Genomic DNA, 57,671 nt, shown 5'->3' on the forward strand with positions numbered 1-57,671 from the left:
ATTCATCATGGTTGTCGCTCGAATCGCAGCTTCCCTAGCCAGAGCCATCTTATCCGCACCTCTGGCATCCGCGCTCATACTTCCTGACTTGTCGATGACCAGTTGGAGGCCGAGCGAAGGGAGCTGTTCCTTCCCTTTTAAATCCATGTGAACGGGTAATGCCTCTTCGATTGGTGTCTGGAACCAGCCACCCATGCCGAAGCTGTCTTTGCCGCCTGTCATAATCAATCCAATGCCTAAATCACGTACAGCGGTCCGCATGCGTTCCATATCCGCATCAGTCATGCTGGTAGCGGGCACATCTGCCAGTACAATGGAGGCAAATTGCTTGTAGCCCTCAAGCTCCTTTGGTAGCAGTGCAAGATCTCGCAACTCCACCTTGATATTGCCCGCTTCCAGCGCTTGAATGAGGTTGCTGGCGGCACCCGGATGCCCTTCGGCTACGAGTACGACTGGTACCCCGGCTACCTGCGTATAGGCTGTAGCTTGATTGTTCGCCGCTACAGTATCTTGTCGCGGCTCGATTTCCACGCGATAGCGATGGAAGCCCTGCTGCATCGCTTTTTGCGAAAAAACGAAACGGTTTTTGCCCTTGTCGATCTGTACGGTTTGCTGGCCTGCCTCGCGATTGCCTTCATACAGGCGAAGGGTTGCCTCGGTCGTTATCGTACTTTCCACATCAACAGTGATGCCGTATTCCTCTCCCGCATACAATCTTTGCGGTACCTGTACCGAAGACAGAACGACCTCATCCCCATTTGGCTGCTGCAAGGAAACGGCCTCTACAGCGATTCCACGCTCCCTCGCCAGTCTCGTCTGCCGTGCCGCATCTCCGTTTGTTTCCAAACCATCTGTCAGCAAGACGACTTTTCCTCTGGCATTGGTAGGGATCATGGCAGACGCCAATCGGATTCCTTCTGCCAAATTGGTAGCATTCCGGTTGACATCCACGCCCAAGGGCTGTACCTCCTGGCGTGTCGTCAACGGTTGATCGACCGCCGCCTCCGCACCTACTGCAATAACAGCATACTTATCCTCTGCCTGCTTTTGCCCGATCGCCTCGCGCATAAAGGAGAGAACCCGCGGATCGTCCTTCATGGAAGCCGATCGATCTACAACAAACACAATCGTTTTGGCCTGGACTGGTGTCAGCAGCTGGGTCCCTGCCAACGCCAAAACTAGAAGGAGGAACAGGATCGAGCGAATGGTAGCGATTGTCACCTTTCTGCCGACGGGCATTTGCTTTTGACGTCCCCACCAGTTGATGATGACGTACGCAACGGGAAGCAATAGCAACAGGAATAGCGGCTGTATGAAGTTAATACCCACGCTGATACACCCTCCATTCCACCAATAACACCAAGAGAGCAAACGCCGCCAACCAATAGGTCAGCTCCTTCATTCCCAGCGCTCCTGTTGTATCAGTCGCTGTTGCTTCCTCACTCTCCTTTTGTCCTTGGGCATTCTTCCGGACAACACTCACAGACTTTGGTGTAATATTCGATTCTTCCTCATTCATTTGGACAGTAAAATACGTACTTTTGGTCCCTGTATCTATCCCTTCGTCAAGGCGATACAATCCGGTCAACTCCGGTAGCTGCATCGTCTTGGACGTGGCGTCCTCCGTTAGAGACTGCTGGTGCCCATTCGGATACGTCAAGGTACGTGTTGTCGCTCCCGGTGAAAATGGGATGGTCAAGACCTCTCCCGGATGTGCCGTGGGGATAGGGGCCGATTGACCAGGAGACAGCCAGTTGACGACATTTTGCATGAAAATCGGGAAAGCAGGACGAAGCGGAAAGTCCGATGCATGCAAATCAAATCCGATAATGACTATTCGTCGACCGTCCATGATCCCGGCTCTGACCAGATCGACATCGCCCGCGCGTACCAATGACTTCATACCAGGCATCTCGTCCAATACGTATCCTTTGGCGACGTGCACATCCCGCCAATCTACATGCTTGAGAAGCGGGTCATCCGGGGTTACTGGTCTTGGCTGTTGATCCAGTTCTTTTTCTCCAGCAAGGGGCAACCATTCTGTTTTCTTGTTCGGTGCAATCAACAGGATGTTTCCTTTTGGAAGCTTGTCTGGCACTACTCCGTCAAAAACCCACAGGTCACGCGCAGTCGCCGCTGCATCCGATGCCTGTTGAGCCGTTTCCACCTCCAGGCTGCCAACGGTCTGCAACACCTGATGCAAGAAACGGTTCCCTTCTGGCGAATACAACACTGCTTTTCCCTTCCCCGCAGCAAATGGCACACTCCACATGACATTATCCTGGGAAAGTCCGTCCTGCTCCGGTTCGATGACTGCACGATAGACGCTAGACACCGCCAGCTTCTGAAACGAAAAGGTCTGGGAGCTACCTGCTCCAATCGCAAAAGAATCCGTATCCAGCAGCTTATCTTGCTCATCAAAAACAGTAACTTTTCCTTTTGCAGGCATGCTGCCGTGATTGTCCACCCGCAGCAATCCCTCTATCCCTTTTTCCGTAGGCTGGGTCACAAAAACGCCGATTGCAGTATTCTCGCGGGTGCTTCCCATCTGCATGAACTGAAAGCTCCCGGAAAAAGCAGGAACTGATCCTCCATCCCACTTGCGCTCCCCGCTTCCGTCCCCCATCCAAACCACTCCACTGCCTGGTTCATTCTCTGCAATGGCTCCTGCCAATGACAAGGCTGCGATTTGATCGGATGTCCCGGAAAAAGGCGCAAGCTTTTTAATGGCCTGCAAGAGCAGCTCTTTGTCTGCACTTTTGGAAACCAAAACATTCGGCTCACGCCCTGCCTCGATGAGGGTCATCGTCTGTCCGCTTCCCAGCTTCTCTACGAGCGCTTTTGCCTGTGACACGGCTCGTTCCAGCCGCGTCTCGTTCCCTTCCTTCGCCGTCATGCTCCCTGATGTATCCACGACTATAATGGTATGGTCGGATGTGATTCCCTCAGTGGGAACCGCCAGTCGTAGCAAAGCCAGCACGAGCAAGCAGGCAGCGAGCAGTTGCAGCAGCAACAACAGGTTGCGCCGCAGCCTTTCCCACGGTTTCACCGCTTCCCAGTTTTGCATCGTGCGCTGCCACAGGAGCGTACTTGGTACGACACGATCCTCTACTTTTCGCTTGAGCAGATAGAGGACGATGATGGCCGGGATAATCAGCGCAAACCACAAGTTGCCCAAACCCATCCACTGCATGTTGTCTCTCTCCTCTCTAGCGAATCAAGCCGGCCTGACGAAAGACATGGAAGACGATTGATTCCAGCGATTGTTCGGCCTCGACGCTGACACTGGCAATTCCTCTTCCATAAGCAAACGCGGACAGTTCTTGTTGATAATCTCGCAAGCTCTTGTGGTACTCTTCCATCAAAAGGCTGGTCAGGGATACTTCTTTTGCCTGCCCTGTCTCTGAATCTATCAACCGCAGCTCTCCCGCATACTCGGGTGCAAGCTCTTCTTTGGAAAGCACCTGAACCAGCGTGACCTCTTGTCGCGCCGCCTGCAAATACGCGATGCCTTCCGTATAGCCTGACTCGAACAAAAAGTCCGACAGCACGATGGATATGCCTGCTTTGCCGCTGACCGCCCTTGGCTGGCGCATTGCCGTTTGAATATTACCTGCCGCACCTTCTTGCAGGGAAGATAAGAAGCGGAGAAAGCGATGCGCCTGGCTCTTCCCTTGCAGCCCGGTAAGTGCTGCCGTAATGCGGCTGTCAAATGCATAGACCGACACATGGTCGAGGTGGCACAAGGACAAATAGCCCAGAGCCGCGGCAATCTCGACAGCACGTGCCATTTTGTTCGGTTGCCCGTAGCTCATCGAACGACTGCAATCGATATACAAGTTCACATGTAGCTCTGTTTCATCTAAGTACTTTTTCAAGAACAGCTTACCTGAACGGGCATACGCATTCCAATCGAGCTGCCGCAAATCATCGCCGGGAACATACGCCCGGAAGTCTGCGAACTCCATGGAGCTGCCCAGCTGTCTCGCCCTTCGCTTTCCTGCCTGGCTGCCGCTGACCGCTTTGCGACTAGCCATCTGCATTCGCTCCAGTCTGGCGAGCCATGACGGATCAAGCAGGTGTTGATTCATACCTTCTGCGTCCCCAGTTCGTCCAGAATATCCATAATGACGCGGTCTGGTCGAATGCCGTTTGCCTCTCCTTCAAAATTGAGGAAAATACGATGGCGCAGCGCTGGCAGAGCAACTGCTTTCACGTCCTCATACGCTAGATTGTATCGGCCAGCCAACAGGGCACGTACCTTTGCCAAGGAGACAATCGCCTGCACACCACGCGGCCCTGCGCCGTTGCGCACATATTTGTTCACCGAGGCAATCGCCTGTTCGCCCGGATGCGTCGCTAAAAGCAGCTTCACGGCATAATCCAGTACCACATCAGCTACCAGCACTTCACGTGCTGCCTGCTGAATCTCAGCAATTTGCTCGGCTGAAGCCACTTTTTCCACGGTGATCACCTGGCTCGTGGTCGTTTGGCGCACGATCATTTTCAGTTCTTCTTCCGTCGGATACGGCACGTCGATCTTCAATAAAAAGCGGTCCATTTGCGCTTCTGGCAAAGGGTATGTCCCTTCCTGCTCCAGCGGGTTCTGTGTCGCGAGAACGAAGAACGGCTCCGGCAGCAGACGAGTCACTCCCCCGGCTGAAACCGTTCGCTCCTGCATGGCCTCCAACAGGGCACTTTGTGTCTTCGGCGTCGCCCGGTTGATTTCGTCAGCCAGCACGACATGAGCGAAGATCGGACCACGCTGGAACTGGAAGGACTGCTGTCCCTTCTCGTCGACTAACAGGATGTTCGTTCCAGTAATGTCTGTCGGCATCAGGTCCGGTGTGAACTGAATCCGTTGAAAAGACAGCTCGAAGGCTTGGGACAATGTCCGAACAAGCAGCGTTTTACCCAATCCGGGAACGCCTTCCAAAAGCGCATGTCCACCTGCAAACACGGCCCACAGAAGTTGCTCGACCACATCTTTTTGTCCTACCATTACCTTTCCAATTTCCTGCCTGACAAGCTCTACTCGCTGCAAGCAATCCTCTAGCGTTTGCTGCGCCATCGCCGTGTCTCCTTCCTGTTGTTGAATGATCTAAGGCTCTATTTTGCTGAAATAATCCTTCACGATCTGTTGATAATCTCCTGGAATACTGCCCTTTTCCATACTCTCGCGGGCAAATTGCTCATATTGACCATACACTTCCTCGTACGGCAGCGTTCCACCGGAGGAGACTTGTGTGTTTCCGCTTTGCTGCGACTGGGAAGGTCCTGACCCGAGTGAGCCTCCTACCGTATCAACAGGTCCGTTTTCTCCACCTATGCGACCTTCCGGGACGGTAACGAGTTCGTGTCTGCCTTTTCCTAACCCTGCCCCGCCACCTTGACCGCTTCCTTGACCGCTTCCTTGACCGCCAGAGCCATTGCCGTTGCCGTTACCGTTGCCGTTGCCGTTGCCATTTCCGTTGCCATTCCCTTGCCCCGAGCCATTAGTTCCAGGCTGGTTTGCCGGGTTCGCCCCTTGACTTGGATTGGCTCCTGTTCCCGGTGTTGCCGCAGTTGGCTGATTACCGGGTGACCCCGATGCTGGCGTCGCCTGTCCCGTTGCTGCCGTACCTGCCCCCGCTCCACTCGCTCCAGCAGTTCCTGCTTGTGCGCCTGCACTGGCAAGCGTCATCTGCGACTGATTGAGCGAAGCCGCGGCATGTATAGCTGCGAGCATGGCTTGCTGAGATTGCTGCATGCCCGTCATGGCTTGCATCAAGCTGTTCTCGAGTGCAGTCATTGCCTGAGGTACTTGTCCTTGGGCTGTTTGCTCGGCTGCCTCCGCCAGTTGTTTGGCGATATCCTCCAGCTCCTGCGAGTCGGCAGACTCTGCCTCTTTTTTCAATTGCTCTGCTGCACTAGCGAGTTCGCGGGCGATCTCTTCCCGCTCTTTTTGCGGCATGCCCTCCATGGCTTTTGCCATTTGTGCCAAGGCCTCCGTCATCGCTTGTCGGTCTTTTGCTTCCATCGCGCCAGCCAAGGCTTGTGTCCCTTCTTGATTACCCAAGCTGCGCTGGAGTGCTTGCAGCGCTTTTTCTTTGTGTTGCTCTGCATCTCTGACCTTCTCCAATTGCTTTTCGGCAGCGCGCAGTGCATTTTGACGTTCTGCCGGGTCGTCAGCTTTCGCCAGAGCCTGTTTTGCCTGCTCCAGCATTTCCTCCAGCTGCTTTTTCTGCGCATCGGTTAGGCCTGTGTTCTTTTTCACGTCCTGCTTAATTGCCTCTACTTCTTCCTCAACCTGCGCGATTGCTTTCTTTTCCTCTGCCATCTGGGCTAGCCGCAAGTCTTGGGGATTCGGCCAAAGAAACAGCACCAAGCACACCAATAGCAAGCTGCTTGTGGTATACACCTTTCTTTGGACCAGCGACCAGATGCGGACGCTCTCTACGATTTGTGGCAAATTTTTACACAGATGCTGCAGAGCGTCTTCCCTCTGCATACCCGCTACCATTGACTGATTGTCTTGATTCTCCCATGCTGTGACCACTCGCTGGGCCAAACCATTACCGTCTGCCACTTGCGCACATTGGAGCCATGTAGGGCGCATCCAAAGCGCACGCACCTGACCTGTGATAACAACAAGCACTGGCAGCCCAATCGCGATCCATTGGTAAAACGGAATCGGCCATATGCGGGCAAGGAGGAGGAGCACAAGACTCGCCCCCACTCCCCACAAACCATAGACAATGAGCTGCTGTATCCATACACGCAAGCCCAGTTGCTTTCGAATGGGTGCAAGCAGTGGCTTCAGCTCGTCGTTCGATTTAGAGGTAAACATAGCTTATTGCTCCTCTTTTACTTTGCGAAATCTCGGTTTCACTGGCTGAATGAGATAGATGGAGAGTAAAAGGCAGATCAGTGTAACGATCCCGAAAAACAGGCAGTAAACTGCGTACGGGTCCACGTTCCCAAACCTGATCTGCGGCCCTTCTTTAAAAATGTTTATCATCGCAAACAATGGGTTGAGATTATGCAGGAGATCAGGCCATTCCGGCATGGTCGCGGATGACATGCCACCCGACCGGCGCTGGTACCGAATGAACTCTTTGATAATCTCCGCCAGTATGCTCGATCCGATCGCATATCCGAACACCACGGCATAAGTGACGACCGTAGCGATACCTGTCCGTTTGATCAACGTGGACATGAGCACACCAATGCTGCCGATACCAAACATCGTAATGACGTAAAAGCCAAACACCTTGATCACTTGTGCAGGTGATATTCCTCCATACAAAAAGACGATGGCATAGAGCGGGATAGTCGCAATGACCAGGAAGGTCATGAAGCTGAGCGACGCCAGCCATTTGCCTAAAATCAGTCGAGTGGCGCTGACATTCGTGGTCAACAGTACGCTCAACGTCTGGCGTTCGCGCTCACCGGAAATCACACCTGAGGTTAGTCCCGGCACGACGAAGCAAATCGTCCCGAGCTGAAACACAGACAGCATCATGAACAGCTCACGTGTATCATTCGGGTTGTAGTAGCTGCCGCCGTTTGTCATAAAGAAAATCAGCGTGAGCGTCATTGCGCCCAAAACAAGCAAATAGAGCAGGATGATCCACGGTGACCGATTGGTCCGCATCCGCATTTTCCATTCATTGAACAAGACAGGGTTGCGAAATCGTCTCAAGTCGCTCATGAGCCCACCCCTTTCGTAATTTCCAGGAAGATTTCTTCCAAATCACCAACTGCCTCATTAAACGCGGCAACAGGATAGCCTGACACCGCAAGCTCCCGCAGCAGCTCAACCTGTTCTTCGTCATTGCCTGAAAAGCCTGCAACGACCCAGTTCCCTTCGCGTGTCACCCTGGTAATGACGGGCATCTCACGCAAGCGCGTCATTGCTTCATCAACCCGATCCAACAGGCGGATGCGCAATACCCGCTGCTCTTGCATTTTCGAGTAAATCTCATCGACTCGTCCAAAGGCAACCAGATTGCCTTCCTCCACAATCCCGATGACGTCGCACATCTCCGCTAGCTCAGGTAATATGTGCGAGCTAATGATAATCGTCTTGCCCATGTCCCGCAGTTCCTTCAAAATCTCCCGCAGCTCGATGCGTGCACGCGGGTCCAAACCAGAAGCCGGTTCGTCCAAAATGAGCACTTCCGGATTGTGAACCAGCGAGCGAGCCAGTCCGAGGCGCTGCTTCATCCCCCGCGACAACGAGTCGACGTAGGCATCCCGCTTGTGGGTGAGATTCACCAGCTCTAATAACTGCGGAATGATTTGTTTTCGCTCTGCTGCCGGAATATCGTAGTTCGCGCCGTAAAAATCAAGGTACTCTTCTGCTGTCAAATTGTCGTAGACGCCAAAAAAGTCTGGCATGTAGCCGATCAACTTGCGCACTTCCTTTGGATACTTGGTCACCTCGTAGCCGCCTACGTATGCTTTCCCACTGGTTGGCTCCAATAAAGTCGCCAAAATGGACATCGTCGTTGATTTTCCTGCCCCGTTCGGACCGACGAAACCAAAAACGGTACCTTTGTCAATTTCGAGCGAAAGTCCTTTTAACGCTTCCATTTTGCCGTATCGCTTGCGCAAATTTTGGATCTGGATCACTTCTTGCTCACCTTCCCTTCCACACTGACACTTGGAACTCCAATGTGGCGATCATCCTCAAACTGGTGGGCAAATTTGATGCGGACAATGCCGTCGCCCGAAACATAAGTCGTTGTCTTGTCGCTTGTCATGACATTGTTCATGAATGCTTTTTCAAATGGTTCGAAAGCTTTTGTCTTCCAGTTGTAAACCTCTTTTTCAAATGTCGTATTATCCTCTGACCAGGTGTACAGATACAAATTGGTGATGGCAAGATTCTGTCCTTCCTGATTCAGATTGATGTCAAAGGTAATATCCCCGGCTGGAAGTCTAAAGCCATCTCCGAAATCATCTACCGGAACTGAGCTGCCCGACATCGTCACATCAAATGACCCCGTCGGATAATAAATCTGTCCGTCCTTGGATGGGTTCACTTGCAGCGTCGAAGTAACCATCGCAATGCTGCTGTTCTCCGTATTTTCGTTCGGTACGACAGCCTCTACAACTTGCTCATCGGTCCAACCCACGAGTTTTACCACTTCAGACTGACCCCCGCGTCTGTCCATTATGTCGAGCATTTCCACGATGACTTGTTCACGCATTTGTCTATCATAGCCATTGGACTGCATGTGCTGCGGCAGTGCATGCGTCGTATTATTCCGATGCTGGTTCCGCTTTGCTTGCTGTTGAGGGGCAAACGGCAAGTTCACTTCGACACTGCTGCCAGCCGCCAACTGTGGAAACTCTTGTACCTGCATACCAGTAGAGATCGTCACATCTCTCAGCGAGTACTTCGTATGGTTCGTCACGGTTCCTTTCAGGGCGCCGTTCTCATACGACAGGTTCGATTCTATTTTTCCTACGTCCGGTAAGGATTGCTCCGTCGCAACCTTGCGCATCGACCAGAATTCTACATCGCGGAAATCGATATGGGTCTGATCTGGCTGCATGGAAATCCACGTTTTCGGAATTTGATCGATATTATTTCTTTCAGTGACGGGTTGGGTTATACCCTCTCCTTTTATAGTCAAACGATAGTCGTCATTACTCGGTACGAATAATGCGGTTACACTCATCGCATTCGCCTGTCCGTTGTTTTGCAGCTCAATATAACCTACCTGGTGCAACTTTACACCCACCCCCCGCTGGATGGCACCAATCGAGAAGATTCCGATTCCCGCCAACACCGAAATGGCAGGGACGATCACCCACATATAGCTTTGCTTGCGGCCTCTCCGCAAAATATAGAAAAGAACTGGCCCTACAAGAAGGGCATAAATTCCGAAAAATACTGCGAACCAGCCAACCTCTGGAATTTTCAAGGATGGGACTCGATCAGCAGCATCCCGAAGCGGCCATACGTTGTCGATCATGCTCCTATTTGAAGCATTGATGGAAGAACCAAAAGCCTTCACTAATGTATCTGCCCAAAAGCGACTGTTTCCTGCCCAGCTGGCTACTGGTTCCGCCGCCAAATCATAGGCGACGTACAATACTTTTCCGGCTCCCACGTTATGGACAGCCATCAGCGGAATATTGCCTTCGCTGTACAGAACCTTCCCTGCCTTCAATGTCCCATTGCTTACAGTAAAGGGGGATGTCAGTGCAATCGGATTGGTCTTATCCACTTTTAACCTAGAGAGTGTCTGTACACTCGTCACTCCAGTCACTTCTACTGGCGACAAGTCAGCCAAAATGCCTCCAGCTTTCTTGTATTGCGCTCCTCCGGCTAAAATGAGCATCCCGCCAGAATTCGTCCAATCCCGAATCGCCTTGATCTGCTGTTCATTCAATGAATCCAAAGCAAAATTATTGATAACGAGCATATTGATCATCTGGAGCTGAGTACCTGTCACAGGCATATTGTCTGCCTTCATCGTCAAGAGCTGGACAGGGTTATGAATAGAGCCTTTCGGTAGTACACCAAGGAAGTTAGCTGTGTCGGGATTTTCTGCCAACACGCCGATCATCAACGTATCCTCGCTGTATGAAACGCCTGTTACCGGAGTTTGCGCGATGATCTTATCATTTTGCATCAAGGCTACAAAAGAACTGCTATACAGCTCTGAGCCAGGAACAACAATCGTTACCTGCTTGGTCACTCCGCTTGCAATTGAAACCGGCTGATAATTGGCAACTGCAAAGCGACTGTCTCCGTGTTCCCCCGTGGCGACAAACAGCTCTCCTTCGATATCCGCCCCTCCATTTCTCACCGTGACCATAACGGGTACCATCCCCGTATTCCTGTACTTTCCTTCAATTCCGACTGTTACTCCCAGCTGAATGTTTCCCTCTGCCAAGGCTGTTCCCGTTAATCCTAAAGGAACACCTGCTACCAACAGGAGGAACGCACAAAAGGCCAGGAGCCACCGCTTACACTGCGCCGTTATCATTCGTTCAAAACCTCCACGGACCATTCTTTTGGCTTTCTATCTTTTCTTCTCATACAGATATTGACGTTATTTCCTAACAAATAGCTACAGTTTTTTTTTCAAAATGAAGTCGATGGATCGCCACGTACAAGAGGATTTGCATGAATTGGATCTCGGGGAATCACAGGCACGCCCAACTAGAAAAAACGTCAGGGTCATGCTCTGACGTTTTCTCGTAATTCTTCTATGACATGCCATACCCTACATCCAGAAGCCTCGCCGGATCAAACATATCCGCTATCGCCTGATGCACATGAGGCGGGTGCTCCGCCAGTCGATGACACAAGTACAAGTACCACTCTGTCCCATATGTGAGGTACAGGCGCACCGGAACTCCTTTTTCTCGCAAGGCATGAGCCAGTTCTGGGCGAACCCCGTATAATAGCTCGACTTCTGTCTAGCCTTCCTTTTCTTTTGCAAAAGGAAGAGCCAAATCTCAGATACGCCTCAAGATTTGGCTCCTTTCTATTCCTAATCCGTTTCTATACTTCGAAGGTAAAGAAGGTTTAGCGAGGGCGTCCGCAGCAGCCAGGAGGGCACCAACGACAGTGGTCCGGGCATCTCCTTCTATGGTCAAACTCCCAACTCCGGAAAGGTCTATCCCAATCTCTCCTGCCGCCATGGCTGCTGCCCCAGTCTCTTCCTCTGCCGTGATCCCATCCTGGTGGCCGTTCCCTATCTCTTTGCCAAGGGTAATAAGAAGAATGCCCTTCCCGCGAAGAATACGATGATTGCCATTGAGAGCTTTGATAATTCACGCAACCGCCTTCTTTCCTCTTATTTTTTGCTGACTATATGTGTATATGCACGGTGACGTTCATCCGCATAGACTACTGACCTCTATCCAAATAAAAGGGTATCTACCTACCTCTTCTATCACCGCCATCTACCTATTTTCCTTTACGAACAAACACAAAAAAAACCGGTATTCCTACGAGCAGGAATGACCGGCTTTTGACAATCTTGATGCCTTATGATTTCGTCCACAATTCTCTGCGAGACGTTGTTACAGAAGTTGCACCCGCTTGAAGGGCACGATCTACATCTTCCTTCGTGCGAATAAAGCCTCCAGCGATGACCGGGATTTGGGTTCGCACAGTAATTTCTTCGATCAGATGGGGAATGATTCCTGGCAAAACCTCGACGTAATCGGGTTTGGTTCTCGCAAGCTGGGTAAGACTGCTCTCTAATGCCATCGTATCAATGAGAAAAAGTCGTTGGATGGAAATGAGCCCTTTTTTCTTGGCGGCAAGAATGGCACTGTTCCGTGTGGTGATGATTCCTTCGGGCTGTGCTTCTTGCGCAAGAAACTCCATCGCATATTCATCAGACTTCAAGCCGTCTATGAGATCAGCATGGATCAGCAGTTTTTTCCCGAACGATCTGGCCCGTTTTCCCAATGGCTTTACTTGCGCTACATGGGCATTCAGCAAAATAATGCGCTCGTAGCAACTTTCCATGAGTTCATCAAACTCTTTTAATGTCCGGGCGGCAGGAAGTATGACTTGATTGATCTGGTTTGCCAATCACGAATCACCCCTATTGAAATGTTTTCGCAAGATGATATTCCTCTTCAAACGCTTTTATTTCATGTTCTTTCCTCTCATCTGACCATTGCAGCTCATGAGCGAGCTCTTCTCCCACCATTCGATACACAGGCTCCAGTGTATCCCTCTCGAAGAATAGTCTGCCACTGCGACGAATCAGAAAATCACTCATGGTCATGACCATTTCTTCTTTTACAGCGTAGCTCAGTTCTGCTTTCAGCAGTGCTTCGATCGGAGACACATTTTGAGCATTTTGTGTCAAAAGCTCCAGGCACATCGATATGATTTGCTCGCTGTTGCTTCCATATTTCCCGACAAGAACGCGGATTTGTTCCTCGGTGATTCCCCATTGGCGAAGCCGCTCTGCCTGTGCTTTCACAAATACAGGAATCTTGGCTGCCGAGTCAAATTTTCCGCCAGCGAGAACGATTTTGTCTGTCCGACATGCTCCAAATGCTCTGCCCTCTTCTTCGGTCAACTGCTTGACCACCACATCCACAATGCGCTCGGCCATCTTGCGGAAGCCCGTCAATTTTCCACCTGCGATCGTAATCAGCCCGCTTTTGGAATAAAAAATCTCGTCCTTGCGTGACAGTTCAGAAGGAGACTTGCCATCTTCGTGGATCAGCGGTCTGAGTCCTGCCCAGCTGGAGCTGACATCTTGTTCTGTCAGCTTCACGGAAGGAAACATTTCGTTTGCTGCTTTCAATACATACTCCATGTCTTCTCTCGTCACCGTTGGGCGTTCCAGTACACCTTTGTAATTCGTGTCGGTCGTACCGATATACGTACTGTTGTTACGCGGAATGGCAAACAGCATGCGCCCATCGGATACATCGAAATATACGGCCTGCTTCAACGGCAGCCTGTTATACGGAACGACCAGATGGACACCTTTTGTCAGGTGGAGGCGCTTGCCGTACAGGGATTGGTCTTTTTCTCGAAGCTGATCCACCCATGGCCCTGCTGCGTTGACAATTTTTTTGGCATGAAGGGAGTATTCTGCACCCGTTGTCAAATCTTTGGCGCGAATCCCGATGACCTTGCCATTTTCATAAATAAAACCAGTAGCTTCAGTATAATTCACGCACAGTGCCCCGTGCGAGCTTGCTGTTTTCATGACCTCAATCGTAAGTCTAGCATCATCTGTCCGGTATTCGAAATAGAGTCCGCCACCCTTGAGAATATCTCGGCGCAAAAGCGGTTCTGCCTCCACAGTTCTCTCTTTGTTCAGCATGATGCGACGTTCTTTTCGTTCGACTCCAGCCAACACATCGTAAACATACAGGCCAACCGAAGTAGCCAGCTTGCCATAGGTACCATTTTTCACGATGGGCAAAATCATTTTTTCCGGGATGACGATATGTGGAGCATTGCGATACAAAATGGCTCGCTCCCTGCCTACTTCCCGCACCAGTTGTACATCGCCCTGCTTCAAATAGCGCAATCCTCCATGAACGAGCTTGGTAGAGCGACTGCTGGTGCCCGCGGCGAAGTCCTGTTTTTCCACGAGTCCGACGCTCAGACCTCTCGCGGCTGCGTCGAGGGCAATTCCTGCTCCTGTCACCCCACCGCCAATCACCAAAAGATCGAGTTGTTTGTTTGCCATTTTATCCAGACAAGCCTGGCGTTGACTTGATGATAATGCATGTTGATCGTTCATCGTTCTTCTCATCCTCTCTAAAAGAAAAAGACAGCCAATATCCAAAAGAAGCAATGCAATGTCATTGCCCTTCTGATACTGGCTGTCTCCGTAGTCTCCACAGCATGATTAACTTGTCTTTAACTTTAGACCTCTTTTACGCAAAAATCAATGCCTAATCTTGTAACCCATCGTTGCCGTAACAGCTTGCTTCCAACCTGCGTACAGCTCCTGACGCACTTCCTCCGCCATATCCGGTGAGAAGGAGCGTTCTACTACTTTATTGTTGACAATATCTTCCTTACTGCCCCAATAGCCGACAGCAAGCCCAGCCAGATAAGCAGCTCCCAGCGCAGTCGTTTCATTGACACGCGGACGCTCGACCTCTGTATTCAGGATATCAGACTGGAACTGCATCAAAAAGTTGTTCGCCACGGCTCCACCATCTACCGCCAGCTTTTGCAGCCGGATGCCGGAATCCGCCTCCATCGCTTCCAGCACATCCCGCGTCTGATACGCCAGAGATTCCAATGCTGCACGAATCAAATGGTTTTCCGTCGTTCCACGGGTCAAGCCGAAGATTGCACCCCTTGCTTCCATATCCCAGTACGGTGCTCCCAAGCCAACAAAGGCAGGAACCATGTAGACGCCATCTGTGCCGTCAACTGCCAGTGCGTGCTTTTCCGAATCCGATGATTTTTCGATCAGCTTGAGTCCATCACGTAACCATTGAATCGCAGCACCAGCCACAAAAATACTGCCTTCCAGGGCGTACTCTACCTTGCCATCCACTCCCCAGGCAATGGTCGTCAACAACCCGTTTTGGGATGCAACTGCCTTGTCTCCGGTATTCATCAGCATGAAGCAACCTGTTCCGTACGTATTTTTAGCCTGCCCTTCCGCAAAGCAGGCCTGCCCAAACAAAGCTGCCTGCTGGTCTCCGGCAATCCCGGCAATCGGAATCTGGAATTCGAAGAGCTTCTCGTCTGTGTAGCCGTACAATTCGCTGGAAGGACGGACAGCTGGCAGCATGGTTTTCGGGATTTGCAGCATGTTCAACAGCTCGTCGTCCCACTCCAGGGAATGAATATTAAACATCAACGTGCGCGAAGCATTGGAATAGTCGGTCACATGAACTTGGCCATTGGTCAGCTTCCAAATCAGCCACGTATCGATGGTTCCAAACAAGAGGTCGCCTTTCCGGGCTCGCTCCCGTGCTCCCTCCACATGATCGAGCAGCCATTTTACCTTCGTCCCGGAAAAATAGGCGTCAATCAACAATCCTGTCTTTTCGCGAACGGTTTGCTCATGACCTTGCTCTTTCAACTGGTTGCAAATATCGATGGACTGTCTGCTTTGCCATACAATTGCATTGTGAATCGGCTTTCCTGTGTGCTTATCCCATACCACGGTTGTTTCCCGCTGATTAGTAATCCCGATCCCTGCGATTTCTTCCGGTTTCACATGATTCTCCAGTAAAACCGCTTTCAAAACCTCCAACTGCGATTCCCAGATTTCCTCCGCATTGTGCTCCACCCAACCCGGCTTCGGATAAATTTGCGTGAATTCCTTCTGGGCAACACCGATAATGGCACCTGATTTATCGAATAAAATAGCGCGAGAGCTCGTGGTTCCCTGATCGAGGGAAAGCATATATTTATTGTCCATGACAACTATTCCTCCTTCACTCATATGGAATCGCCTACATTGTTTTCTTTATGTCTAGGACCGCGCACTTTCGGATGCGAGTCGCTCCTTGCTGCCGATTGATTTTTTGCTTGTCATTCCGATCACGATGGCAATCACCATGAAAGCCGCTAATGCTATTACACCTGTCAGCGAATGATCTGTAAACGTCCATTTATAAAAAAACGCTCCGCTAACTGCTCCAATGATAGGTCCAACAACAGGAATCCATGCGTAGCGCCAGTTGGACTTTCCTTTGCCGTGGATGGGTAAGAGTGCATGGGCGAGACGAGGCCCCAGGTCACGCGCCGGATTGATCGCATAGCCGGTAGTTCCGCCTAGAGATAAACCGATGGCAACAATCAGGAAGCCAACGATAAACGGATTCAGTCCTTCTGCAAATTTATTCGCTCCAATTGCCAGTAGACCGAGCACCAAGAAAAACGTACCTAAAATTTCGCTGAACAGATTCGCGACGGTATTCGGAATCGCGGGACCTGTTGCAAAAACCCCTAATTTGGCTCCTGCATCATTCGTCTCACGCCAATGTGGATAATAAAAGATCCAGACGAACGTCGCTCCCATAAATGCCCCAATCAGTTGAGCCGCCACGTAGCCCGGCACATGCTCCCACGGAAATTGACCGATGCTGGCCAGTGCAATGGTAAGTGCCGGATTCAAATGCGCTCCGCTAATACTCCCTACTGCATACGCTCCGCACGCAACTGCCAGCCCCCAGCCCAACGTAATCACAATCCAACCGCCGTTTTGGGAATACGCCTTTTTCAAGTTCTGTCCGGCGCAAACACCTGCCCCCAAAATGATCAAGATCATCGTCCCGATCAATTCCCCTACATAAATAGACATGCCCCATCCTCCCCCTTTTTGGAAAAAACGTAAACCTTCTTCCGTAAAGCGCTTACAATCCGCCAACTCCTTTGCTGATTGTCTGGAGAGAAAATAAAAAAGCTAATACTCGCAAAACAAGAGCCCATGCCCTATTTTGCAAATATTAGCTGATCTCCCAATCTCCACAGCACTATTAACTTAAGACCTACTATATAGCCATCTCTCAAAATTTGTCAATAATCCCTTTCCTTCACTTTTGCCAGTTCTCGCATCAAGCCCGGCAAAAAGAATAACGGGTAAATCAGCAGGTACAGGTTCGGAACCCACCAAGACCAATCGTAATCTGCCTTGAATGCCCAAAAAGCGATTGCCTGCAAACCTGAGCAGGACGTCAAAACGAGCGACAGCATGGCGAGCGGCTTCCAGATGTGCCGTCCTCTGCGATAGGCGTACAGACTGGCAAAGCCCGTGATGGAAATGAGGATATCCAGTGGAAAAAAGGACAAATTCCACGCGAGCAAATTGGGGTTGTAGTAATCCTGATACAGGTATTCCACAGGGAGAAGCTCCAAAAATGTGATGAGCCAGTATACGACAAAAGCCACATCGGTGACCCAGAAGAATACGAGCATTGCTCTTACATTTTTCTCACTCATTTGGCTTCAGCAACTCCCGTATCCTTCGCAGATTGCGCGTGAGAGGTGTCTCCCAGATTCAAAAGCACACAGCCCACGATGATCAGTCCGACAGCAATTACTTTTTTGACAGTGAAGGCATCCTTGAAGACCACCACACCAATGACCGCGATGATCGCCGTGCCGAGGCCCGACCAGATGGCGTATGCAGTCCCGACTTCCATTTCCTTGAGCGCCAGGCTCAACGACGAGAAGCACAAAATATACAAGATAAACATCATCACAGTGGGGACAGGCTTGCTCAGCCCGTCAGACAGCTTCATCGATGTTGTTCCAGCCACCTCTAGTAAAATGGCCATTAATAGATAGACCCAACTCATTTACGTTCCTCCTACTGACTTGTTTGAAGACGAAGAATCTACGATGCCTCCTAGTAAAATATCGATGACCGCATCCAGCGCATTCCCAATCGTCAGATGGTGCTGGTTCGCCAACTGCTGATCAATCAGTTGGTTGAGCGTCCCGGTATACATCTGGATCAAGATCGGAAGCTGGACACGACGAAACACGCCATCCTCTACCCCTTGCTCCAGAATGATCCGGACATGCTCCCACTCCTGTTGATTAAACTCGTCGATCAGCTTCCATTGCTCGGGATAGTAGCGCTTCAGCTCGTACCACACGCGTAGGTCCGTTCGTGAGAAGTTGTTCGGGACCAGTGCCAAAAGCAGTCGCATTTTCTCTACCACATCTATGTCAGGATCATGTAAAATCCGATCTTCTGCTTTACGCAAATCCTCGATGCTTTCTTCAATGACTTTGGTAATCAAGGCTTCTTTCGATGGAAAACTCGCATACAACGTCTTGGTGCTAACGCCTGCGCGCCTAGCTAAATCGGACATGGTAAACCGGACGCCCTTCGTCTCAATCTCTTGATAGGCGCATTGTAGGATTCGCTCCTGCATGTTCTTACCCCCTCACGAAAACAAGGAAAATATTCTATTTTTCATATTTTCCAAAACGTACTCTTAGCATAACGGCGTACTTGTGCATTGTCAACAATCGCCAAACCAGGCATGGCTCAGTGCCTTGATACCCGGATCGATTTTTTCCAACGGGGTGCCCGCGAAGCCGAGGAAAAACTCTTTTGGCAGGGGATTAGGCGGCACAAGCCACGTAAATGATGCGGACGAGGCTCTCACGCCAGCCTGAATCGCCAGCTTTTTCAACTCCTCTTCGCTTCGCTCGCTGTTTACCCGCAGTAGGACGTGAAAACCCGCATCGGCTCCGATGACAGTCGCGTTTTCGCCAAAATGCTTTTGTACAGCCAGCAGAAGTGCATCATGCTTTTTGCGGTACAGCTTGCGCATTTTGCGGACATGCTTTTCGAAATATCCTTTTTCCATAAAGGCTTCCATCGTCCGCTGATGCAGTCGGGATGAGGATGGTTCTAGCAGTGTCTCGCGCAGCAGGTTGTAGTACGTATCCAACAGAGATTCTGGCAAGACCATGTACCAAATGCCCAGTGCAGGCGCCAATACCTGCGCAAAGCTCCCCATATAGATGACATTCGCATGAGGGAGCAAGCCCTGCATAGACGGAATCGGTCTGCCATGGTAACGAAACTCTCCGTCGTAATCGTCTTCGATGATGTATCCTCCCACACTTTTGGCCCATTCGAGCAATTGCAGCCGTGTGGATACAGGCATGATCATCCCACGCGGGTATTGATGAGCCGAAGAAACAGCGGCCAACCCAACCCCTGACTCATATAGCTCACTGACGCTAATTCCGTCCTCTGTAAGCGAGATCGGCACTACGTCGAATCCGTGCTGGCGAAATGTATTGGCGAACAGCAAATAGCCCGGATTCTCTACACCGATGCGTTGGAACTGTGGCTTGACCATTAAACAGATCAGGGACAGCAAGCCAAACTGATCCGCCCCAATCACCACTTGATTCGGTGAACAAGCGACACCCCGGTACCTGCGCAGGTAGTCAGCGATTTGCTTCCTGAGCCCCGCCTCCCCTTGCGGATCCCCATAAAAAAGATTTTCCTGCTGCTCTATGTGAAGCGTCTCATTGTACAAACGCCGCCAAATCATAGTTGGAAATAACGAAAAATCATTGCGGGAGAGATGAAAGTCATAGTCGTACTCCCGCTCGTCACGCAGCACAGGCCGCTGGATGGTTTGGGTGCTCGCGCCAGCACCCGGCTTCACCTCAGCATCAGGCAATTTCTCCACATAGTACCCACTGCGCGGTTTACTTTGGATAAAACCTTCCGCTAGTAACTGCTGGTATGCCATCTCCACGGGTGTTGTGCTTAAGCCGAGCAAGTCAGCCAGCTTGCGAACGGATGGCAGCTTGCTATTCACCGCCAAGCGCCCTGCGACGATTTCCTTTTTCAAATAAGCATAAAGCTGTACGTATTGCGGCTCCTTGTCGTTCTCCTGCCAGTTCGGGGTCAAGAGCATATTGATTCCCCCTCCATCTGTCCTTTTCATTTTTACGAAACTGCATATTTTCAAGTATACACTTGCTCGTTATCCTAAGAAAAAGAAGTTTTGGACGAACAGGAGGACAACTACTATGTCTATGACACAAGAGATTGCAAGCACAGCGGTTCGCTTTTTAGAAGGGCAACGCGTCTTTTTGCGACCGATTGGCACAGATGATACCGAATTATACTTCCGCTCCTTGTTCAACAAGGAAACGCGTATGCTGACTGGTACCCAAAAACATTTCACACGTGAGCAAATCCAGCAGTATATCGAGAACAAAAGCCAGGATTCTTCCAGCGTCCTCTTATTGATCTGCCTGTGTGAAAATGATCAGGTGATTGGCGACGTCCAGATCGGGGATATCGACCGGAATAATCGCAACGCCTTTATCCGAATTTCTATTGATCAAAATGCCTATCAAGGCAAAGGCTACGGAAGCGAAGCCCTTCTGCTGATGCTCGATTATGGTTTTGGCATCCTCAATCTGCACCGCATCGAGCTAAACGTATTCGCCTTTAACGAACGAGCCATCCACACGTATGAAAAGCTCGGCTTCCAACGCGAAGGCGTACAGCGACAAGCGCTTTATTACAATCATGCCTATCACGACTCTATTCTCATGTCCATGCTGGCAGATGAGTACCGCGCGAAGTATTTGAAATAGCAAATGAAAACGCACCCGGGGATTATCAAATCCAGGTGCGTTTTTCATGTAGGTAAACAACTTCACAAAGGCGTATAATAGTGAAAATGGTAAGAAAAACCACTTACAAACAAAAGATCAGCTCAAGAAAGAGAGAATGACATGAAAAGTAAACTCCTACTCACCATCAGCTTGTTCATGATCCTCAGTGTATTGACAGGGCTCCATCCCGCATCAGCTAACACGTTGCAACAGTCATTGAAAGAAAATCTTGTCCCTGTTTCAAAAATGGAGCTTCCTGCAAAAACCATCATCGGGTTTGGGGAAGCTACGCATGGCAACAAGCAATTTACAACGCTGAAGTCAGATATTTTTAAGCATTTGGTAGAAAAACAAGGGTATCGCGTATTTGCCATCGAAGGTGATTTCGGCGGCGGACAAAAGGTCAATGAATACATTTTAGGAGGCAGCGGAACTGCCCAAGATGCCGCAAAAGCAATCGGATTTACGATATACCATACAGAAGAAATGGCCGCCCTTCTCTCTTGGATACGCGCCTTTAATGAGAAGCGGGATGTCAAAGATCAAATTCATTTCTATGGCTTTGACATGCAGCGCTATGACCATAACAAAAACGGGCTATTCTCCTATTTGAAAAAAGTGGATCCGACACTCGCATCCAAGTATGAGAAGCAGCTTTCGAATTTGAATGATCAGACGGTGTACGATCAAAAGATCGCTCTCGTACAGGAAGCCCTCTCCCACGTGAAAAGCCTGATGGAGCAGATGAAACAAAATCAATCTGTATACATCGCGACAAGCTCTGAGAAAGAGTATGAGTTGGCTACTGCCTTCGCAGAATCAATCCAGCAAAACGCTACACTGCGCGGAACAAATGCAAACTATAGTAACACCCGTGATCGCTATATGGCGGAAAAAGTGATGTGGATTTTATCCTATGAAAAGAAACATTACGGTCGGAACAACATGTTCATCACCGGACATAATGGACATATTGAAAAGACCTCCACTACGGTAGGCATGACAACCTGCATGGGGGCTCATCTCGCAAAAGCCTTGGGGGACCAATATTACGCAATCGGAAGTGAATTCTCCGAAAGCACCTTCCTTGCAAATGACGCCACTACCAACGAGCGCAAAGCGTTTACTGTAAAAAATAGCGGCAATGATCGGCTAGCTGTTTTGTTTGCACAGACAGGCATGGAGGATGGATTCCTTGACTTTGCAAAGGCAAAGCCTCATGCGGATTTTTACGCCTATCTGAATAAAGCCCAGTCCATCAGTGCAATCGGTGATGTTTTTAGTGGCTGGTATGGAAAAATGGAGAAGCTGTATACGTTGCAGATGGTTCCGGCAAAAGCTTTTGATGCGATCATTTTCGTACGAACGGCTACTCCTTCGATTATGATAACGGATTAACGGGTGAGAACATTTGCCTGTTCAAAGTATTACGGCAGCCAATTAAACTGGCTGTCGTTTTTTTGTGATTATGGAGCTAGCGATACCCGTTAGTTGTCGGTATCGAAGAGAAGCTTATGGTAAACGTTGAAATTTGTATCATCCAAGTACTATCTACAGGATTCTCAACTAGAAGGATGTTAAATCCTTTATTACTATGATCCTTTACATAACTCCATGCAAGTACTTTCGTATGAGGAAAACAGACCAAGCAAAGGCAAATGATGATATTCACCTATCTCGGTAATTTCACATAAATTAGTTACCATTAATCAACTTAACTATAAAATGCACAAAAATCTGAAGGTTTAATCTCACCACCATCAATGGAAAGAGGACTATCTTCAATAACAAGGGCCCACTACCTGCCTTTAAGCAATGGAGGTATTTGTATGATTAATTTCTATTCTTTTCAGGGGACCGTTACAATGATAAGTGATTTCATTACAGGGCAAAATGGGGAAGGAGAGGGTTGTTATAAATTAATATCTGTAGATAACGCTTTAGGAGCATTAGTTAATTTCGTAGTATCACCTACAACTTACTTTGTAGACCATGTAATGGTGGCAATAGGCGATCGCGTAACTGGATATTATGATGGGAATGCGCCTGTTCCTTTTATTTACCCTCCACAATATCGAGCACTTGTCATGGTAAAAAATAGCTCATTTCAGAATGTAAAAGTAGATTATTTTAATAGTCAGATGGTGAGTAGTGACGGGCAATTACAATTAACTATTTCTCCATATACCCAAATCGTGTTAACAAATGGGCAACCCTTTACTAAAACCCCCGTGAACCGAGATCTAATTGTTATCTATGGACCTGCCACAAAAAGTATCCCCGCCCAAACCATACCATATAGAATAATAGTTTTTTGTGAGAAGTTATTCTAATTTGTTTTTTGCCATAATATTAGGTATAAAAAACTCGTACATTTTGGGCGAGTTTTTTGTGCTGGAATCAGAAAACTTCATCCTCAACTAACCTGCCCGTCAGTTGAGCCACTTGCTTAGTCGTTCACTAGCAGCCTCTGCACTGTTTATTAAACAGTCCCCGATGATTTCCAATAATCGTTCCGTACTTCAGCAAATCCGATTATTACTTTTCGAGTATTTGGACTAATCCCTAGGATACGTTTTGTTAGCGTAACCCCTGGCTAAGTTCTACGATCTGATCCTTACCATTTCCACTACTAAATCCCCCGTGATAACAAACCACGTCTGCAATGTCGAGGTCTACATATTTCTTTAAAGAGAGACGAGCTGCACTCATATCCGGTGTGGTCGGGACATGAATGCCACCCAGAGTCCCATTTACACCGTACATCGAATCCCCAGCTACGAGAGTCTTGCTTTGCGTTAAATAAAGGCTGATATGACCGGGAGTATGCCCATGAGTATGGATGACGCGAATCCCGCCGCAAAACGGCAGTTCCTGACTGTCACTCAAGGTATGGTCCACTCTGCCTTTCGGGGGATTCTCAAGGTGCCCGTCTTTTAAAAGTGGTATCTCCCCCTGAATATACGGCTTATCCAGTTCGTGTGCATAAACGGTAACATGATCCCCGCACTCCTGCAAAATCTCAGGAAGACTGCCTATATGATCCACATCCTGATGCGTCAAAATCACAGCTTTTAGCTTGTCGAACGATACTCCTACCTTTTCCATGGCCACGCGTAAATCATCCATTTGCCCTGGGAAGCCTGTGTCAATTAAAACAGCCATTTCCGGGTCCCACAAAAGAACGGGGTGAATGATATTCCCATGAAAATCTAGATGAAGCATTTCTACTCCCTTTGATATTTCCATCGTATCAGACCTCCGCAAAAATTCTTGTTGTTGTCAACATCTGTAAACATCATTGGTGTCAATAGATTTGCAATATAGCAATCCAGAAGAAACGAACGCCAGTCAGAATAGATAAAATTACCGTTGTAACCTCCTATTGCAAAAACAAGGAACAAGTAAAAACGTTAGAGAAAGGAATGAAAAACATGAAGACAATCCAATCAAAAGACGGGACCACGTTAGCTTATGATGTATATGGCAGCGGACCTGCCCTCCTATTCATAACAGGAGCAACTTGTTTTCGCTCATTTGAACCGGTCTTACATGATGCTCACGTATTTGCAGAACACTTTACCGTCTATAATTATGACCGGCGCGGGCGAGGCGACAGTGGCAACACGCTGCCGTATTCTTTTGAGCGTGAGATCGAAGACATTGAAGCCATGATCGATGCTGCTGGAGGTTCGGCTTATCTCTACGGTCATTCTTCGGGTGCTATATTGGCACTTGAAGCTGCCATGAAGCTCGGTGACAAAGTGAGCAAGCTGGTTATGTATGACGCGTCATACGCAAGCGACGAGGTGGACCAAAAACAATTCAATGAGCTAGGGCAAGGCGTGAACAAATTGCTTGATACTGGCAACCACAATGAAGCGATAAGCCTCTTTTTGGAAGGGATCGGTATTCCTAAAGAAGTGATTTTCTATACGCAGCAATCACCCCAATGGGAAGACATGGTGGCGCTTGCCCCTACTCTTGCTTACGACATAACGTTGGCCAGCGATCTCCCGCCTATTGAAAGAGCCCGCCAACTTCATGTGCCTACCCTAATTATTGTAGGTGAAAAAAACCCTGCCTCCTTGCACGATGTTGCGAGCCAATTGAGCCAAGTCATTCCTCATGCACAGTGCAGCCAACTTGCAGATCAAGACCACATGCCTGACCCTTCTGTGTTGCTTCCCTTACTCAACGATTTTCTTACACACAATGAATCGGAGATAAAAAGTGAAACTTGATAAAACTTTCGAAGCCACCATTGTGAAAGACGATAGACAGCTAAATCACGACGATTCCCCCTTGATATGGGGGATATTTCTTTTTAGGAGTTAGGGGAATGAAAGTCATCAGTATTAGAAACACTTAACTGCCCGTTAGCTCAAAACTAATGCTATAGAAGCTCAATTCGCATTTATTCTGCACATTAAAAAAAGCACCCTTTATCGGTGCTTTTTATTCTTGATTCAACGAATGACGTCTTCATCTCCCATGAATCAGCAAAGATATAAATCGCCCCTCTGATTCGTCACTACTTCGGACTACAGTCCCTCATCACTCTTCCTCATCCGCCCAATCCAAAAATCCGCTCAACAGGCTCTCTTCTTCCGCTTCATTACCGCGGAGCTTTGCTTCCAGCCGGTCAATCCGCTTATGATACACCTCTGCGTCGGCCTTGGACCTGTTTCGCAACAGACTCCCGCGCTTCTTCCACTGCTCATACGCTTGCTTCGCATAGCGCAAAGCCTTCTCCCAATCCTTCAACTGGTGCTCATACAGTTTGGCAGCTTCAATATACACCTCTTCCGGGACATATCCGGTGGACTGAATGCACGACTCCCAAACAGTTAAGGCTTGCTGCCAATCCTTTTGCTTTTTGTACAGAAGACCGATGGCGAGCTTGGCCCGGTTCCTCCACGAATGATCGCTGTCTGCAACGAGACGATAGCCTGCCATAGCGGCTTCCTGATCACCAAGCGCATCGTACCATCTGGCAATTTCGTAACTTTCCTCGGGAGATACCGTTATCCCCCCTTGCCCTACTAATAGCCGTGTCATGTGAATATACATCGTGATCAGAGACAGGACGTCCGTCTCGTTATGTCGCAATACACCTTCGATTACTCCAGGGTCTTGGGCATGCAAAAAGTCGAAATACCGCACCGGTGCCAAATAACCGGGCAAATCATCCTCGCGAAACACATCCAGTTTTTCCTGCTCGATAATACCTAATCGGCACGATTCCAACTCCGCCTTCCACAGTCTCCTCGCCCCGTGCAAAAGGTCAAAATGACCAAAGGTAGGCAAAGCGGGCACCTGATCGCGCACCAGCGTATGCCTCGTCCGCACTTGCGGCCAGTCAAAGGACTTTCCGTTAAAGGTCACCAGATGCGAGGACTTCTGAGCTTGCTCCAAAAACGATTGGTACAAGGTCACCTCTGCATGCGGTCCCGGGAGAAAATGCTGGCGCACCACGACGTGCTCTCCCTCGAAGCGACTGTATCCCAAAAGAAAAATCGCATTGCCTGCCCCGCCTGACAGCCCCGTCGTCTCCGTATCGAAAAACAGCAAGTCTTCCGGCTTCCTCCCCACAGCGGATAGTGGATGCTCTCGACCTGCCGCTTCCCACATACGGATCGCCTCATGCAGTTCGGAAAAGGCGTACGCGCCATGCTGCTGATCGATCGGATAGCGAACCTCGCGAATCATGACATACTCGTCATCCCAGATGTAGGCCGAAGCCTGCATTTCCCTCCACTTGTCGGCAAAAGGTATCTGGAGCTCGTCGCTGCTATCCACTGGTACAGCCGCCCTCGGCTCTTCCCTTGTCTCCTTCTGGAGAATAGACGTTTCCGATTCGACTGCTGGCGTTACCGCTTTGTCCGTTTCCAGCGAGAGATGTCCCTTCATCCGTTGCAGCTTGGATTTAAGAGACATAAGTACTTCCCCCTTGAGCGATTCGCAGCAAGGTCATGGCTAGCCCCTTGCTGCCATCATCTGTCGCTCCTACACAAGATGGACAGCCTGACTCACACGGGCAAGAGACAATCATCCGCTCTGCCTGCGTCAAAATCGTCTCCATTTCCTTGTACACTTGCTCGCTTAGGCCGATGCCGCCCGGATAACGGTCGTACAGAAAAATCGTCGGCTCCTGCGAATGAACGGCCTTTCGTTGCGGTATCACGTGCAGGTCCATCGGGTCGCACATAACAAACAATGGAGCCACGTGCTGCAACACATGCGCCAAACCGACCAAGCCACGCTCCACATCCTCTGTCCCAATCTCGCCGAGCAGCGCTTCGGAAAAGCCAATCCACGCCGCATTTGTATGCAGCTCCTCTTCCGGCAAATGAATCGGTCCCGAGCCGATGTTTTCATGCGTCTCGAACTTGATTTTCTTAAAGATCGTCGCCATCGCATTCACAGCCACTTCGCCATATGCCAATGTGCTCTGCGCATGAAGACGCGACTGATCCTGCTCCAATACCTTCAGCGAGACGGCCAAGTTGGCGTCCGTGTAATAATCGACTTGGACTTCCCGGACGTACGCCTTCTTTTCCTCGTAGTCCAGCTTCTCCACCTGGAATTGCGTCCCTTGATGCAGGTAAATGGCCTCGTCATGCAAGAGCGTCATGGAGCTGAAACGGTCCATTTCCCCGATGACACGCTCATTTCCCCGTTCACTGATGTCGATGATCACGACATTTTCCTGCGAGGCTGACCGCAAACTGATGTTGTGGGCCGGGAACGAATCGTTCATCCAGAACCACTTGCCCCGCGAGTAATGAAGCACCTGCTCCTCGGTCAAAAACTCAAGAATCTCCACGATTTCCGCGCGCCCGAATGTGTCCCCTTCACGAAACGGCAGCTCGTATGCCGCACATTTGAGATGATCAACCAAGATGATCAGGTTATCGGGATTGATCCGCGCTGTCTCAGGACTGCGATCGAAAAAGTACTCTGGATTGGCGATCACATACTGATCCAACGGCGTGGAGCTGCCGACCATAACAACGACAGATTCCCCCTGCCTTCTTCCCGCTCGTCCTGCCTGCTGCCATGTACTTGCGACCGAGCCCGGGTAGCCAGTAATGACACATGCCTGCAACTGCCCGATATCTACCCCAAGCTCCAGCGCATTGGTGCTGACCACACCCATAATGTCACCATTGCGCAAGCCGCGTTCGATCTCTCTGCGCTGGCTCGGCAAATAGCCGCCGCGATACCCTTGGATCGTTTTTGGCCCAAGCTTGCGGCGAATCAGCTCCTGCAAATACGTCAGCAAAATCTCTACACGTACACGGCTTCTCGCAAACAGAATCGTCTGTATGCCATTGGTCAAAAACTGCTCGGTAATGTCTCGCGCCTCCAATGTGGCACTGCGTCTAATATTGAGCTGCTTGTTGACCACAGGCGGATTGTAGAAAAGGAAATGCTTGATGCCTGACGGAGCACCATTGTTGTTGACCAGCTCTACCTCTTCTTCTGTCAGGGCTTCCGCCAATTGCTTCGGGTTGGCGATGGTAGCTGATGTGCAAATGAATTGCGGATGACTTCCATAAAAGGCGCAAATGCGCTTCAACCGCCGAATAACATTGGCGACATGGCTGCCAAAAACGCCACGATATGTATGCAACTCATCAATCACGATGTATTTGAGATGCTCGAAAAAGGAAACCCACTTGGTGTGATGGGGCAAAATGGCGGAATGCAGCATGTCTGGGTTGGTGATGACGATATTCCCTGCCTTTCGTACCATCTGCCGGATATTTGCTGGCGTATCACCGTCATACGTTTCGGATTTGATCGACAGACCCATTTCCGTAATTAGCTCGTGCAGCTCCGACTTTTGATCCTGCGCCAAAGCTTTGGTTGGGAACAAGTAAAGAGCCCGGGCTTGCGTGTCTTCCGATAACGTCTGAAGGATCGGCAAATGATAGCACATGCTTTTGCCAGAAGCCGTGGGGGTAACCGCTACGATATGTTTTCCTTCGCGCACATGGCGAAAGGATGTTTCTTGATGCGTGTATAAGGAAGGGATGCCTCTTTGTGTCAGGGCATCTCGAATTCGTCCGTCCAGTTCATTTGGAAAGGGAACGGACTTTGCTTCACGAGCAGGAATGACCCGCCAGTGCGCAATGTTATCACGAAATCGTTCGTCTGTTTTTATGTGATCCAATATGGCTGCGATATTTTTTTTCACATTCATTTTCGTCACCTTCTTGCTACTATTTTACGAATGGACGTTCGGCATGTAAACATGGAATAAAGATCCGCTCTGAACAGATATTATTCAAAATGCAAAGTCGAGGGATAATTTATCTTTTTTATTTTTATTCTAGGAGGGAAATATAGGTAATTTATATAAATTGTAAACGACATGCTACCAACAGTAAGAATAGCGAATCGGATCTTCTATAAGATTTCTATTGAAACACCAAAAATTGCTCCGCTCTCTGACGAATCTTATGAAGAAATGATAACTCATTAGAATTGTAAATCCTCCTTTCTCTTAGGGCGGATTAACTTTTTCAAGATCAATAATGATTATTTGGAGGTGATTACCTTTGATTTTAGAATTAGTAATTCTCCCTTTGATAGTTGCTTTGCTCTTGCCAATCGCATTCGGTGTAAAAAGAATTACAGTGCAAAATGATAAAATAATTGAACTTCTCGAAGAATTGAAAAATCGTTAGTTCAGATAGCCTGTACGTTTACAAAAAGCCACGAAAAGGTGATTCGTGGCTTTTTTGTATTTGTATTCATTCTCCTTTCCTTGATTCATTTAATCCCAGTGCAATTAAGAGCAGGAATCCACTATCCCAACGTCCCTCCTCAGTTACCATTTGCTTCACGTATGTAAACATGGAATAAAGATCCACTTTGAACAGATACTAGAATCAACTCAAGTATGTAGAGGTATGCGCATGAAACAAGGTTCTTTGACTTTTTTTCAAGTTGTCTGTATGTTGATGCTCACCATTGGCCTAATGAACCATGTGATTGTCATCCCGATTTTATTAGATGCCGCCAAACGGGATTCATGGATATCGGTTATTTTGGCAGGTGTCATCTTTCTTGTGTGGACCTGCCTTTTGTATTCGGCAATTGCCAAAACTCGTCAGCAGCATCTTTTTCTTTTGCTGAAAAATGCATACCATCCTGTTGTTTCCTATATATTGGCGGGCATTGCCTGCGTCTATTTATTCATGATGTGTGCGATTACGATGAGAGATACCGTTACCTGGATACACGTCGCTTTTTCCCCAAAGATGCCCACTTTTTTCATTGCCCTTCTGCTAGCTGGCATTTGCTTGTGCAATTCATACTTGGGCATACGCTCTATCGCAAACACAGCGGTCCTTTTCCTGCCGCTTGTCATCTTTCTCGGTTTCTTCGTTATGTCTTCCAACTACGTGCATAAAAACTATATGTTGCTGAAACCATTCCTGGAGTTCGGAATGCTTCCTGTTTGGAAAGGCATGGTCTTTGTCGGAGCTGGTTATATTGAACTGCTCATCCTTCTGTTTATGCAACAGCATATTCGCTCCAAGTATTCACTGCTACCCCTCTTGATTCTTGCCATCGTGTTAATAGGACTGACCTTTGGACCTGTTACGGGGGCAATTGCGGAATTCGGCTCTGGTGAGTCGGAGAAGCTGAGATATCCCGCATACGAAGAATGGCGCTTGGTTAATATTGGCCGCTACTTTGAACATATGGATTTCTTAAGTATTTACCAGTGGTTTTCAGGTGCTTTTATTCGCATGTCTTTGACGATCTTTCTCATCGTAGATATCTTTCGAATGGAAAACAAAGCGAAAAAACTGGTTGTCCTCGTCCTGCTTTATTCCCTATTGATTGCCATTGCCGTTCTACCCTTCAGCGATAACGCGTTTCTGGACATGCTAACCGCATATATCCTTCCAATTATGTTTTATACGATGTTGTTCTACTCGTTCATTATCATCGTGCTCATACATTGGTCCAGTCGAAGGAGGGGTGTGATCTATGAGGAGAGTCCGAGGGAATGATGTCTTCGTCCCTAACGAACATCCACCGTCAATACCAAACGATCAGCCCTTAACCGAACAATATTTTCGGCAATTATTTGCCTCTTGTGCAGATGTCATCATAGATTCGGTTCGTTTCCCCTCCGCAGAAGATCAGCAGAATTCGTCTGACGTTACCATCATTTATTCGGAGGGTCTATGCGATATCAAACAGATCAACCAATATGTGGTTCCGAAGCTATCCCACATGTATCAAACGACTTCCCCGCTGAGTGCTTCAGGCCTTGAGCAATACAGTGAGTTATTTTTGAAAGTGATTCTCGACGATCGCAATCCGGACCTCATTGTCAAAAAAGTATTCGGCGGAGAACTCCTCCTCTTCTTTCCTTCGTTTAACAAGCTCTATTGGATGGAGCTCTCCAACCCGCCGCAGCGCACTCCGGAAGAGCCGACTACAGAGGTCTCTGTGAAAGGACCGCGAGATGGCTTTACCGAAGAGCCGCACATCAGTATCGGCTTGATCCGGAAAAGATTAAAAACCAATAGATTAGCGGTAGAAGAGTACCGACTAGGTGAAGAGACACAAACAAGAGTCAATTTGCTGTTCCTCAAAAATAAGATAAACCCGGAAACATTGGATGAAATCCGAACCAAGCTTGAACAACTGCAAGTAACAGCGATTATTAGCAATACGCAGCTCGAAGATATGCTAACAGGCGCCCGCATACCGTTGTTTCCTCTGTTTGAGTATACAGGCAGGCCTGATTTTGCAGTTAACGCGCTGTTGCATGGGAAATTTCTCATTTTTGTGGAAGGCTCCCCGATCGCCACGATCGCTCCTGTGACCTTGACTTTTTTATTTAATACACCGGAAGATATCTACTCATATTTTTGGTATAGCGCTTTTACCCGTTTAATGAGATTGTTCGGATTCCTAGTGGCCTTGTTTCTTCCTGGCTTCTGGATTGCCTTGATCACTTATCATCAGGATCAGCTTCCTTACACACTGGTGGCAACGCTTGTCCTATCCAGACAGGGCGTCCCCATTCCTGTCCCGTTGGAAGCAATCGTCATGCTGCTGTTATTTGAATTATTTCGTGAAGCCGGTATACGTCTTCCCATGGCTTTTGGCCAAACTTTATCCGTGGTTGGCGGTCTGATCATCGGTCAAGCCGCCATCAGTGCAGGGTTAACAGCTCCCGGGATTCTCGTAATTGTGGCGATGTCCGTACTCTCCACCTTTTCGCTGGTCAATCAAGACCTCGTCGGTACGGTTAGCTTGCTAAGACTCATCATCTTGGTCATTTCTGGTATGGCTGGGCTGTTTGGCTTTTTCATCTCAGTTGGGATGATCGTGCTGTACCTGACCAATCTGCGATCATTTGGGGTTTATTATTTGGAGCCGCTCTCTCCCCCTATTTTTCAGGATATGTGGAAAGTAATCTTTCGGATCCCATGGGGAAAATGGTACAAAGTCCCTCACATGCTGCAGAAAAACAGATCAAGCGAGGAGAATCAACAATAGTTATGCAAAAACTTCGCTGCTTTTTCACGACGATTTTGATCTGTTCCATGTTAAGCGGTTGTTGGGGCGCCAAAGAAATTGAGCATTTGATTTACGTCAATTCCATTGGAGTTGACTATGTGAAGGGGAAATTTGTGTTTTATACGCAAATCATTAGCTTCGGTAATATTGCCAAGCAAGAAGCAGGTGGACAACGACTTCCTCAAACCATTTCCATCGGTAAGGGAGAAGGGAAAACGCTAGATGAAGCGATATTCAATCTGTACCCGACCGCACAACAGCGACTTTCCTGGAGCCATATCAAAGCTATTGTCTTTTCCGAGGCTGCCTTGAAGCAGGATGTCGTCAATCAATTATTGGATGTCGTCGACCGTTACTACGAATTCCGCTATACAATCTGGACATTTGCTACGAAAGAACCCATCGAAGATATTTTTAACGCCAAGCCTATTTTGAATATCTCTGTCCTGTATTCCCAATTGAACGACCCGCAGGATATTTACAGACAAAGCTCAGTCGTCGCTCCTATGTATCTATACAAGTTTATCTGGAAGTGGAAAGAAAGTGGGCAGACAATGCAGTTGCCCGAAATGGGGATCAACAAAGTACAGTGGACCGAAGATAAAAAAAAGCATCCCAAACTGATCATGAGCGGCGTCTGCTTTTTGCAAAACAAGAAATTGAAACAATGCATCCCACGTGCAGACATCATGGGTCTGCGCTGGTTGGATAAAGATACGAGCCGACCAGGGATTACGGTTTATCATGATGGCCACCCCATCGCAACACTTGTGATGGAAAAGATCAAACCATCCATCACCCCCAAAGTGGAAAATGACAAAGTAACGTTTCAGCTCAAGGTAAGCACGAAGGCAAACATGCCCCAATTGGTAAAAGCCATTCCAGAAAAGAAACTACGCGAATATGCGGAGAAGAGCATTTCTGAGGAGATCATGCACACGTACCTTTTAGGACAAAAATCACAAATCGATGTTCTTCAATTGTCAGATACTTTATATCGAGAGAATCCCAAGGCATGGCACCAGTTTACGAAAAATGGGGAGCTGCCTCTTCGTCCCGATACGATTTCCCGTCTGGACGTAGAGCTGGAGCTGTTCGGAGGAAACCTCTCAAAGATACGGGAGCATTAAGAAAGACCTATGAAGCTGGGACCAGTCTATGATGACTGATCCCGGCTTTTTTATTTAGGAAAGCTGATTTAAATGATTGTGCGGCGTTTCATTACGTTGGATTCGTTCAATATTTTCCACAAAAAATTGGTACCTTTTCTCGTGGAATTTGGTTCCGTCAGGCATGCCTGCTGTATGCGGCGTCAGCACGACATTTTTCAAAGCACGCAGCTCACTGTCGACGCTAAGCGGCTCCACTGTGAATACATCGAGGCATGCTCCTCCAATCACATTGTTTTTCAGTGCTTCGATCAAGTCCTCTTCACAAATGATCGGCCCTCTCGCTGTATTGACGAGCAGTGCATCACTTTTCATTTTGGCTAAGAACTGTTTGTCCACTAAGTGTCTCGTGGATTCATTCAGAAAAATGTTCAGGGTAATCACGTCAGCTTTGGCTATCAGCGTGTCCAGATCAACCATTTCGGCATCATCGCTCTGCCTGTTTGGGTTGGTGTCGTACGCCAGCACCTTCATCCGAAAGGCCTTTGCCAGCTCCGCTACACGAGTGCCGATTGCGCCAAAACCGATAGTTCCGATGGTTTTTCCTGCAAGCTCGCCACCGACGTAGACGAGCTTCGTCTCATCCTCCCGATTTTTCATCGCTTGATCGAGATAAGAGATGTTTTTGTAATACCCGAGAATGAGCGCCATAATATGCTCGGCTACTGCGTTCGCATTCACGCCAGCAGCGTTGCTCACCCAAATGTTTTTCTTCGTGCACGCCTCAATATCCACGTTGTCAAAGCCCGCACCCGTCTGGACAAACTTCAAGTTATGCGCTTTGTTCAGCAAGTCTTCATTTACCTGAATATGCTCAGGGATCAACACATTCGCTTCACTGATGAATGACTCGATTCTCTCAGGCTCTACGATACGTATGCTCCAATCCTTCGGAAACGCTTGCGTCAAGCGTTGCTTGGAATAATCGGTAAAGTATCCCGTAATTAATACATTCACTTATACCACAGCCCCAGTCTTTTCGTTTATGCATTGGCCCACGCTTCGTAAAAAGCACGCTTTATATTGGCGATTACCAACATAGGTGATTCATTCTCAAGCCGCCCCACCTCAAAGGTCATCACTGGCTTCCTTGTCGGTTTCGGGCTCTTGAAAAAATCAATGTCATGGAGCGTCGCGATGAACCTCGTCAGCTCGTCCACGCCAACCTCCGAATCCTTGACGTTAAAAGGAATATGCTTATCCCCGAAATGGCTGGCTTGCCTGTCTTTTAAATAACAATTTCCGAGATGAATGTGCGTCAAATAATTTTTGGCCAGCCACAAGGATTTGTGCGGATCTTCGCCCATAATTGGCAGATGACTTTGATCCAGCAAGAGGCCAAAATTGTCGTACTCGCTGCGGATTACACGAGCTACATGCACCGCCTCATGAGTAGGGCCGAGCAAATAATTGCGATCGACATGCCGATCCCCGATCTCCAAAGAAATGCAAAGTTCATACGTATCGGCTTTATCTTTTGCGTACTTGCACAGCTCCATAGCCGAAGCAATAAATGCGTGGATGTTTTTCGGTTTGTTCTCTTCGCCTTCGAATTTACCCGTCACGATATGCATGATTTTCGTGTTCATTTCATAGCAGTGGTCGATCAGCATTTTGCCTGATTCGATAGACTTGTTGCGAACGACCGGGTCCAGGGAGCTGAGATCAATCTGCAATTCTCTGGCTGCATCTCCGCCGTTGAAGATAACCTCGACACCACTATACGCCATATACTTTGCGGCCTGCTGCCTCGTCTCTTTATCTGCGATATAGGACACTTCGACTGCCGTAAAGAAAGGGTCTTCCAGGATCGCAAGGAGACTCGGAAGCATCTGCTCTGGCCGGCTTTGTGAAAAAGGAAACAGCTTGGGCAAAACAATTCCGATACTCGCCATCTTCTCCACTGGGTAAATCATACGATTTTACCGGACAAAATGAGTTCAGGCAGTTCTTTTACCGTGTCGAGCACATGCGTATGATAGTACTTGCCCCATACCTCGATTGGCGTCGAGCCCTGCATCACGCCGATGACCGCTTTGCAGCCTGCATTGTAGCCTTCGAGCATATCTGCTGGCGTATCGCCGAGCTTAATGACTTGTCTGACGTTTTGCACATTTAAATATTCCATCGCTTTGAAAATCATGAACGGAGCCGGACGTCCTTTGCCTTCTGGTACCATATCCAGGTCTACCGCATAATCGATCAAGCCGTCCTTCACCCAACCGAGCGACTCCATGATGACGCTATTGATCTCTTTATGGAACCCTGTCCCGGTCGCTACCTTGATGCCATTTTCTTGGCACCATTTCAATGTTTCAGTTGCGCCTTCGATTTCGCGGCAATTTTCCTGATAGAACGCAATCATGTATTCGGTATAGCGTTCGTACAGTTTGACAGCGTCCTCGAACGAAGAGTTGTCGATATCGATTTCAAAGTTTTTGAAGTCGATCCTATTTCCTTTTGTTCTCGCAATCAAATATTGATAGAGATGAATCTTGTTCGTTCCCATGTGCGTGCTGATTTCATCTGGTGTCACGTTCAATCCGTATTCCACAGCCGCTTTGTGCAGACAATCTCTCACTGCGTTATCATCCTCTACCAACGTTCCTGCCAGATCAAATACAGCCAATGCGATGTTGTTGTTCATTTTTCCATCTCTCCAGTTCTCTACGATTTATGATTTATTGCTTCAGTGCCTTGTCGAGCTCTTTCTGTGCCTTTTCTTTCGCCACCTTGAGCGCTTCTTCGGCAGGAATGTTTTCGATCAGCACCTTGTCCTTCGCCAATTCAATTTCCGCATAAATTTTGCCGCCTGTCGGATCTACAAAAGGAGCAATCCCATTTGTTTTCGCCTGTTCCAAAGGTACCGAGAAGTACTGATTTTCTTTCAATTTGTTTTGGTAAATCTCTGTATTCACCGCGCTGTCCCGAATCGGAATATAGCCTGTCTGTACGGCCCAGTACGCTGTTTTTTCCGCTTCCGAGAAGAACTTCACGAATTCCCATGCACCCTCTTGCTGTTCTTTGGAAGATGCTTTGAACAGGTTGAACATGACTGAAATCGCAACAGGTCTCGGTGGTTGTCCATTAAAGCCTTTTTGCATGCCGGTTGCTACCTTGGTAAAATCCAGATCTCCACCGTCACCAGAAGAGCCCGTGTAGCCTGCCGATTTTCCGTTCATCACGTTGTCGATGGTTTTGTACCACCATTCCCAGCCATTGCCGCCATAGACGGTATCCATGATTTTATCCTCATGAATGTACTTGCGAATGCTATCCCACGCATACACCCATTCTTCCGAGTCGATCGTGACAGTCTTGCCGTCTTCGCTGACGATATCGCCGCCAGCAGAACGGGCGTAGTCGATCATATGCTCCGTGTACCACATGATGGACCAGCCGTTAATTCCCTCTTTTTCTTTGATGAGCTTGGCTGCATCCGCCAATTGCTCAAAACTCGTGAGCGCATTGTAGTCGATCTTGTATTTGTCAAAAATATCTTTGCGGTAGTACATCATTTGCGTACTCACATAGGCAGGAACACCCAGCATCACATCGTTGTATTTGCCTTGCGCAAGCAGCAGAACATCGTCCTTTTTATACTCCGGCTGATTGATCTGCTCATCCAACGGCAGCAATGCATCACTTTTCGCCAGCTTCATGAATTCCGGATACGCATTGATCGCCAAGGCTGGGGGCTTGCCTGCTGCCAACGATGCCTGGAGTGCCTGCAACGTCTCGCTGTAGTCACCTTGGACAATCGGAACGACCTCGTATTTTTCATTGCTGCTATTAAAGTCCTGCACGATTTTTTGCATCGTCTCCCCGAGCTTGCCGCCGAGACCGTAGTAGAACTCCAGCTTGATTTTCTCGTTCGGGGTAGATGCTGCACTCGCGTTGCTGCCAGACGCGGCGTTGTTCGAACAACCGACGGCTCCGGTAAAAATAAGCGCAGAACTCAGGATGGAAAGAATGACGCTCTTGGTGTTTCGCTTCTGATGTTTCACAATGACTCCTCCCAATAAATAGCTGTCTTGGTCTATTTGTTGACATACAGATTAGCCATGGAATGAATGATTCTTTTGCTTGCAATTGCGAGCAGGATCAACATAGGTGCCAGTGAAATCGCACATGCCGCCATCGCCAGCGGGAAGTCCATCCCATAGCCCGCCTGACTCATAAACAACCGCCGCAATCCAATCGTGACGAACATGTTTTCCTCCGACTTGATCAAGAGCGAAGGCCACATATAGTTGTTATAGCTGTAAATAAAGGTGATCAACACCAGCGAAGCAATCGCGTTTTTGCAATACGGGATATACACGGTGAAAATGAGTCGTAGATGCCCCGCTCCATCCAGCTTCGCAGCATGCACCACATCCTTTGGCACTTGGGCAAACGATTGCCGCAGAAAAAAGATTGCAAAGATACTGATGAGCTCGCTGAGAATGTAACCGATGTGCGTATCCAGCAAATTCGCTTTGGACAGCAAAATAAAGGATGGAATGTACGTTACCGCTGATGGAAGCATGTACGTCGCCAAAATAAGCATGAAGCAGTATCGAACCCATCTTTTCTGAGCTGTCGCGAAAACATACGCCGCAAAAATCGCAGTAAAGATTTGAAAAACGATGATGATCAGGCTGACAGAAATGCTGTTCCACAAATAAAGCAGCATCTTCGTTTCCGTGAATACCCGGATGTAATTCTCAAAATGAAAGGTGGAAGGCAGCAGGCTCCCGCTATACACCTCGCTTTTGGGCTTGATCGAAATCAAGAACATCCAGAGAAACGGAAACACCATCAGTACGCTTAACAAAATGAACATTGCATATTGTATGCCTGTTTTTAATTTTGCCAAGGACATTGCTCCCACCTCATTTAGTAAACAGTAGTTTGGACAAGAAGAAATTCAATGCGCTGATCAAGAGACACATGACCAAGAAAATCATCGCCAACGCTGACGCTGGTCCCGTTTCAAAATATTCAAAAGCGAGCACGTAGAAGTAGTACAAGATGGTCGAAGTCGCTCCTGATGGTCCGCCCTGCGTCAAAATATAAATCTGATCATAGGCTTTGAGAGAATTCAGCGTAAAAAAGACGAACAAAAATACGAGAATCGGTGAGATCGCAGGCAAGGTGATTCTGAATAATTTTCGTAATCCTCTCCCTCCATCCAAAGCATTCGCTTTCTCTACTTCCGGGTCCAATTTCGCGAGAGCAGAGGAAAGCAGCAAGATCCCCAGCCCCATGTACTGCCAGATAGTGACGATAATGACGACAATCATCGCTGTCGTTTGTCCACCCAGCCACTTCACCGGCTCCATACCGATGCCTTTCAGGAGATAATTGACAATCCCCGAATCGGTATCGAATATGCTGATCCAAACCATGGACACGACCACAGTGGGCGTGATCCACGATGAAAATGCACTCGCCACAAAGAAATGGCGAAACTTCTGTATTTTGTTTAACTGGATTGCCACGAACAGTCCGAAAATGATCGGCGGAACGACTGTAAAAAAGGTAAACACAAGCGTGTTGAGCAGTACTTCTCCGAAGAACGCGTCACTCATCAAGTTTTCGTAGTTTTCCAATCCTACGTAGTCGTAGTCAGGTGAAATATAGTTCCAGTCTGTAAAACTGATATGGAACGTTTTAATCATGGGGTAGATCCAAAAAATAACTAACGGAATCAGTGTCGGCAAAAGTAACCCAAGCGACCATACGTTATCCTTGATCGTTTTGCTGATTGGTCTGCCCATTTACTCGTACTCCTTGAAGATGTCTTTAATCGGTTGCCCATCACATGGATGAGCGATTCGGAACAACTGCGCCAGTGTGGGGGCAATGTTTTCGATGTTTGTTTCTTCGATTACTTTGCTTTTCGTAAACGCATCCCCTAAGCACAAGAGAAATCCGTTCATCTCATCGACATTTGCAGGATGATACCCATGCAGGCTTTTCATCTCCTGGTATTTAGGCTGTTCGGGAAACGCGATATCTTCCCCGCATACCGTATGTTTCAAATCGAGGATGCCGAATGGCCTGCACGCTGAAGGTCTGTCCCCTGTCAGCTCATAAAAGTGATGCACTTCTGGCATCTGGTTAAACAAAGCCATAATTTCTTTGTTTTGCTGATGATCTAACGAGCTATAAAACAACAACGCCCCGCTGCCGTCCCCGACGAATCTGATTTGTTTGTTTCGGAAATGCTGCTTCCACTGGCTTTTGGCCAAGATCTCATTTGGGTAAAAAAACGATTGAACATCGCTTTGTCCGTGATCCGAGAAAGTGATCAGGTTGAATGGTTTTTGCGTCTCTTTCAACGTTTTCTCGATTTGATCGAGATGCGTAAGCAACAGCTCCAGACAGTGCATCGCCTCCGATGAGTCTTTTCCATATTGGTGCGACAACGCATCATACCCGACAAACCTTGCAGCGATAAAATCATAGATTCCCACTTTGATCGCCTGTGTCGTTTCGCGGAGTGCGATACGATCGATTTCCTCTACAGAAACGTTTGCCTTCAGCTTTTTTTTGCTGCTCGATTCCGTAACCAGATGGTGAATATACGGATTTCCGGACGTCATGGGCCAATGTATGCTGCAACTCGTCCCTGCATTTCTCGCCAACGAGTGAAAAATCGTCTGCTTATGAAGGGCTTCGTTGCAAAGAATCTCGTGGTCGCCGTACAACGCCACTCTTTCCATCGTTTCCGGGCGAGCGACAATATTATCAAAGACACCATGCCGATCGAGCTGGCTCCCGGTCATTGCTGCCGCATGTGCGGTAAATGTGACCGAGGGAAACGTCGTGATCAGCCTTTTGCAGCCGGAATAGCCATTCTCTATCCGCTGCTGCATGTAACCTGCAAAGCTCCGATAACTGATGCCGTCTAGCGAGATGAGTACATTCATGGGCGGCACCTCAGATTTTTTTGAGTATGCTTGTCAAATACGTGGACATGGTCGGCGCTAATCCCTACATTCACCTTTTGACCCTTTGCATACGTCTGGGTAAAGCTCTTCTTCACAATAAAACTGCTTGCTTTATATTTCAGGTGCACGAGTACATCCGTTCCGATAATTTCCGTGAACAGTACCTCCATGGCGAGTGCATCCTCACTGTCTTCGGTGAGAAAGCAATGCTCCGGTCTGATTCCCGTGACAATCTCAGGAGCTGGTTCCATCACGTCGAGCGGGAGATTGGTTTCCAGCAACACCCCCTCTACCTCCACATAGACTTGGTTATCTCGATGAATCAGACTCGCATCCATATAATTGATGGGTGGTGAGCTAATGAAATTGGCAACGAACATATCCACTGGGCAATCGATGATTTCCATCGGCGTTCCGATTTGTCGGAACTTCCCCTCCGCCATAATCGCGATTCGATCCCCTAAGGTAACCGCCTCCACCTGATCATGTGTCACGTAAATGAACGTGGAATCCAAACGCTCGTGCAGCTTTTTGATCTCAATTCTCATTTCATTTCGCAGCTTGGCATCCAGATTGGACAACGGCTCGTCCATCAAAAAGACTTTTGGCTCCTTTACAATCGCCCGCCCGATGGCTACCCGCTGTTTTTGCCCACCAGACAATTGGCCGGGGTACCGTTTCAACAACGGGTCGATTTGCAAAATATCCGCCGCTGCCTTGATGCGCTTTTCTCGCTCTGCTTTTTTGATCTTTTTTATTTTCAGGCCGTATGCCATGTTTTCGAAGACGGTCATATGCGGATAAAGGGCATAGTTTTGAAAAACCATCGCAACTCCCCGATCCTTTGGCTCCACTTCATTTACACAAACATCGCCAATGTACACTTCGCCTTGAGTGATCTCTTCAATCCCGGCAATCATCCTAAGCAGCGTAGATTTTCCACATCCGGACGGTCCCAATAACACCAGGAACTCTTTGTCTTTGATTTCCAGACTGATATCGTCCAGGGTGTATTTATCGTTCGTATATTGCTTGGACAATGACTTCAGCATAATACTCGACATATTGAAAACCCCTTCATCATTCAATCTTTATTGGACAATTGTCATTTTTTTCATATTCACACCAACATTCTCATTTTTGTTCAAAAATCTTTGTACACTCATCGTAATCTAGCATTGTTAACTGCGTGTCAAAGCCCATTGTGTTCTTTGTAAACCAACGCACACGACGAAAAAAAGCAATCAGATCAACCTTTCCTTGATCCGATTGCTTTTCTTTATGGGAGTGTTTGTATGCGTTTCTTAGCTTGTATGAAGAAAGGAGCAGCTTTTTCGTAAAGGAAGTGTAAATTCCGTTACTGAAACAAGGTTGCAAGATGATGCTCCAGCACTCTTGTAATCCGTTCTCCATTGACACGTTGCGGTTCGAGATAGGCATGCAGCGCCAGACCGTCGATGACGGCGTAAAGCTTCTCTGCTTCCATCTCTTTGTCCAGCTCGTCGCGTAGTAGATTCAGTTGATCGGCAGAGTCCAAAAGCTTGCGGATGGCAGCGTATATCCCGTCGTGCTGTGCATCGAAGCCTTCTTTTTTGTGTCGGAAGTACACGGTAAAAGCAAACCATACTTCCATTTCGACCATCTTTTCTTGATTCGTAGGGAGAAGCTCCAGCAAGATTTTGCTGATTCTCTCTTTTGGCGCCCATTTTTCATGGGAGGCGATTTCAGCAATTCGAGCTGTCGCCCTCTCTTTTACGAGCTGCATGGCATACATCAACAGTTCATCCTGTGTTCCGAAGTAATGTCGCAGAGCACCTAATGAAAGTCCTGCTTCTTTTGCTATGCTCCTTACCGTCGCTCCCTCCATTCCTTGCTCGACAATGACACGCCATGTTGCTTCTGCTATTTGTTCTCTTCTTTTCTCATGATCAATTATTTTTGGCATAGTTGTATTTTAACAAGATTTGCAAAGGACAAGCAACTTTAGTAATACGGTTGTATTATTTTATATTTGATGATAAAATTCTTTTTATTGGTACGTTTGTATTATAAAAACTTCTCCTATTAGGAGAATACTTTTCACCAAAGGAGACAGGTACGATGAATTTTGTTGCATGGATGATTGTCGCATGCGAAATTGCTTTTTGGGTGGTCATTGTACTTGGCCTTTTCACAAGATACGTGCTCAAACAAAAAAAGGCCGGGCTATTTCTTCTCGCCCTGACGCCTGTTGTTGATGTGGTTTTGCTCGTCGTCACGAGCGTGGATTTGTATCGTGGAGCTACCGCTACGATTCCTCATGCGCTGGCTGCCGTCTATATCGGGGTATCGATTGCGTTTGGAAAAAGCATGATTCAATGGGCGGATGAAAAATTTCAGCAATACGTCACCAAGCAAAGTACGGCGAAGCCAAAACGATACGGCATGGAGTATGCCAAGCATTACGCCAATAGCTGGTTTAGACATCTCTTCTCCTATGTAATTGGCGCGGCTCTATTAGCGGGGACCATTTACTTTATCGATGATGTGGAACGAACTGCTTCTTTATGGCATATTCTCCGGCTCTGGACCGTTGTTCTGGGGATTGATCTGTTGATTACAGCCAGCTACTTTCTATTTCCTAAGAAAGATAATCGAGACGCCGCTTCCAAAAATAATTGGTGAGAGCCTAGCTTTCGTCTTCGCTGTCATCCTCACCAAATGCGAGTTCAATACAAATGAATTGAATAACCAGCTGGCATATTTGCTCGTTTTCATCCAACCCAAAATAGACAGGATAGGCTCCGTCTCCAAATCCCGTCTGAATCATCGGAATCGATAAATCGGTGCCTGGTATCGTCCGGTTAATATAATCTCCAGCACTTCTTTGGTATTTTGGATGGTCTTTGTAACTTTGTGCGAAAACATCAGCGAAATAATCATCATAAATATTGCCATCCGGATTCTCCTTTTTCCAGCGATCATAAAATTCCAGATAAGCATCTCTCGTTTTGACATCTACCACAGTAGCAAGCCCCGCATCCACATTAAATCCAAAATACTCGCCTTCCCCTAGGTTTTCGAGATCCTCGTTTCCAATGAGGGCTTCCGTAAATGTTGTGGGAGTTTTATCTGTAAACTCCACCTTAACAGCTGCATACCTGTGATGGTCTTCTTCCACTGTTACCACACAAACAGTTAATGGGAAGGTTCCTGTAGGGACTTTTCGAAAATAGGGGGCACTGTTTCTCTCCAGATACACAAGCGGATCACGGACTATGATGCTTCCAGTCGGAATCGTTATTTCCCCCAATGAAAGCAAGTGGATTGGTTTCCCACTGATTTCAGTTGATGTGAAATAGGTGTGTAAATCAACAGGGGGTGTTAACGTCTGTTTTTTTTGTTCATATAGGGCTAGCCATTGATCGTTTGGAGTCGTATTCATCTTTCATACCATCCTAAAATTGTATATTTGTAAAACACTCCTAAAATTATACAAAATCACCCATAGAAACGGTAGAACAGTTTGGATGTTTGCATAACAGGCAAGCTGAAGCATAGGCATGGTTAGTGGATGAAGTACGACAAAACATATGCCTGTATAGGGATGAAGGAGGTTGCCTGAATGAATCCGCCAGACAAAGGAAATCAAATTCCTCAGCCGATGAGAAGTGACGGGACCGGATGGGTCGATCTCGGACCACGGAACATCATGCGTGATCGGCAAAATCCGAATATGCTGGTTCCTCCCGTCACAGATGCGGGCTTGCTGCCCAATCTAAAATTTTCCTTCTCGGATGCCTCTATGACATTGAATCATGGCGGCTGGTCCCGTGAAGTCACTATACGCGAGCTGCCAATCGCCACTACACTTGCGGGTGTAAACATGAGCCTGACGCCAGGCGGTGTTCGCGAGCTGCACTGGCATCAGCAGGCAGAATGGGCCTACATGTTGCTCGGTCGCGCACGAATTACGTCCGTTGACCAACGCGGTCGCAATTTTATTGCCGATATCGGAAAAGGCGATCTGTGGTATTTCCCCCCTGGCATCCCCCACTCGATTCAGGGACTTGAAGATGGCTGTGAGTTTTTGCTCGTTTTCGACGATGGGCGTTTTTCCGATCTGAATACGCTATCGATCTCCGATTGGTTTGCCCATACGCCAACCGATGTGCTTTCCGCGAATTTCGGTGTACCTGAATCAGCCTTTGCCGACATTCCCTCCAAGCAAGTGTACATTTATCAGGGCGATGTTCCAGGCTCCATCAAAACAGATGAAGTGGAATCTCCGTACGGAACCGTCCCCCTTCCTTTTTCCCATCGTTTACTCGCCCAACGCCCCCTCATTACACCTGGCGGCAGTGTGCGCATCGTCGATTCCCGCAACTTTCCGATCTCCAAAACAATTGCGGCAGCACTCGTAGAGCTACGTCCTGGTGCGATGAGAGAGCTGCATTGGCATCCCAATAACGACGAGTGGCAATATTACATTTCAGGCCAAGCGCGGATGACTGTTTTTATCGGAAACGGAAACGCCCGAACGTTTGACTACCAAGCAGGTGATGTTGGTTACGTTCCTTTTGCGACGGGGCATTATATCCAGAATACCGGGACGGAAACGGTGTGGTTTTTGGAAATGTTCAAGAGCGACCGCTTTGTCGACGTTTCGCTGAATCAATGGATGGCGCTCACCCCGCATGAACTCGTCGCTTCCAACCTGTGTGTTGGTCCTGAATTGCTGGATGCTTTGCGCAAGGATAAATGGCCCGTTGTCAAATACCCTGGATATGGCTATGTACCGTGAATGCAATGAAAAGACCAGCCCTACTGGACTGGTCTTCTTTTTACTTCGCTTTTTTAGGGGTCTTGTAGCTTTTCGGTTGCTTCAGACCACGCTGCTCCATGACCTCACGCAGACGGTCCGGGTAATCCGTAATCATCCCGTCTACACCATCGTCGATCAGCTTGTTCATAGTAGGTGCGTCATTGACCGTCCACGGAATCACCTTCATCCCGACCTTGTGCGCGTCCTCTACCATATTCTTCGTGACATAGGGCACATAATTCTCGTCGGTGACTTTGCCGTTTTGTGGAGAGCCATGCACGGGGGAGATGGCGTCCGCACCGAACGAGTGTGCCGCCGCCACGAGGTCTCCTCCAAAGTCATCGATGTCGATTCCGCCCAACCACGGTGAAGCTCCCGGTTGACCAGGCTGCAAGAATTGTGCACCGTTCGTCAGCGCCACGATCGGCAAGCGCGGCTCGACCTCTCGCATGCGCATGAGCGCCCCCCAGTCAAAGCTTTGGATCGATACCCGATCAAGCATCCCGGCATCGCGGACTTCGCGAGCGACGATCTGCACGAAATCTTCACGCGAAGCGGTTTGCTCTGGTGCTCCCGCCTCTACCTTCGTCTCAATATTCATCCACACATGGTTGGCCTTGTAGTCCTTGACGAGGTCGAATACATCGCTCAACAACGGCATCTTGGCACCTGGACTTGGACGCTGCTCCGGGTACTGCGGCAATGTCTCTGTGCCACAGTCCAGCGTGCGCACTTGGTCGAGAGTCAGGTCCTTTATGTATTTGCCAACGTACGGGTACTCAGGATCGCCAGCGAAAAGTGGGCCTGTGTCCCGGCACTTGGCACCCGAAATCTTGCGGTCATGCGTAATAACAGCCTGCTTGTCCTCCGTGATTTGCACGTCGAGCTCGAGCGTGCTCACACCTAATTCGAGGGCATGGGAAAACGACGCCAATGTGGACTCTACTGTGAGCCCGAGTCCGCCGCGGTGAGCTTGCAGATCGAACTCTTTTGGAGAGGTTTTTGACCAGTGAGGATTGCCAGCGGCAGAAGCAATTGGTGTTACACACACCATAAGGACAGCAGTTGCTATCATTACTTTGTTTCTCATCATTTGCTTCACTCCTTAAAGTATGGCTTATCGTTTTCACTATAGATGAATGATGTAAATTTTCATTTCTATCTCTATTAAGTAATCATGAAAGATTTATGTAGGATGGGTAGACAGAACAGCGGCGAACTAAGACCTGAAACAAAGTCTTAGACTCGCCGCTACTTGATTCAGCTATCGTATCCCGTTCATTTCATCATCCATGAATGGACGGTTGTCTAGAAGCCGCATTGGCCTCCTTCAGATTGCGATTTTTAACTCCTAGCGATAAGACGAAACAGATAAGCAAAACCATACACGCTAGCGCATACGGATAGTTGATATCTATATCGAATAAAAATCCAGCTACGATAGGACCTGCAATATTGCCAAGACTGGTAAAGGCTGAGTTAAGGCCAGCAACATAACCCTGTTGATCCTTTGCAAGCATCGACATTTGGGTACTGATGGCCGGTCGCAAAATATCGATCGCCAGAAATACGATGAAGGTAACGGCAAAAATCATCCAAAATCCGTGAACAAAAAGCGTCAGAACAATAAACAAACCAGCAAAGAGCAGACAGACCGAAATGACCCTTTTCTCGCCAAAGCGATTCATGATCCAGCTAAAGGCAGTAAGCTGGACCACTGCGCCTGCTATTGACCCGAATGTAATGATAAAGGCGATATCTTTCGGCTCAAATCCAAACTTATGGTCGACAAACAATGAAAAGACAGTTTCAAAATTAGCCAGTCCGAAAGACATGACAAACACTATGATCAAACTGAAAAAATAAGGCTCTCTATAGGAGTACATTAACTGGGAAAGAAGACTGCTTCGTTGTTTTTCACTAGAATGAGAGTCAGATAATGCTTCTTCTTTCGTAGGTTGCGATTCCTTGAGAATTAACAATGTGATGAATGCAGCAATCATTCCCGCAATTGCTGCGGAATAGAAGGGTACCCGAATGCCAAATTCAGCAATATATCCTCCAATGCCTGGACCGATAATAAAACCAGTAGTAATGGCTGCCGTAATATACCCCATCCCGGCCGCTCGTTCTTCTTTCGTTGTAACATCTGCGGCATAAGCCATTACGGCTGGCATAATCAGTGCGGCACTGATGCCGCCTAGCAACCTAGAAGCAAACAGCAGGACTGGAGAATTCGCTATACCGAACATCGCTTCTGAGATAGCAAATACGACCAAGCCGATCACAATGATCCTTTTTCTTCCGAATGAATCCGCCCATCGGCCAGCTACTGGAGAAAAAAGAAGCTGTGTCAGCGAAAAGGCTGCAACTAATAAGCCGATAGTCCCCCCGGTAATTCCCAAGCTCTCCATATACTTTGGCATAATCGGTATAACAAGCCCGATCCCTGTAAAGACAAGGAAAATATTGAACATCAGGATCAATAGAGCTCCCTGATTTTTTAATAATAACGCCATTTTAAATTCCTCCAATCCACTACCAAAACACTGAATATCCATTCTAGATAATCGCGTAAAAAAAGACTAGCGGGACGGTTTGACAATGCCAAATAAGAACACATCCATCGCTAACCGAAAAGTAGCCAGCGCTTCCTCTCGTTCCATTCGTCGCGTGTGTTGATTTAAACCAAACATCAGGCTGTCCAAGATAATAGCGACTCCGGTTACATTCGTCATTTCAAATTCGCCGTTATCGAGCCCCTTCTGGAGCAACTGTTGATTAAAGTCTATATAACCTTTGATCATTTCGTTGATACGCTCCTCCACATCCGAAGGCTTCTCCGACATGTCGAAAAATTCATCAGCAGCCTTGGTCAGCGGGTGATTCATATAATCGATCGCAAAATGTTCAGCCATTCCATACAATTTATCGATCGAGGTCGTGTAGAGCTGTTCCTTGGCCAGCCATTTCTCTTCCCATTCACTGTTCCAAGCTTCAATCAGATGTAAAAACAGCCCTTCCTTGCTCTTAAAATGATAATAAATGTTACCGCCGCTGTATCCAGTAGCTTTCACGATATCTTCTATTGATGTGGCCTTGTAGCCTTTTTGCATAAATAAAATACTGGATGCATCAGCTATCTTCTTCTTTGTCTGCTCCGTTTGCTGCTTCTTTTTATTCAATGATCCTTCACCAACTTCCCATCCAGAAATACTGAACTTTCATTCAGTATTATAAGTGTTACAAACATACTTGGCAAACCTTCTTATGTGATAAGAAAGAGCTATGAAGGGCATTTTGGTTTGAGTCAACATAGTGGAGGAGAAGAAAAAGCACAGGTCTCTTCGACTCTGACACGCCAGCAGGGGGATTCACTGGCCATCTCCACTTCAAAAATGGGACCGTCGAGCCAAAGCCACCCTACGGGCGGAAGCTTCTCAAGGAAGCAGTGTTCGACAAGCGGGTCCCCTTTTTTGAAGTTCCGACTGGGCAGGCGTTGTCAAGGTCTACGAGCTCTGTGCTTTTTCTTCTCACCAGCTTTATTGGTTCATTTGAGACCTTTTAAAACTTAGGAGATAAAAAAGCTAACGTCAGTCTAAGACAGCAACAGACCGAACAAAGCCCCTGTAACCACAACCAGCCATGGCGGCAGCTTCCAGTGCTCTAGCATGATAAACAAAATAGCCGCTACCGCAAAATCCAGCGGAGCAAGAATGCTACTCGTCCAAATGGGGTCGTACAGAGCTGCCAGTAAAATACCGACGACTGCTGCATTCACACCTACCAGCATTCCCTGGATTTTCGAATTTCTCCTCAAGGAATTCCAAAACGGCAATGCGCCGAAGACGAGTAAGAAGGCCGGTAGAAAAATCGCAATCGTAGCCACTACTGCACCGACTCCTCCTGCAATCATTGCTCCCAGATAAGCGGCAAACGTAAACAGTGGCCCCGGTACCGCTTGTGTAGCCCCGTAGCCAGTAAGAAATGCTTCTTCCGTTATCCAGCCTGTCGGGATTACTTCCTTCTCTAATAAGGGTAGCACAACATGTCCTCCGCCAAATACGAGAGAGCCTGAACGGTAAAAGCTGTCAAACAAAGCTAGTAACGAAGAACCTGTCCCCTCTCTAAGGATTGGCAGCAGGATCAAAAGCCCAAAAAACACGCTCCAGCAAGCAATCGCTAGGGCACGACTGATCGGAACCCGTAATTCCTTCAAACTAGGAGTTTTATGATGCTTGAAGAAAAGTAAGCCTGCTAAACCTGCGAGGATCATGACTGTGACCTGACTCCATGCAGAATGCCACAACAACGTGATGGTAGCAGCGATGATCGCGATCGTCATCCGTGTTCGATCCGGGGCAAGCTTTTGTCCCATCCCCCATACGGCATGAGCAACAATCGCGACAGCTACTAATTTTAGACCGTGAATCCAAGAAGCACTGCCACTGTCAACTGCTTGTAAAGTGAACGCAAATATCAGGAGCGCCAATACCGAAGGCAGAGTGAAGCCAATCCATGCAGCAATTCCTCCCCACAAACCGGCTCGCATGATTCCGATTCCGATCCCTACCTGACTGCTCGCCGGACCGGGAAGGAATTGACAGAGCGCAACCAGGTCCGCATAGCTTTGCTCATCCATCCATTTTCTTCGTCGAATGTATTCGTTGTGAAAATAACCGAGATGCGCGATGGGACCGCCGAATGAAGTCACACCCAGTTTCGTTGAAATGAGCAAAACTTCAAGCACAGATTTCCATTTACTTTTATGGTGCCCGGTTTCTTCTAGGAGATTATTTTTCACTAGCTGCACACCTCTCCAGCTTTCGCTTCGCTTTATCATACAAGCAATTTTATCGCTTTTCCTATCCCTTCATTGTAAAAAAATCGTAAAAAAGGCTCCGCATCGATACGGAGCCTAAACTCTGCTATTCCATCCGAAAAACCGGTCCCCTCGCCACGAACGGCAGATTACTTCCCTTCGGCAGCATGATGGCATGACTACGGGTTACTTTGATCCGATCACATTCCCCATCGGTAATGATCAAGATCGGACCGTCCTTTGGAAAATCGGTTGCTTTCTCCAGCATGTCAATGCCCGGCTGCAGGATCGTTCCCCCGCGTCCTTTTACTTTGACGCGACCTGCAATGTCCTCGGGAGAAAGGTAGCCCGCATCGTGCGCCTGCGCATCACAAAAGACCACGCGCGCATACGGAACATCTCGCGCCTCACTGTAGCTCGCGATCGCCCCCAATGCTTTGCCGAGCAGCTTGGTATCCATCGAGCCGGATGTATCGATCACGACGCCAAACGTGCGTGCCAGCTGATCCGTTTCCCGAAAGCTCCAGGCAGGACGGGCAATGTCGGGTGTAGAGGACTGTCTGCGGCTTGCCCTTGCGTACGTGCGGCTCTTTTCCAACGGAGGAAAATGCTCGTCGAACCAACGGGCAAGCTGAACATCCCACGGGATAGGCGGTTGCCCCAAAGCGCGAATCTCTTCTACCAAACCCGCAGGCAAAAGCCCTCTCCCTTTCTCCTGATGGTAAATCAAGCCTTGCGACATCGCATTGCGATAAAAGTCATCCAGCGTCGTACCCGGGCCCTTTTCCCAAAATCGCGGATCGTCGCCATCCAGAATATCGCCCATGCCGATTCCTCGTAAGGTGTACAGCTTGCGATACGTACGCATATCCGTTACGATCCGATCGTAAATGGCCTCTGCCGACAGTCCCTTCAAGTCTGGATCGTACAATCCGCCTATTTGTGGAAACCGTCCGACACCGAGCTCGATCAGCCATTGATTGATCACATAATCGCAGCTGACATTCCAGTAATACGGGTCGCGACCTTGGCAGCGCTCATGGTGGCGCAGCCCTGCGTGCAATAGCTCGTGTGCCATCACGAATTTGCATTCCTCTTCATCCAAGCCCGCCGCAGGATTGATGAAGATTTCGTTGGAGGTTACATCGATAGCTGCCACCGAGATTTGCAGCCGTTGACAGATCTGTGAATCCTCGATAATCGTGAAATGACTCGCCAACGAAGCCAGCAATGGATAATGATTGATGAACCAACGCTTGGCCTTTTGTGCCTCAGACAGCCGGTTCTCTTCATTCCCCAGAGCATCGGAATAGCCGCCCGCTACGCTGACAGCACTTTGCACCGCTTGCGCCAGCCCGATCCCCAAAAGCCGCTCCCACTTCACATCTCGATTGTAGGTGTACCGAACGTATTTATCTGAGAAAAGCATATCTGCCTGTTTTTCTCCGCCCGTTCCAAACAGCTTCAAATGCTCTGGCACCCCATGCTCCACGAACCAGTCATACAGCTCTTCTTCGCTCTTTCCCGATTTATCCAGCTCAAAGGCCATTTCAGCAGGAGGCTTCCCCAGCTTCATGTCTCTCAAAAAACGCGTTATATAGCAATCGCATGCGATGTTCCACAAAATCGGTTGTGCTTTTTCCACAAAATGTCCGAAACCCAAGTGCAGCAGCGCATGTGCGAGAACATAAATCCATTCCCCGACTTCCCCTCTGCGCTTCGGATGCGCGTACAAGCTGCCTTCCCGGGTCACGATTACCCAACCGTTATCCGGACAAATACTCCGCTCGGAACGAATAAAGCCCGCTCGCGAGGACAACGGTCCAAACATCGGATGATGGCTCAAAAAATGTATGGCCTGCTCGTAGTTTTGCGTCGCCGGATCGTTTTGAACTCCTCTGGCCATTGGCTATTTGCCCTTCCTGTCCATAGCTAAGCGCGGTAAATCACGAATTACCTCCACGACGAACCAGTCTGGCAATCCGTCTCCATCCTCGTGCCTCGCCACTACCATCTGCGCCATTTCCAGAGAGATGGAAGCGAGCTCCTTCAGGAGAGCTTTGGCTCGGTGCGCAATCCGTTTATGCTGCTCCCCCACAGAGGCTTTATCCGCTGGCAGTTCTTTTTTGATCTGCGAACGGAATGAATCGGCCAGAAAATAAAGTACGTCCCGATCCTCCGGAGCCGTCGGGAAAGAAGCCTCCCCCTCCAAAATACGGTTGAGCTGGTATTTGCCCTGAATGTTCTTATGAAAAGCCCGAAATTGAGCGGCATGCTGGGGCGTCAAGCATCCGTAGGCCAGTACCCCCACCATCTCTGTCGTCAAGTTCTCACCGAATTCGTTCAAGGCATCAGAAAGCATGTGCCAGGAGCGCGGCGTAGAAAACGGTTCCTCGCTCTTCGGTGGCTGCGACCACAAATAGTCCGGGCGCACCTCCAAAAATTGCAGCACGTAGGAATGAATGCCGTTGCTGTACGCCCAGTTCATCCATTGTTCATACGAGACTAGCAACTGCACGTGGAACATCCGATTGATCAGAGCAGACGACATCGGTTTTACAATGGCGCTATCCTGCGCACGATTCCCCGCTCCAATGACAATAGACCCTTCTGGCAAGTGGTACTCCCCGATTCTCCGCTCATGGATCAGACTGTAAAACGCCTTTTGCACTTCTTGCGAGCATGCATTCAATTCGTCAAGAAACAAGCAGTACGGTTCTTCGCGCGCAATTTGTGCAGGTGGGCAAAATCTGCTTTTCCCATCTACGATCTGTGGGACACCAATAATATCCTCAGGTGCCAGCTGACTCCCCAATAATGATACGCAAGGCAGGCCCACCTGTTCGGCAAACGCCTCGACGAGAGACGATTTGCCGATTCCCGGTGCGCCCCAAATAAATACGGGACGAGCTACTGCAACGTTTAGCAGCACATCCATTAGTTGATTTTGCGTTACTTGGATTCCTAGATTCATTTCATAACCTCTCTTGTTTGATTGATTTTCGCAGCAATCTACCTCTTTCCGTGATTGATTTCCATTGACTAGAGCGACCGTCACACCACAAATATTTCCTAATATTACAAGAAGATTGAATAACGGGCAAGAAAGAAAGGCACCACATTGTAAATCGTACCTGAATAAAAACAATAAAACCGACCAATCCCCATATGCATGATATCGGAATAGGATGAAAAGACATAAAGAAAGGAGGACGTTTCATTTGTCACAAGCAAATATCCCCAACATTACGCCGCTAATTACCATCACACAAAGCCAAGTCACAAACTTACTACTCGCATCCATCGCTTTGGAAGAACTTGGTTTAAGCCATATCATTAACGCAGAGGCGGAGAAGCTTCAATATGTGCTTGGTACGCTTCCAGGATTAACAGGCCCCCCTGCAACCATTAGTGATTTGCTGAATGTTAATTCTAGTGTAGTCAATACGCTCAGAGAGATTACAAAGAAAGAAATTCTGCTGAACAACAAGCTGAATTCCGTATTAACAGCATCTTTTATTGCTAGTCTCACAGGACCAACGGGTGCCACAGGGGTGGGCATAACGGGTGCGACCGGAGTCGGCTTGACTGGGGCTACGGGGGCAACAGGTGCCACAGGAGTCGGCTTGACCGGCACTACGGGGGCAACAGGTGCCGCAGGAGTCGGCTTGACCGGCACTTCGGGGGCTACAGGGGCCACAGGAGTCGGCTTGACCGGCACTACGGGGGCTACAGGAGCCACAGGAGTCGGCTTGACTGGCACTACGGGGGCAACAGGTGCCACGGGTGTAACAGGTGCAACGGGTACCGTTTCCAGTGTTTTCGGTAACTTCTGGCTATCCTCCGCTATCAATATCTCGCCAAATACGATCGTACCGCTTACTGTGGCGAATGCAGACAATTCACTGGGCTTTTTGCTTGCTGGAGGGCAAGTGACCGTACCTGCAAGCGGTATCTATCTCCTCAGCTATCGGGTTACGACTGCACAGACGAGTGAAGTGTCATTCATTATCAGAAGGAATGGCGCCAATATTACGGCTTCTGCTGGAACTTCAAGCAGTGCGGATAGTGCTGGGGATGGAAATGCATTTGGCATGGTTACCTCTTTCACCCGATTAGTAGCAGGTGACATCGTAGACATATTTCGTACTGGAGGTATCGCAGACCAGTTTTTGCAAAGCTTCGCAGACGGAACGACGACGGTGACCGGCTTCCTCACTTTAGTGAAGATTGCCGACTAATCCAAACATAGATCATTACACCACTCGGAGCAGCAGCTACGACTAGATCCTGGCTGTCGTTGCGAGTGAAGCTCTTGCTCCGGACAAGCCTGCTTCCCACGTACAAAATGAATCCCCCCTCCCCACCTCTTCTTCTGTAACATTCCTTTTTTTACCACGTCACATAGGCAAAGGGGGAATAAAAAAAGATGAGAAAAATCGTGAAAGCCAGCAGCATCACCCTATTGGTCGCATCTTTGATCGGGTGCAGCTCGAGCGAGCAATTGGCATCAAGAAGCGAAAGTGGAAGCAAACCAGCAGCACCTGTTGGGCAAAGTCAAAACAATCAAGTGGCCTCCAGTCCAAGTCCTCTTGCCGATTCAGCTGATTACGCATCGAAAAAATTGGTCGCTCCCCTCTCCAATGACATGTACTTCAATGACTACGGCACCAACCAATTTGTCTCTGCGGCGAAAGACCATCTGTCTACCTTTGCCGCTGATGTGGACACTGCCTCCTACACCATGATGCGCAATTTTATAAAGGAAGGTAATCTACCGCCAGCAGAAGCCGTTCGGGTGGAGGAATTCATCAATTTCTTCCCCACTTCGTATCCCGCACCTACAAATCAGACATTTGCGATCCAAGCAGATAGTGGTCCCTCTCCCTTTCACAAAAATCTTCAGTTAGTGCGAATCGGGATTAAAGGAAAGGAAGTAAGCGCAGAAGAGCGGAAGCCCGCTAATCTCGTTTTTGTTATTGACGTATCTGGCTCGATGAACCGGGAAAACCGCTTAGAGCTGGTGAAAAAAAGCTTACATGTTCTTGTCGATCAACTCCAACCTACAGATTCAGTAGGGATCGTCGTCTATGGGACAGAAGGACGCGTTCTTTTGCCCCCAACCTCTGCCGAAGACAAACACGCGATTTTATCCGCCATCGATGAACTGCATCCCGAAGGCTCCACCAATGCGGAAGAAGGACTGGTGCTCGGTTATGAAATGGCGGCCCATTCCTTCAAGCCTCGTGCCATTAACAGAGTGATTTTATGCTCCGACGGGGTGGCCAATGTAGGAGAAACAGGGGCCGAGGGCATTTTGCGCTCAATCGAGGACTATGCGCGAAAAGACATTTACTTGAGCACCTTTGGCTTTGGCATGGGAAATTATAATGATGTCCTGATGGAACAGCTAGCGAATAAAGGAGAAGGAAACTACGCCTACATCGATACGTTTTCCGAGGCGCGCCGCATTTTTACCGAATCATTGAATGGCACCCTCCAAACGATCGCCCGTGACGTAAAAATTCAGGTAGAATTCAACCCTAAGAAGGTAGACTCGTATCGCTTAATCGGCTATGAAAACCGCGATGTCCACGACAAAGATTTTCGCAACGACAAGACAGATGCTGGCGAGATCGGCGCTGGGCATAGTGTGACCGCTCTTTATGAAGTGAAGCTCGCTTCTCCTGCCCATGCAGAGCTCGGGACGGTTCGCGTGCGCTATCATAATGCCTCTTCCCAAAAAGTAGAGGAAATCGCCGAGCCCGTGAAAGTGCACAACGCCTTGTCTCCTGAGGTTACGTTCCTTGCGACTGTAGCAGAGTACGGGGAAATATTGCGGGAGAGTCCGTATGCCGAAAGAAGCTCCCTTGCCGATGTCCTCAAACTGGCGGAATCTACAGCCACTGGAGAGGAACAGCTCGAATTTGTCCGCTTGGTGAAAGATAGCATGGCGATCAGCAGGAACTAATGGTTGTTCCTCATGTCCTGGTGTCGCGCCTGTACCTGATCCAAATATAAACCATCAATCCAATTGCCGAACCGATTAACAAAAATGTGATGCCGTAATGACGTATATAAACGACGACCTTGAGCCACTCTTTCTCAAGCGCATGTCCCAACAGTAAAAAAGTGACACTCCAAAGAAATGCGCCGGCATAAGCAAAAAAAGCGAATCGTCGAAACTCCATCGTAGAGACTCCTGCCAAATAGGCGGTAATATGACGTACGCCAGGCAAAAAATAACCAATGAGCAACAGGTATGGACCGTACTTGGCAAAAAGCTTTTGGGTTGACTCAATTTTTTTCGGCGTAATATGCAAGTAAGGTCCAACCTTCATAAGCAACGGCAGCCCCCACTTCCACGCGATCGCATAGCTGATCGTAATCCCTACTGCCGCTCCCAAAAAGGCACTCAGCACTGTAAACGGCATATACAAAATACCGCGGGAAACCGCATAGCCAGCGTACGTCATCAGTACCTCATCAGGTATGGGGAGCCCTACAACACCAAGTGTTAGCGAAAAAAAGATGCCGACATATCCATATTTCATCAAAAAGAGATCCAGATGCTGCTCCACGGCTACCTCCAATAATGTTGTCCTACTTCATTGTATTCTGCCCCTATTCTTTGTCATTCTGGCTTTTTTACAAAAATTCAGGTCAGGGCATATGGTATCCTAAAAAAGATCTTATTTCCTTTTTCAGGTGACGCTATGAATTATATGGAGCAAATAACCTATGCCCTCTCTTTTATCGAGAAACAGTTAACGGAAAAAGTAACCCTCGATGAAGTGGCATCAGCCGCGGGATATTCCAAGTACCATTTTCAACGGCTGTTTTTTCACGTGACAGGAGAAACGGTCGGCCAATACATTTCGAAGAGACGCTTGACCGAGGCTGCCAAAGCGCTGTCGCTCAAACAAAAGAGCGTAACGGAGGTCGCCTTTACATACGGCTTTGATTCTCATGAAGCTTTTACACGCGCCTTTACGAAACGCTTTGGCCTGCCTCCTTCTACTCTTCGCCGATCTGGTAAAATGCCGCGATACATGATGTTGGAGCGCATCGAGCTACCTTATTTGGAAAATATTCAACTGCAAACGATTGAACCCATCTATCTCCCGGCACACGAGGAACTGAATCTGGTAGGCTACCCCTCCGTTAGTTGTTCGGTAAGCGATATTGTCGGTTGCTGGAATCGCTTGGGGCAGCAAGTAGATTTGCAGCCAAATCAAAAGCGTTATGGTGTTCTTCGCTACCCGGATACATTTGGGCTGGAGCTGAGCTATACCTATTTCGCTGGCCTGCACGCTTCGGATCATGGTGGCATCGACGGTGTGGAATTGCTCACCCTGCCTGCATCTGGTTATCTCATTTTCCCGCACAAAGGGCCCACACAAAATCTCAAGCTGACGTATCAATACATTTACGGCACCTGGATGACACACGCATCTGATCAGTTTTATGCCCGATACGATTTTGAGTACTACGATCACCGCTTTCGCGGAAATGATCCTGATTCGCTTTGCTTCATTTACATCCCCATTCTGACCAGAGAATAGTTGGTGACGGTTCGCATTTTCGATCAAGTTTTCCTCATTTTCCTGTCGTACGCTAGACGTGTGAAAAGGAGTGAATCGAATGAAAGAACTGACCTATTTGACAGCGACAGAGATGGGCACATGGATTCGCGAGCGGAAAATAAGCGCACAAGAAGCTACCCGGCATACCTTTAAGCGAATCGCCACCCTCAATGGCAAATTGAACGCCATCGTCGCGTATGATGAGAAAGTTG

General features: G+C 48.4%; 50 protein-coding genes and 1 pseudogene (2 of these 51 cut by a window edge). 14 read left to right on the forward strand and 37 right to left on the reverse strand.

Annotated elements, in window-relative coordinates; genetic code table 11:
• From ACFYU8_RS20145 to pdxR, 17 genes and pseudogenes are all read right to left on the reverse strand, one after another.
• Positions 1–1,329: the 5' end (the start) of a VWA domain-containing protein gene (locus ACFYU8_RS20145; RefSeq protein ID WP_390303001.1), read on the reverse strand. The gene continues 1,521 nt to the left of window position 1, outside the view; 1,329 of the gene's 2,850 nt are visible here — the first part of the coding sequence; its start codon is at positions 1,327–1,329; its stop codon lies beyond the left edge, outside the window.
• Positions 1,319–3,193 carry a VWA domain-containing protein gene (locus ACFYU8_RS20150; protein WP_390302998.1) on the reverse strand — a complete coding sequence of 625 codons (1,875 nt, stop codon included), beginning with the start codon at positions 3,191–3,193 and terminating at the stop codon, positions 1,319–1,321. The genes ACFYU8_RS20145 and ACFYU8_RS20150 overlap by 11 nt, the downstream gene beginning before the upstream one ends.
• Positions 3,194–3,209: 16 nt before the next feature.
• A complete protein-coding gene (locus ACFYU8_RS20155; RefSeq protein WP_390302995.1) occupies positions 3,210–4,091 on the reverse strand; it encodes a DUF58 domain-containing protein in 882 nt (293 codons plus the stop codon).
• Positions 4,088–5,071, reverse strand: coding sequence for an AAA family ATPase (locus tag ACFYU8_RS20160; RefSeq protein ID WP_390302992.1), 984 nt, complete (start codon positions 5,069–5,071; stop codon positions 4,088–4,090). Before ACFYU8_RS20160 ends, ACFYU8_RS20155 begins: the two co-directional genes overlap by 4 nt.
• A 30-nt stretch (positions 5,072–5,101) precedes the next feature.
• Positions 5,102–6,829 (reverse strand): coiled-coil domain-containing protein, encoded by a 1,728-nt coding sequence (locus tag ACFYU8_RS20165; protein WP_390302989.1) that lies wholly within the window; start codon positions 6,827–6,829, stop codon positions 5,102–5,104.
• A gap of 3 nt (positions 6,830–6,832) precedes the next feature.
• Positions 6,833–7,693 carry an ABC transporter permease gene (locus ACFYU8_RS20170; protein WP_390302986.1) on the reverse strand — a complete coding sequence of 287 codons (861 nt, stop codon included), beginning with the start codon at positions 7,691–7,693 and terminating at the stop codon, positions 6,833–6,835.
• A complete protein-coding gene (locus tag ACFYU8_RS20175; protein ID WP_390302983.1) occupies positions 7,690–8,616 on the reverse strand; it encodes an ABC transporter ATP-binding protein in 927 nt (308 codons plus the stop codon). The genes ACFYU8_RS20170 and ACFYU8_RS20175 overlap by 4 nt, the downstream gene beginning before the upstream one ends.
• Complete coding sequence (locus tag ACFYU8_RS20180; RefSeq protein WP_390302980.1) at positions 8,613–10,988, reverse strand: DUF7408 domain-containing protein; 2,376 nt, start codon at positions 10,986–10,988, stop codon at positions 8,613–8,615. Before ACFYU8_RS20180 ends, ACFYU8_RS20175 begins: the two co-directional genes overlap by 4 nt.
• Before the next feature lie 223 nt (positions 10,989–11,211).
• A pseudogene (locus tag ACFYU8_RS20185) lies at positions 11,212–11,421 on the reverse strand (proline dehydrogenase family protein); the annotation flags it as partial.
• A gap of 577 nt (positions 11,422–11,998) precedes the next feature.
• On the reverse strand, positions 11,999–12,553 hold the full coding sequence (locus tag ACFYU8_RS20190; RefSeq protein WP_390302977.1) for a glycerol-3-phosphate responsive antiterminator: 555 nt from the start codon (positions 12,551–12,553) through the stop codon (positions 11,999–12,001).
• 13 nt (positions 12,554–12,566) lie between these two features.
• The gene (locus ACFYU8_RS20195; RefSeq protein WP_390302974.1) at positions 12,567–14,237 is read right to left on the reverse strand and encodes a glycerol-3-phosphate dehydrogenase/oxidase; all 1,671 of its coding nucleotides are present in this window, start codon (positions 14,235–14,237) and stop codon (positions 12,567–12,569) included.
• Between the two features lie 147 nt (positions 14,238–14,384).
• Entirely contained in the window at positions 14,385–15,884 is a 1,500-nt protein-coding gene (gene glpK / locus ACFYU8_RS20200; RefSeq protein ID WP_390302971.1) for a glycerol kinase GlpK, read from the reverse strand.
• Positions 15,885–15,938: 54 nt separating this feature from the next.
• The gene (locus ACFYU8_RS20205; RefSeq protein ID WP_390302968.1) at positions 15,939–16,769 is read right to left on the reverse strand and encodes an MIP/aquaporin family protein; all 831 of its coding nucleotides are present in this window, start codon (positions 16,767–16,769) and stop codon (positions 15,939–15,941) included.
• Positions 16,770–16,984: 215 nt separating this feature from the next.
• Positions 16,985–17,407, reverse strand: a complete 423-nt coding sequence (locus tag ACFYU8_RS20210; RefSeq protein ID WP_390302965.1) for a YvaD family protein — start codon at positions 17,405–17,407, stop codon at positions 16,985–16,987.
• Complete coding sequence (locus ACFYU8_RS20215) at positions 17,404–17,766, reverse strand: DMT family transporter (RefSeq protein ID WP_106838006.1); 363 nt, start codon at positions 17,764–17,766, stop codon at positions 17,404–17,406. The genes ACFYU8_RS20210 and ACFYU8_RS20215 overlap by 4 nt, the downstream gene beginning before the upstream one ends.
• A complete protein-coding gene (locus ACFYU8_RS20220) occupies positions 17,767–18,351 on the reverse strand; it encodes a TetR/AcrR family transcriptional regulator (protein ID WP_390302962.1) in 585 nt (194 codons plus the stop codon).
• Positions 18,352–18,441: 90 nt separating this feature from the next.
• Positions 18,442–19,863, reverse strand: a complete 1,422-nt coding sequence (gene pdxR, locus ACFYU8_RS20225) for a MocR-like pyridoxine biosynthesis transcription factor PdxR (protein ID WP_390302959.1) — start codon at positions 19,861–19,863, stop codon at positions 18,442–18,444.
• 115 nt (positions 19,864–19,978) lie between these two features.
• On the opposite strand from pdxR, the gene ACFYU8_RS20230 reads away from it, so the two are divergent.
• The 3 genes from ACFYU8_RS20230 (at position 19,979) to ACFYU8_RS20240 (ending at position 22,908) form a co-directional block, all read left to right on the forward strand.
• A complete protein-coding gene (locus tag ACFYU8_RS20230; RefSeq protein ID WP_390302956.1) occupies positions 19,979–20,554 on the forward strand; it encodes a GNAT family N-acetyltransferase in 576 nt (191 codons plus the stop codon).
• Positions 20,555–20,695: 141 nt separating this feature from the next.
• A complete protein-coding gene (locus ACFYU8_RS20235; RefSeq protein ID WP_390302953.1) occupies positions 20,696–21,973 on the forward strand; it encodes an erythromycin esterase family protein in 1,278 nt (425 codons plus the stop codon).
• A 431-nt stretch (positions 21,974–22,404) separates the two neighbouring features.
• A complete protein-coding gene (locus ACFYU8_RS20240; protein ID WP_144619207.1) occupies positions 22,405–22,908 on the forward strand; it encodes a hypothetical protein in 504 nt (167 codons plus the stop codon).
• A 247-nt stretch (positions 22,909–23,155) separates the two neighbouring features.
• Here ACFYU8_RS20240 and ACFYU8_RS20245 read toward each other — a convergent pair whose 3' ends face one another.
• Entirely contained in the window at positions 23,156–23,824 is a 669-nt protein-coding gene (locus ACFYU8_RS20245; RefSeq protein ID WP_390302950.1) for an MBL fold metallo-hydrolase, read from the reverse strand.
• 185 nt (positions 23,825–24,009) lie between these two features.
• On the opposite strand from ACFYU8_RS20245, the gene ACFYU8_RS20250 reads away from it, so the two are divergent.
• Entirely contained in the window at positions 24,010–24,819 is an 810-nt protein-coding gene (locus tag ACFYU8_RS20250; RefSeq protein ID WP_390302947.1) for an alpha/beta fold hydrolase, read from the forward strand.
• A gap of 313 nt (positions 24,820–25,132) precedes the next feature.
• Here the strand turns inward: ACFYU8_RS20250 and ACFYU8_RS20255 are convergent, their stop codons facing one another.
• Together ACFYU8_RS20255 and ACFYU8_RS20260 are read right to left on the reverse strand one after the other, a co-directional pair.
• Entirely contained in the window at positions 25,133–26,515 is a 1,383-nt protein-coding gene (locus ACFYU8_RS20255; protein WP_390302944.1) for a ribonuclease H-like domain-containing protein, read from the reverse strand.
• Positions 26,505–28,787, reverse strand: coding sequence for a DEAD/DEAH box helicase (locus ACFYU8_RS20260; protein WP_390302941.1), 2,283 nt, complete (start codon positions 28,785–28,787; stop codon positions 26,505–26,507). Before ACFYU8_RS20260 ends, ACFYU8_RS20255 begins: the two co-directional genes overlap by 11 nt.
• A 358-nt stretch (positions 28,788–29,145) precedes the next feature.
• Here ACFYU8_RS20260 and ACFYU8_RS20265 point away from each other — a divergent pair, with 358 nt between their 5' ends.
• The 4 genes from ACFYU8_RS20265 to ACFYU8_RS20280 all read left to right on the forward strand — a co-directional run bounded on the left by ACFYU8_RS20265 (position 29,146) and on the right by ACFYU8_RS20280 (position 33,267).
• On the forward strand, positions 29,146–29,274 hold the full coding sequence (locus ACFYU8_RS20265; RefSeq protein ID WP_390302938.1) for a hypothetical protein: 129 nt from the start codon (positions 29,146–29,148) through the stop codon (positions 29,272–29,274).
• Between the two features lie 231 nt (positions 29,275–29,505).
• Positions 29,506–30,612, forward strand: a complete 1,107-nt coding sequence (locus ACFYU8_RS20270) for an endospore germination permease (protein WP_390302935.1) — start codon at positions 29,506–29,508, stop codon at positions 30,610–30,612.
• Complete coding sequence (locus tag ACFYU8_RS20275; protein ID WP_390302932.1) at positions 30,590–32,116, forward strand: spore germination protein; 1,527 nt, start codon at positions 30,590–30,592, stop codon at positions 32,114–32,116. Before ACFYU8_RS20270 ends, ACFYU8_RS20275 begins: the two co-directional genes overlap by 23 nt.
• Before the next feature lie 2 nt (positions 32,117–32,118).
• Positions 32,119–33,267, forward strand: coding sequence for a Ger(x)C family spore germination protein (locus ACFYU8_RS20280; RefSeq protein ID WP_390302929.1), 1,149 nt, complete (start codon positions 32,119–32,121; stop codon positions 33,265–33,267).
• Positions 33,268–33,321: 54 nt separating this feature from the next.
• On the opposite strand, the gene ACFYU8_RS20285 is transcribed toward ACFYU8_RS20280, so the two are convergent.
• The 9 genes from ACFYU8_RS20285 to ACFYU8_RS20325 form a co-directional block, all read right to left on the reverse strand.
• The gene (locus ACFYU8_RS20285) at positions 33,322–34,263 is read right to left on the reverse strand and encodes an NAD(P)-dependent oxidoreductase (protein ID WP_390302926.1); all 942 of its coding nucleotides are present in this window, start codon (positions 34,261–34,263) and stop codon (positions 33,322–33,324) included.
• A 26-nt stretch (positions 34,264–34,289) separates the two neighbouring features.
• The gene (locus ACFYU8_RS20290; RefSeq protein ID WP_391365909.1) at positions 34,290–35,222 is read right to left on the reverse strand and encodes a sugar phosphate isomerase/epimerase family protein; all 933 of its coding nucleotides are present in this window, start codon (positions 35,220–35,222) and stop codon (positions 34,290–34,292) included.
• Positions 35,219–35,953 carry an HAD hydrolase-like protein gene (locus ACFYU8_RS20295; protein WP_390302920.1) on the reverse strand — a complete coding sequence of 245 codons (735 nt, stop codon included), beginning with the start codon at positions 35,951–35,953 and terminating at the stop codon, positions 35,219–35,221. The genes ACFYU8_RS20290 and ACFYU8_RS20295 overlap by 4 nt, the downstream gene beginning before the upstream one ends.
• 34 nt (positions 35,954–35,987) lie before the next feature.
• The gene (locus ACFYU8_RS20300; RefSeq protein WP_390302917.1) at positions 35,988–37,313 is read right to left on the reverse strand and encodes an ABC transporter substrate-binding protein; all 1,326 of its coding nucleotides are present in this window, start codon (positions 37,311–37,313) and stop codon (positions 35,988–35,990) included.
• A gap of 32 nt (positions 37,314–37,345) precedes the next feature.
• Positions 37,346–38,173 (reverse strand): carbohydrate ABC transporter permease, encoded by an 828-nt coding sequence (locus ACFYU8_RS20305; protein ID WP_390302914.1) that lies wholly within the window; start codon positions 38,171–38,173, stop codon positions 37,346–37,348.
• A 10-nt stretch (positions 38,174–38,183) separates the two neighbouring features.
• Positions 38,184–39,071, reverse strand: coding sequence for a carbohydrate ABC transporter permease (locus ACFYU8_RS20310; RefSeq protein ID WP_390302911.1), 888 nt, complete (start codon positions 39,069–39,071; stop codon positions 38,184–38,186).
• Complete coding sequence (locus ACFYU8_RS20315) at positions 39,072–40,226, reverse strand: alkaline phosphatase family protein (protein ID WP_390302908.1); 1,155 nt, start codon at positions 40,224–40,226, stop codon at positions 39,072–39,074.
• On the reverse strand, positions 40,223–41,311 hold the full coding sequence (locus tag ACFYU8_RS20320; protein WP_390302905.1) for an ABC transporter ATP-binding protein: 1,089 nt from the start codon (positions 41,309–41,311) through the stop codon (positions 40,223–40,225). Before ACFYU8_RS20320 ends, ACFYU8_RS20315 begins: the two co-directional genes overlap by 4 nt.
• A 293-nt stretch (positions 41,312–41,604) precedes the next feature.
• Positions 41,605–42,192 carry a TetR/AcrR family transcriptional regulator gene (locus ACFYU8_RS20325; protein ID WP_390302902.1) on the reverse strand — a complete coding sequence of 196 codons (588 nt, stop codon included), beginning with the start codon at positions 42,190–42,192 and terminating at the stop codon, positions 41,605–41,607.
• Positions 42,193–42,347: 155 nt separating this feature from the next.
• Here ACFYU8_RS20325 and ACFYU8_RS20330 point away from each other — a divergent pair, with 155 nt between their 5' ends.
• On the forward strand, positions 42,348–42,911 hold the full coding sequence (locus ACFYU8_RS20330; RefSeq protein WP_390302899.1) for a YEATS domain-containing protein: 564 nt from the start codon (positions 42,348–42,350) through the stop codon (positions 42,909–42,911).
• A 4-nt stretch (positions 42,912–42,915) separates the two neighbouring features.
• On the opposite strand, the gene ACFYU8_RS20335 is transcribed toward ACFYU8_RS20330, so the two are convergent.
• On the reverse strand, positions 42,916–43,671 hold the full coding sequence (locus ACFYU8_RS20335; RefSeq protein WP_390302896.1) for a DUF4241 domain-containing protein: 756 nt from the start codon (positions 43,669–43,671) through the stop codon (positions 42,916–42,918).
• 180 nt (positions 43,672–43,851) lie between these two features.
• Between ACFYU8_RS20335 and ACFYU8_RS20340 the strand changes: the two genes are divergently transcribed.
• On the forward strand, positions 43,852–45,030 hold the full coding sequence (locus ACFYU8_RS20340) for an oxalate decarboxylase family bicupin (protein WP_390302893.1): 1,179 nt from the start codon (positions 43,852–43,854) through the stop codon (positions 45,028–45,030).
• 40 nt (positions 45,031–45,070) lie between these two features.
• Here the strand turns inward: ACFYU8_RS20340 and ACFYU8_RS20345 are convergent, their stop codons facing one another.
• From ACFYU8_RS20345 to ACFYU8_RS20370, 6 genes are all read right to left on the reverse strand, one after another.
• Positions 45,071–46,144 (reverse strand): glycerophosphodiester phosphodiesterase, encoded by a 1,074-nt coding sequence (locus tag ACFYU8_RS20345; RefSeq protein ID WP_390302890.1) that lies wholly within the window; start codon positions 46,142–46,144, stop codon positions 45,071–45,073.
• Between the two features lie 193 nt (positions 46,145–46,337).
• Complete coding sequence (locus tag ACFYU8_RS20350) at positions 46,338–47,570, reverse strand: MFS transporter (protein WP_390302887.1); 1,233 nt, start codon at positions 47,568–47,570, stop codon at positions 46,338–46,340.
• Between the two features lie 66 nt (positions 47,571–47,636).
• Positions 47,637–48,236, reverse strand: coding sequence for a TetR/AcrR family transcriptional regulator (locus tag ACFYU8_RS20355; protein ID WP_390302884.1), 600 nt, complete (start codon positions 48,234–48,236; stop codon positions 47,637–47,639).
• 413 nt (positions 48,237–48,649) lie between these two features.
• Positions 48,650–49,855 carry a chromate transporter gene (locus ACFYU8_RS20360; protein WP_390302881.1) on the reverse strand — a complete coding sequence of 402 codons (1,206 nt, stop codon included), beginning with the start codon at positions 49,853–49,855 and terminating at the stop codon, positions 48,650–48,652.
• A 124-nt stretch (positions 49,856–49,979) separates the two neighbouring features.
• Positions 49,980–51,779, reverse strand: coding sequence for a vWA domain-containing protein (locus tag ACFYU8_RS20365; RefSeq protein ID WP_390302878.1), 1,800 nt, complete (start codon positions 51,777–51,779; stop codon positions 49,980–49,982).
• A 3-nt stretch (positions 51,780–51,782) separates the two neighbouring features.
• A complete protein-coding gene (locus ACFYU8_RS20370; RefSeq protein ID WP_390302875.1) occupies positions 51,783–52,847 on the reverse strand; it encodes an AAA family ATPase in 1,065 nt (354 codons plus the stop codon).
• Positions 52,848–53,094: 247 nt separating this feature from the next.
• Between ACFYU8_RS20370 and ACFYU8_RS20375 the strand changes: the two genes are divergently transcribed.
• Both ACFYU8_RS20375 and ACFYU8_RS20380 read left to right on the forward strand, forming a co-directional pair.
• On the forward strand, positions 53,095–54,114 hold the full coding sequence (locus tag ACFYU8_RS20375) for an alpha-helical endospore appendage domain-containing protein (protein WP_390302872.1): 1,020 nt from the start codon (positions 53,095–53,097) through the stop codon (positions 54,112–54,114).
• Between the two features lie 188 nt (positions 54,115–54,302).
• Positions 54,303–55,844 (forward strand): vWA domain-containing protein, encoded by a 1,542-nt coding sequence (locus tag ACFYU8_RS20380; RefSeq protein ID WP_390302869.1) that lies wholly within the window; start codon positions 54,303–54,305, stop codon positions 55,842–55,844.
• 10 nt (positions 55,845–55,854) lie between these two features.
• Here the strand turns inward: ACFYU8_RS20380 and ACFYU8_RS20385 are convergent, their stop codons facing one another.
• Positions 55,855–56,466, reverse strand: a complete 612-nt coding sequence (locus ACFYU8_RS20385) for a DedA family protein (RefSeq protein ID WP_390302866.1) — start codon at positions 56,464–56,466, stop codon at positions 55,855–55,857.
• Between the two features lie 123 nt (positions 56,467–56,589).
• Between ACFYU8_RS20385 and ACFYU8_RS20390 the strand changes: the two genes are divergently transcribed.
• The gene (locus ACFYU8_RS20390) at positions 56,590–57,438 is read left to right on the forward strand and encodes a helix-turn-helix domain-containing protein (RefSeq protein ID WP_390302863.1); all 849 of its coding nucleotides are present in this window, start codon (positions 56,590–56,592) and stop codon (positions 57,436–57,438) included.
• 79 nt (positions 57,439–57,517) lie between these two features.
• Positions 57,518–57,671: the start of an amidase gene (locus tag ACFYU8_RS20395; RefSeq protein ID WP_390302860.1), read on the forward strand. Its footprint extends 1,325 nt past the window's final position; 154 of the gene's 1,479 nt are visible here — the first part of the coding sequence; its start codon is at positions 57,518–57,520; its stop codon lies beyond the right edge, outside the window.

It is taken from the genome of Brevibacillus sp. NPDC003359 (genome assembly GCF_042878995.1).
GTDB lineage: Bacteria > Bacillota > Bacilli > Brevibacillales > Brevibacillaceae > Brevibacillus.

Excerpts from the sequence above, each read along its gene's own strand:
- ACFYU8_RS20270 (WP_390302935.1), top strand. The coding sequence starts at position 29,506 with ATGAAACAAGGTTCTTTGACTTTTTTTCAAGTTGTCTGTATGTTGATG.
- ACFYU8_RS20345 (WP_390302890.1), bottom strand. The coding sequence starts at position 46,144 with ATGATGAGAAACAAAGTAATGATAGCAACTGCTGTCCTTATGGTGTGT.
- ACFYU8_RS20220 (WP_390302962.1), bottom strand. The coding sequence starts at position 18,351 with ATGCAGGAGCGAATCCTACAATGCGCCTATCAAGAGATTGAGACGAAG.
- ACFYU8_RS20260 (WP_390302941.1), bottom strand. The coding sequence starts at position 28,787 with ATGAATGTGAAAAAAAATATCGCAGCCATATTGGATCACATAAAAACA.
- ACFYU8_RS20325 (WP_390302902.1), bottom strand. The coding sequence starts at position 42,192 with ATGCCAAAAATAATTGATCATGAGAAAAGAAGAGAACAAATAGCAGAA.
- ACFYU8_RS20335 (WP_390302896.1), bottom strand. The coding sequence starts at position 43,671 with ATGAATACGACTCCAAACGATCAATGGCTAGCCCTATATGAACAAAAA.
- ACFYU8_RS20155 (WP_390302995.1), bottom strand. The coding sequence starts at position 4,091 with ATGAATCAACACCTGCTTGATCCGTCATGGCTCGCCAGACTGGAGCGA.
- ACFYU8_RS20275 (WP_390302932.1), top strand. The coding sequence starts at position 30,590 with ATGAGGAGAGTCCGAGGGAATGATGTCTTCGTCCCTAACGAACATCCA.
- ACFYU8_RS20215 (WP_106838006.1), bottom strand. The coding sequence starts at position 17,766 with ATGAGTTGGGTCTATCTATTAATGGCCATTTTACTAGAGGTGGCTGGA.
- ACFYU8_RS20240 (WP_144619207.1), top strand. The coding sequence starts at position 22,405 with ATGATTAATTTCTATTCTTTTCAGGGGACCGTTACAATGATAAGTGAT.
- ACFYU8_RS20320 (WP_390302905.1), bottom strand. The coding sequence starts at position 41,311 with ATGTCGAGTATTATGCTGAAGTCATTGTCCAAGCAATATACGAACGAT.
- ACFYU8_RS20230 (WP_390302956.1), top strand. The coding sequence starts at position 19,979 with ATGTCTATGACACAAGAGATTGCAAGCACAGCGGTTCGCTTTTTAGAA.
- ACFYU8_RS20340 (WP_390302893.1), top strand. The coding sequence starts at position 43,852 with ATGAATCCGCCAGACAAAGGAAATCAAATTCCTCAGCCGATGAGAAGT.
- glpK (WP_390302971.1), bottom strand. The coding sequence starts at position 15,884 with ATGGACAATAAATATATGCTTTCCCTCGATCAGGGAACCACGAGCTCT.
- ACFYU8_RS20160 (WP_390302992.1), bottom strand. The coding sequence starts at position 5,071 with ATGGCGCAGCAAACGCTAGAGGATTGCTTGCAGCGAGTAGAGCTTGTC.
- ACFYU8_RS20380 (WP_390302869.1), top strand. The coding sequence starts at position 54,303 with ATGAGAAAAATCGTGAAAGCCAGCAGCATCACCCTATTGGTCGCATCT.
- ACFYU8_RS20205 (WP_390302968.1), bottom strand. The coding sequence starts at position 16,769 with ATGTCTATTTATGTAGGGGAATTGATCGGGACGATGATCTTGATCATT.
- ACFYU8_RS20290 (WP_391365909.1), bottom strand. The coding sequence starts at position 35,222 with ATGATTTACCCAGTGGAGAAGATGGCGAGTATCGGAATTGTTTTGCCC.
- ACFYU8_RS20305 (WP_390302914.1), bottom strand. The coding sequence starts at position 38,173 with ATGTCCTTGGCAAAATTAAAAACAGGCATACAATATGCAATGTTCATT.
- ACFYU8_RS20235 (WP_390302953.1), top strand. The coding sequence starts at position 20,696 with ATGAAAAGTAAACTCCTACTCACCATCAGCTTGTTCATGATCCTCAGT.
- ACFYU8_RS20295 (WP_390302920.1), bottom strand. The coding sequence starts at position 35,953 with ATGAACAACAACATCGCATTGGCTGTATTTGATCTGGCAGGAACGTTG.
- ACFYU8_RS20365 (WP_390302878.1), bottom strand. The coding sequence starts at position 51,779 with ATGGCCAGAGGAGTTCAAAACGATCCGGCGACGCAAAACTACGAGCAG.
- ACFYU8_RS20195 (WP_390302974.1), bottom strand. The coding sequence starts at position 14,237 with ATGAACGATCAACATGCATTATCATCAAGTCAACGCCAGGCTTGTCTG.
- ACFYU8_RS20150 (WP_390302998.1), bottom strand. The coding sequence starts at position 3,193 with ATGCAGTGGATGGGTTTGGGCAACTTGTGGTTTGCGCTGATTATCCCG.
- ACFYU8_RS20350 (WP_390302887.1), bottom strand. The coding sequence starts at position 47,570 with ATGGCGTTATTATTAAAAAATCAGGGAGCTCTATTGATCCTGATGTTC.
- ACFYU8_RS20280 (WP_390302929.1), top strand. The coding sequence starts at position 32,119 with ATGCAAAAACTTCGCTGCTTTTTCACGACGATTTTGATCTGTTCCATG.
- ACFYU8_RS20370 (WP_390302875.1), bottom strand. The coding sequence starts at position 52,847 with ATGAATCTAGGAATCCAAGTAACGCAAAATCAACTAATGGATGTGCTG.
- ACFYU8_RS20390 (WP_390302863.1), top strand. The coding sequence starts at position 56,590 with ATGAATTATATGGAGCAAATAACCTATGCCCTCTCTTTTATCGAGAAA.
- ACFYU8_RS20250 (WP_390302947.1), top strand. The coding sequence starts at position 24,010 with ATGAAGACAATCCAATCAAAAGACGGGACCACGTTAGCTTATGATGTA.
- ACFYU8_RS20255 (WP_390302944.1), bottom strand. The coding sequence starts at position 26,515 with ATGTCTCTTAAATCCAAGCTGCAACGGATGAAGGGACATCTCTCGCTG.
- ACFYU8_RS20170 (WP_390302986.1), bottom strand. The coding sequence starts at position 7,693 with ATGAGCGACTTGAGACGATTTCGCAACCCTGTCTTGTTCAATGAATGG.
- ACFYU8_RS20180 (WP_390302980.1), bottom strand. The coding sequence starts at position 10,988 with ATGATAACGGCGCAGTGTAAGCGGTGGCTCCTGGCCTTTTGTGCGTTC.
- ACFYU8_RS20315 (WP_390302908.1), bottom strand. The coding sequence starts at position 40,226 with ATGAATGTACTCATCTCGCTAGACGGCATCAGTTATCGGAGCTTTGCA.
- ACFYU8_RS20330 (WP_390302899.1), top strand. The coding sequence starts at position 42,348 with ATGAATTTTGTTGCATGGATGATTGTCGCATGCGAAATTGCTTTTTGG.
- ACFYU8_RS20245 (WP_390302950.1), bottom strand. The coding sequence starts at position 23,824 with ATGGAAATATCAAAGGGAGTAGAAATGCTTCATCTAGATTTTCATGGG.
- ACFYU8_RS20210 (WP_390302965.1), bottom strand. The coding sequence starts at position 17,407 with ATGAGTGAGAAAAATGTAAGAGCAATGCTCGTATTCTTCTGGGTCACC.
- ACFYU8_RS20165 (WP_390302989.1), bottom strand. The coding sequence starts at position 6,829 with ATGTTTACCTCTAAATCGAACGACGAGCTGAAGCCACTGCTTGCACCC.
- pdxR (WP_390302959.1), bottom strand. The coding sequence starts at position 19,863 with ATGCTCTTGACCCCGAACTGGCAGGAGAACGACAAGGAGCCGCAATAC.
- ACFYU8_RS20310 (WP_390302911.1), bottom strand. The coding sequence starts at position 39,071 with ATGGGCAGACCAATCAGCAAAACGATCAAGGATAACGTATGGTCGCTT.